General features: G+C 67.5%; 57 protein-coding genes and 3 pseudogenes (1 of these 60 running past the window's edge). 20 read left to right on the top strand and 40 right to left on the bottom strand.

The window, feature by feature from the left end; genetic code table 11:
• From VX037_RS18055 to VX037_RS18045, 3 genes are all read right to left on the bottom strand, one after another.
• Positions 1–628, bottom strand: partial view of a dipeptidase gene (locus VX037_RS18055; protein ID WP_328715218.1) — the start only. 743 nt of this gene lie to the left of the window's left edge; only the first 628 of its 1,371 coding nucleotides appear in the window; the start codon lies at positions 626–628; its stop codon lies beyond the left edge, outside the window.
• A gap of 144 nt (positions 629–772) precedes the next feature.
• Complete coding sequence (locus tag VX037_RS18050; protein ID WP_235721741.1) at positions 773–2,116, bottom strand: DUF2252 domain-containing protein; 1,344 nt, start codon at positions 2,114–2,116, stop codon at positions 773–775.
• A 9-nt stretch (positions 2,117–2,125) separates the two neighbouring features.
• Positions 2,126–3,550 carry a hypothetical protein gene (locus VX037_RS18045; protein ID WP_235721740.1) on the bottom strand — a complete coding sequence of 475 codons (1,425 nt, stop codon included), beginning with the start codon at positions 3,548–3,550 and terminating at the stop codon, positions 2,126–2,128.
• Positions 3,551–3,969: 419 nt separating this feature from the next.
• On the opposite strand from VX037_RS18045, the gene VX037_RS18040 reads away from it, so the two are divergent.
• Positions 3,970–4,920, top strand: coding sequence for a GlxA family transcriptional regulator (locus tag VX037_RS18040; RefSeq protein WP_235721739.1), 951 nt, complete (start codon positions 3,970–3,972; stop codon positions 4,918–4,920).
• A 10-nt stretch (positions 4,921–4,930) separates the two neighbouring features.
• Here the strand turns inward: VX037_RS18040 and VX037_RS18035 are convergent, their stop codons facing one another.
• The 4 genes from VX037_RS18035 to VX037_RS18020 all read right to left on the bottom strand — a co-directional run bounded on the left by VX037_RS18035 (position 4,931) and on the right by VX037_RS18020 (position 7,047).
• Positions 4,931–5,410: a hypothetical protein gene (locus VX037_RS18035; protein ID WP_235721738.1), complete on the bottom strand. Its 480-nt coding sequence runs from the start codon at positions 5,408–5,410 to the stop codon at positions 4,931–4,933.
• A gap of 142 nt (positions 5,411–5,552) precedes the next feature.
• Positions 5,553–6,032, bottom strand: coding sequence for a Dps family protein (locus VX037_RS18030; protein ID WP_235721737.1), 480 nt, complete (start codon positions 6,030–6,032; stop codon positions 5,553–5,555).
• A 51-nt stretch (positions 6,033–6,083) separates the two neighbouring features.
• Positions 6,084–6,518 carry an organic hydroperoxide resistance protein gene (locus tag VX037_RS18025; RefSeq protein ID WP_235721736.1) on the bottom strand — a complete coding sequence of 145 codons (435 nt, stop codon included), beginning with the start codon at positions 6,516–6,518 and terminating at the stop codon, positions 6,084–6,086.
• An 88-nt stretch (positions 6,519–6,606) separates the two neighbouring features.
• Positions 6,607–7,047 (bottom strand): Fur family transcriptional regulator, encoded by a 441-nt coding sequence (locus VX037_RS18020; RefSeq protein WP_235721735.1) that lies wholly within the window; start codon positions 7,045–7,047, stop codon positions 6,607–6,609.
• A 239-nt stretch (positions 7,048–7,286) separates the two neighbouring features.
• Between VX037_RS18020 and VX037_RS18015 the strand changes: the two genes are divergently transcribed.
• Together VX037_RS18015 and VX037_RS18010 are read left to right on the top strand one after the other, a co-directional pair.
• Positions 7,287–8,306 (top strand): isopenicillin N synthase family dioxygenase, encoded by a 1,020-nt coding sequence (locus VX037_RS18015; RefSeq protein WP_235721734.1) that lies wholly within the window; start codon positions 7,287–7,289, stop codon positions 8,304–8,306.
• An 8-nt stretch (positions 8,307–8,314) separates the two neighbouring features.
• Positions 8,315–9,643: an amidohydrolase family protein gene (locus VX037_RS18010; RefSeq protein ID WP_235721733.1), complete on the top strand. Its 1,329-nt coding sequence runs from the start codon at positions 8,315–8,317 to the stop codon at positions 9,641–9,643.
• 16 nt (positions 9,644–9,659) lie between these two features.
• On the opposite strand, the gene VX037_RS18005 is transcribed toward VX037_RS18010, so the two are convergent.
• The 5 genes from VX037_RS18005 to VX037_RS17985 all read right to left on the bottom strand — a co-directional run bounded on the left by VX037_RS18005 (position 9,660) and on the right by VX037_RS17985 (position 15,255).
• Positions 9,660–10,310, bottom strand: coding sequence for a hypothetical protein (locus VX037_RS18005; protein ID WP_235721732.1), 651 nt, complete (start codon positions 10,308–10,310; stop codon positions 9,660–9,662).
• A gap of 28 nt (positions 10,311–10,338) precedes the next feature.
• Positions 10,339–11,706 (bottom strand): hypothetical protein, encoded by a 1,368-nt coding sequence (locus VX037_RS18000; RefSeq protein WP_235721996.1) that lies wholly within the window; start codon positions 11,704–11,706, stop codon positions 10,339–10,341.
• 169 nt (positions 11,707–11,875) lie between these two features.
• Positions 11,876–13,147, bottom strand: coding sequence for a lipase family protein (locus VX037_RS17995; RefSeq protein WP_235721731.1), 1,272 nt, complete (start codon positions 13,145–13,147; stop codon positions 11,876–11,878).
• 210 nt (positions 13,148–13,357) lie between these two features.
• Positions 13,358–14,755 (bottom strand): GntP family permease, encoded by a 1,398-nt coding sequence (locus VX037_RS17990; protein WP_328715216.1) that lies wholly within the window; start codon positions 14,753–14,755, stop codon positions 13,358–13,360.
• Positions 14,752–15,255 (bottom strand): gluconokinase, encoded by a 504-nt coding sequence (locus VX037_RS17985; protein ID WP_235721729.1) that lies wholly within the window; start codon positions 15,253–15,255, stop codon positions 14,752–14,754. Before VX037_RS17985 ends, VX037_RS17990 begins: the two co-directional genes overlap by 4 nt.
• 123 nt (positions 15,256–15,378) lie before the next feature.
• Between VX037_RS17985 and VX037_RS17980 the strand changes: the two genes are divergently transcribed.
• Positions 15,379–16,104, top strand: coding sequence for a FadR/GntR family transcriptional regulator (locus VX037_RS17980; protein ID WP_235721728.1), 726 nt, complete (start codon positions 15,379–15,381; stop codon positions 16,102–16,104).
• Here VX037_RS17980 and VX037_RS17975 read toward each other — a convergent pair.
• From VX037_RS17975 to VX037_RS17960, 4 genes are all read right to left on the bottom strand, one after another.
• On the bottom strand, positions 16,095–16,439 hold the full coding sequence (locus VX037_RS17975; protein ID WP_235721727.1) for a type II toxin-antitoxin system PemK/MazF family toxin: 345 nt from the start codon (positions 16,437–16,439) through the stop codon (positions 16,095–16,097). The genes VX037_RS17980 and VX037_RS17975 overlap by 10 nt on opposite strands.
• Entirely contained in the window at positions 16,433–16,681 is a 249-nt protein-coding gene (locus VX037_RS17970) for a CopG family transcriptional regulator (protein ID WP_266063430.1), read from the bottom strand. Before VX037_RS17970 ends, VX037_RS17975 begins: the two co-directional genes overlap by 7 nt.
• 161 nt (positions 16,682–16,842) lie before the next feature.
• The gene (locus VX037_RS17965) at positions 16,843–17,865 is read right to left on the bottom strand and encodes an aspartate-semialdehyde dehydrogenase (RefSeq protein ID WP_328715214.1); all 1,023 of its coding nucleotides are present in this window, start codon (positions 17,863–17,865) and stop codon (positions 16,843–16,845) included.
• Positions 17,866–17,867: 2 nt separating this feature from the next.
• Positions 17,868–19,133: an aspartate kinase gene (locus VX037_RS17960; protein WP_235721724.1), complete on the bottom strand. Its 1,266-nt coding sequence runs from the start codon at positions 19,131–19,133 to the stop codon at positions 17,868–17,870.
• A gap of 273 nt (positions 19,134–19,406) precedes the next feature.
• Between VX037_RS17960 and VX037_RS17955 the strand changes: the two genes are divergently transcribed.
• Positions 19,407–20,672, top strand: coding sequence for a hypothetical protein (locus VX037_RS17955; RefSeq protein ID WP_372474938.1), 1,266 nt, complete (start codon positions 19,407–19,409; stop codon positions 20,670–20,672).
• Between the two features lie 27 nt (positions 20,673–20,699).
• Here VX037_RS17955 and VX037_RS17950 read toward each other — a convergent pair whose 3' ends face one another.
• Complete coding sequence (locus VX037_RS17950) at positions 20,700–21,386, bottom strand: TetR/AcrR family transcriptional regulator (RefSeq protein WP_328715212.1); 687 nt, start codon at positions 21,384–21,386, stop codon at positions 20,700–20,702.
• 152 nt (positions 21,387–21,538) lie between these two features.
• Between VX037_RS17950 and VX037_RS17945 the strand changes: the two genes are divergently transcribed.
• From VX037_RS17945 to VX037_RS17930, 4 genes are all read left to right on the top strand, one after another.
• Positions 21,539–23,116: an MFS transporter gene (locus VX037_RS17945; protein ID WP_328715210.1), complete on the top strand. Its 1,578-nt coding sequence runs from the start codon at positions 21,539–21,541 to the stop codon at positions 23,114–23,116.
• A gap of 9 nt (positions 23,117–23,125) precedes the next feature.
• Positions 23,126–23,716: a nitroreductase family protein gene (locus VX037_RS17940; protein ID WP_328715208.1), complete on the top strand. Its 591-nt coding sequence runs from the start codon at positions 23,126–23,128 to the stop codon at positions 23,714–23,716.
• A 154-nt stretch (positions 23,717–23,870) separates the two neighbouring features.
• Positions 23,871–25,724: a 2-isopropylmalate synthase gene (gene leuA, locus VX037_RS17935; RefSeq protein WP_266063426.1), complete on the top strand. Its 1,854-nt coding sequence runs from the start codon at positions 23,871–23,873 to the stop codon at positions 25,722–25,724.
• 309 nt (positions 25,725–26,033) lie between these two features.
• On the top strand, positions 26,034–26,486 hold the full coding sequence (locus VX037_RS17930; RefSeq protein ID WP_235721719.1) for a DUF6325 family protein: 453 nt from the start codon (positions 26,034–26,036) through the stop codon (positions 26,484–26,486).
• Between the two features lie 16 nt (positions 26,487–26,502).
• Here VX037_RS17930 and VX037_RS17925 read toward each other — a convergent pair whose 3' ends face one another.
• Positions 26,503–29,172 (bottom strand): LuxR C-terminal-related transcriptional regulator, encoded by a 2,670-nt coding sequence (locus VX037_RS17925; protein WP_328715206.1) that lies wholly within the window; start codon positions 29,170–29,172, stop codon positions 26,503–26,505.
• Between the two features lie 172 nt (positions 29,173–29,344).
• Here VX037_RS17925 and VX037_RS17920 point away from each other — a divergent pair, with 172 nt between their 5' ends.
• Positions 29,345–29,497 (top strand): hypothetical protein, encoded by a 153-nt coding sequence (locus VX037_RS17920; protein ID WP_235721717.1) that lies wholly within the window; start codon positions 29,345–29,347, stop codon positions 29,495–29,497.
• 71 nt (positions 29,498–29,568) lie between these two features.
• Here the strand turns inward: VX037_RS17920 and VX037_RS17915 are convergent, their stop codons facing one another.
• On the bottom strand, positions 29,569–31,035 hold the full coding sequence (locus VX037_RS17915) for a hypothetical protein (protein WP_328715204.1): 1,467 nt from the start codon (positions 31,033–31,035) through the stop codon (positions 29,569–29,571).
• 239 nt (positions 31,036–31,274) lie between these two features.
• On the opposite strand from VX037_RS17915, the gene VX037_RS17910 reads away from it, so the two are divergent.
• On the top strand, positions 31,275–31,655 hold the full coding sequence (locus VX037_RS17910) for an SHOCT domain-containing protein (RefSeq protein WP_235721715.1): 381 nt from the start codon (positions 31,275–31,277) through the stop codon (positions 31,653–31,655).
• Between the two features lie 38 nt (positions 31,656–31,693).
• On the opposite strand, the gene VX037_RS17905 is transcribed toward VX037_RS17910, so the two are convergent.
• Complete coding sequence (locus VX037_RS17905) at positions 31,694–32,833, bottom strand: alpha/beta hydrolase family protein (protein WP_328715202.1); 1,140 nt, start codon at positions 32,831–32,833, stop codon at positions 31,694–31,696.
• An 89-nt stretch (positions 32,834–32,922) separates the two neighbouring features.
• Between VX037_RS17905 and VX037_RS17900 the strand changes: the two genes are divergently transcribed.
• Both VX037_RS17900 and VX037_RS17895 read left to right on the top strand, forming a co-directional pair.
• Entirely contained in the window at positions 32,923–33,084 is a 162-nt protein-coding gene (locus tag VX037_RS17900) for a hypothetical protein (RefSeq protein WP_328715200.1), read from the top strand.
• Between the two features lie 132 nt (positions 33,085–33,216).
• Positions 33,217–33,372, top strand: coding sequence for a DUF1059 domain-containing protein (locus VX037_RS17895; RefSeq protein ID WP_235721712.1), 156 nt, complete (start codon positions 33,217–33,219; stop codon positions 33,370–33,372).
• A 66-nt stretch (positions 33,373–33,438) separates the two neighbouring features.
• Here the strand turns inward: VX037_RS17895 and VX037_RS17890 are convergent, their stop codons facing one another.
• Positions 33,439–34,296, bottom strand: a complete 858-nt coding sequence (locus VX037_RS17890) for an oxygenase MpaB family protein (protein ID WP_328715198.1) — start codon at positions 34,294–34,296, stop codon at positions 33,439–33,441.
• Positions 34,297–34,375: 79 nt separating this feature from the next.
• On the opposite strand from VX037_RS17890, the gene VX037_RS17885 reads away from it, so the two are divergent.
• Positions 34,376–35,002 (top strand): TetR/AcrR family transcriptional regulator, encoded by a 627-nt coding sequence (locus VX037_RS17885; RefSeq protein ID WP_235721710.1) that lies wholly within the window; start codon positions 34,376–34,378, stop codon positions 35,000–35,002.
• On the opposite strand, the gene VX037_RS17880 is transcribed toward VX037_RS17885, so the two are convergent.
• The 3 genes from VX037_RS17880 to VX037_RS17870 all read right to left on the bottom strand — a co-directional run bounded on the left by VX037_RS17880 (position 34,963) and on the right by VX037_RS17870 (position 37,885).
• The gene (locus tag VX037_RS17880) at positions 34,963–35,730 is read right to left on the bottom strand and encodes an acetoin reductase (RefSeq protein ID WP_328715196.1); all 768 of its coding nucleotides are present in this window, start codon (positions 35,728–35,730) and stop codon (positions 34,963–34,965) included. The genes VX037_RS17885 and VX037_RS17880 overlap by 40 nt on opposite strands.
• A complete protein-coding gene (locus VX037_RS17875) occupies positions 35,727–36,782 on the bottom strand; it encodes a 2,3-butanediol dehydrogenase (RefSeq protein ID WP_328715194.1) in 1,056 nt (351 codons plus the stop codon). The genes VX037_RS17880 and VX037_RS17875 overlap by 4 nt, the downstream gene beginning before the upstream one ends.
• A gap of 215 nt (positions 36,783–36,997) precedes the next feature.
• On the bottom strand, positions 36,998–37,885 hold the full coding sequence (locus tag VX037_RS17870; protein ID WP_266063420.1) for a LysR family transcriptional regulator: 888 nt from the start codon (positions 37,883–37,885) through the stop codon (positions 36,998–37,000).
• A 151-nt stretch (positions 37,886–38,036) separates the two neighbouring features.
• On the opposite strand from VX037_RS17870, the pseudogene VX037_RS17865 reads away from it, so the two are divergent.
• A pseudogene (locus VX037_RS17865) lies at positions 38,037–38,285 on the top strand (LLM class flavin-dependent oxidoreductase); the annotation flags it as partial.
• Positions 38,286–38,331: 46 nt separating this feature from the next.
• On the opposite strand, the gene VX037_RS17860 reads toward VX037_RS17865, so the two are convergent.
• The gene (locus tag VX037_RS17860) at positions 38,332–38,721 is read right to left on the bottom strand and encodes a heavy metal-responsive transcriptional regulator (RefSeq protein ID WP_152199702.1); all 390 of its coding nucleotides are present in this window, start codon (positions 38,719–38,721) and stop codon (positions 38,332–38,334) included.
• Between the two features lie 103 nt (positions 38,722–38,824).
• On the opposite strand from VX037_RS17860, the gene merA reads away from it, so the two are divergent.
• Entirely contained in the window at positions 38,825–40,246 is a 1,422-nt protein-coding gene (gene merA, locus VX037_RS17855) for a mercury(II) reductase (protein ID WP_006215442.1), read from the top strand.
• 370 nt (positions 40,247–40,616) lie between these two features.
• Here the strand turns inward: merA and VX037_RS17850 are convergent, their stop codons facing one another.
• The 7 genes from VX037_RS17850 to VX037_RS17820 all read right to left on the bottom strand — a co-directional run bounded on the left by VX037_RS17850 (position 40,617) and on the right by VX037_RS17820 (position 46,816).
• Entirely contained in the window at positions 40,617–41,093 is a 477-nt protein-coding gene (locus tag VX037_RS17850) for a hypothetical protein (RefSeq protein WP_006215443.1), read from the bottom strand.
• 10 nt (positions 41,094–41,103) lie between these two features.
• Positions 41,104–42,390: a relaxase/mobilization nuclease domain-containing protein gene (locus tag VX037_RS17845; protein WP_006215444.1), complete on the bottom strand. Its 1,287-nt coding sequence runs from the start codon at positions 42,388–42,390 to the stop codon at positions 41,104–41,106.
• Positions 42,387–42,977 (bottom strand): hypothetical protein, encoded by a 591-nt coding sequence (locus VX037_RS17840; RefSeq protein WP_328715193.1) that lies wholly within the window; start codon positions 42,975–42,977, stop codon positions 42,387–42,389. Before VX037_RS17840 ends, VX037_RS17845 begins: the two co-directional genes overlap by 4 nt.
• The gene (locus VX037_RS17835) at positions 42,974–44,386 is read right to left on the bottom strand and encodes a Rep family protein (RefSeq protein WP_328715191.1); all 1,413 of its coding nucleotides are present in this window, start codon (positions 44,384–44,386) and stop codon (positions 42,974–42,976) included. The genes VX037_RS17840 and VX037_RS17835 overlap by 4 nt, the downstream gene beginning before the upstream one ends.
• 351 nt (positions 44,387–44,737) lie before the next feature.
• A complete protein-coding gene (locus VX037_RS17830) occupies positions 44,738–44,986 on the bottom strand; it encodes a hypothetical protein (protein WP_006215448.1) in 249 nt (82 codons plus the stop codon).
• Positions 44,986–45,198 (bottom strand): hypothetical protein, encoded by a 213-nt coding sequence (locus VX037_RS17825; RefSeq protein WP_006215449.1) that lies wholly within the window; start codon positions 45,196–45,198, stop codon positions 44,986–44,988. The genes VX037_RS17830 and VX037_RS17825 overlap by 1 nt, the downstream gene beginning before the upstream one ends.
• A gap of 181 nt (positions 45,199–45,379) precedes the next feature.
• Entirely contained in the window at positions 45,380–46,816 is a 1,437-nt protein-coding gene (locus VX037_RS17820) for a recombinase family protein (protein ID WP_006358979.1), read from the bottom strand.
• Between the two features lie 35 nt (positions 46,817–46,851).
• Between VX037_RS17820 and VX037_RS17815 the strand changes: the two are divergent.
• Positions 46,852–47,631, top strand: a pseudogene (locus tag VX037_RS17815) (LLM class flavin-dependent oxidoreductase); the annotation flags it as partial.
• A gap of 87 nt (positions 47,632–47,718) precedes the next feature.
• Positions 47,719–48,714: pseudogene (locus tag VX037_RS17810) on the top strand (EamA family transporter); the annotation flags it as partial.
• Here the strand turns inward: VX037_RS17810 and VX037_RS17805 are convergent.
• Positions 48,667–49,725: an alpha/beta hydrolase gene (locus VX037_RS17805; RefSeq protein ID WP_235721705.1), complete on the bottom strand. Its 1,059-nt coding sequence runs from the start codon at positions 49,723–49,725 to the stop codon at positions 48,667–48,669. The pseudogene VX037_RS17810 and the gene VX037_RS17805 overlap by 48 nt on opposite strands.
• A gap of 64 nt (positions 49,726–49,789) precedes the next feature.
• On the opposite strand from VX037_RS17805, the gene VX037_RS17800 reads away from it, so the two are divergent.
• Positions 49,790–51,073 (top strand): MurT ligase domain-containing protein, encoded by a 1,284-nt coding sequence (locus tag VX037_RS17800; RefSeq protein ID WP_328715189.1) that lies wholly within the window; start codon positions 49,790–49,792, stop codon positions 51,071–51,073.
• Positions 51,070–51,792: a type 1 glutamine amidotransferase gene (locus VX037_RS17795; RefSeq protein ID WP_235721703.1), complete on the top strand. Its 723-nt coding sequence runs from the start codon at positions 51,070–51,072 to the stop codon at positions 51,790–51,792. Before VX037_RS17800 ends, VX037_RS17795 begins: the two co-directional genes overlap by 4 nt.
• Positions 51,793–52,115: 323 nt before the next feature.
• Here VX037_RS17795 and VX037_RS17790 read toward each other — a convergent pair whose 3' ends face one another.
• From VX037_RS17790 to VX037_RS17760, 7 genes are all read right to left on the bottom strand, one after another.
• Positions 52,116–52,844, bottom strand: a complete 729-nt coding sequence (locus VX037_RS17790) for a uracil-DNA glycosylase (protein WP_235721702.1) — start codon at positions 52,842–52,844, stop codon at positions 52,116–52,118.
• 25 nt (positions 52,845–52,869) lie between these two features.
• Positions 52,870–53,412, bottom strand: a complete 543-nt coding sequence (locus tag VX037_RS17785) for a uridine kinase family protein (RefSeq protein ID WP_235721701.1) — start codon at positions 53,410–53,412, stop codon at positions 52,870–52,872.
• Entirely contained in the window at positions 53,412–55,013 is a 1,602-nt protein-coding gene (locus VX037_RS17780) for an alpha/beta hydrolase (protein ID WP_328715187.1), read from the bottom strand. Before VX037_RS17780 ends, VX037_RS17785 begins: the two co-directional genes overlap by 1 nt.
• A gap of 50 nt (positions 55,014–55,063) precedes the next feature.
• The gene (recR, locus tag VX037_RS17775; RefSeq protein WP_235721699.1) at positions 55,064–55,675 is read right to left on the bottom strand and encodes a recombination mediator RecR; all 612 of its coding nucleotides are present in this window, start codon (positions 55,673–55,675) and stop codon (positions 55,064–55,066) included.
• A gap of 6 nt (positions 55,676–55,681) precedes the next feature.
• A complete protein-coding gene (locus VX037_RS17770) occupies positions 55,682–56,053 on the bottom strand; it encodes a YbaB/EbfC family nucleoid-associated protein (RefSeq protein WP_235721698.1) in 372 nt (123 codons plus the stop codon).
• Positions 56,054–56,074: 21 nt separating this feature from the next.
• Positions 56,075–56,404, bottom strand: coding sequence for a hypothetical protein (locus VX037_RS17765; RefSeq protein ID WP_266063414.1), 330 nt, complete (start codon positions 56,402–56,404; stop codon positions 56,075–56,077).
• Positions 56,405–56,413: 9 nt separating this feature from the next.
• The coding region (locus VX037_RS17760) for a hypothetical protein (RefSeq protein WP_328715186.1) at positions 56,414–56,597 on the bottom strand (184 nt) is incomplete at its 5' end.

The raw sequence follows: 56,597 nt of genomic DNA, 5'->3' as shown, positions 1-56,597 counted from the left end.
TCACCACGACGTTGGCGATACCCCGCAGGCTCGTGGTCAGGCTCGGCCGGCCGATTGCGAAATTCCCCGAGTCGCACACCAGGATCGCGTCGGCGCGCAACAGGTCCGGGTGCTTCGGGACGAAGTCCTCCATGCCACCGGTGCCCTGCTCTTCCGAGCCCTCACCGACGATGGTGATGTTGACCGGGATGTCGCCGCCGAGCGCCCGCAACGCAGCCAGGTGCACGGCGATGTTGCCCTTGCAGTCCGCTGCGCCGCGGCCGTACCAGCGACCGTTGCGTTCGGTGAGTTCCCAGACCGGCGAGTCCCACTCGTCGGCACCGAGGGGCGGCTGCACATCATGGTGGAAATAGAGCAACACCGTCGGCGCATCGTCGGGACCGGCCAGGTGCCCGGTCACCGCTTTGCTGCCATCGGCGGTCACATGCGACTCGACGTCGCCGAAACCCAACTCGGTGAAAGTGCCGAGCAACCAGTCGACCATCCGGTCACAGTCCTCCGGCGGAGTGCCGGTGGGGTCGTAGACGGATTCGAACGCGACCATCTCGGCGAGCTCGGTCTTCGCCTGCGGCATCAATTCCCGCACGCGCTCGCGCAGGCTCTCGTCGGTCGTCGTGTCGTCGGTCATCGGCGCTCCCTCGCAATCGGATCGGCGTGACATCAGCCTGTCACGATGTAAGGCGTGAGGCGCGGTGGCAGCCCTTCGTGACGGCCTCTCCAAGCTCCGGCCTCCTCAGGGACCAGGTGCTCACCACAAGACCACGATCGCCTGTCACACCAGGTCGTGGGTTTCCAGCCGACCGTCAGCGATCGCGTCGAGCATCGCGGCATGGTCGGCCTCGTCGATGTCGGCGTAGGACTCCGAGAAGTCGGCGATGGCATCGGCGAAGCCCTTGGCGCTACCGAGGTACTCGGCGATCTGGAGGCGTGAACCGGTTCGGGCGTGCGCATGTGCCAGTGCCCGACCGCACAACTTCGCGTAGAGCTTCATGTCGTCGGGACTCAACGCCTCGATCACCACCGACCCCTTGCCGTCACGCAATTGCCGGACGTACAGGTCACGCTTCTCGCCGTTCTCGTCGAGTCCGGAGGTCCAGCCGAGGAACACGTCACTGGCCGCCTGCAGCAGCCGCTGGCCCTCGACGACCCGCTGCCCCTGGTTGGCGTACTGCTGAGTGGGCACGTAGTCGGCGAGCACCGAGCGCTGCGCCTCCTTCATCTGCAGGAACAGCGGATCGTCGGACCGTGCGCCATGCATCAGCACGATCCAGGCACGAGTGCCGACGCTGCCCACTCCCACCACCTTGCGCGCCACGTCGACGATCGTGAACTGGTCGAACAACGCCCTAATGTGGTCGGGCAACATCGTGCGGTAGGCATCGACCCGGCCCGCGATCCGGTTGGCGACCTCGTCGGCGTGGCTGTCGGGGAACAACTCGTGGATCGGGACCAGCAGCGGCGGATCGCTACGGATGTGCACATTGCCGTCGGCATCGATCACGCAGAGTTTCGCCACCGCCTGGGTGCTGTTGCGGTGCTGCGCCTTCCGCAGCCCCTTCAGCGTGCGTGCCTCGGTCGAGGTGTCGAGTTTGGAGGTCACCTTCGTCAACACCTCTTCGGTGTCGATGCGGGCATACCAGCAGTCCATCGTCGACATGGCCGCGCTGGCCGTCATCCACTTCTGATACGACTTGGCCACGTCGCGCGCGTGCCGTCGGGTGGTGGCGGCATCGAAGCCGCTTCCCCGTCCGGCCACGGTGAAACTGGCCGCCAGCCGTTTCACGTCCCACTCGAACGGACCAGGAGCGGTCTCGTCGAAGTCGTTGAGATCGAAGATCATCCGCCGCTCTGGGGTGTTGAACACACCGAAGTTGCTCAGATGAGCGTCACCGCAGAGTTGTGTCATGATCCCGGAATGAGGCACCGCGGCGAGGTCGGCCGCCATCACCGCCGCTGCGCCGCGGTAGAACGTGAACGGCGTCGCCGCCATCCGGGAATTGCGGACGGGTACGAGTTCGGGCACACGCGAGGTGGCCTGCCGGGTGAGGATCTCGATCGGATCGCCCCGCTGGGCCTGGTCCACACACGTGGCGAGATCGGTGATGGTCGCCGTCATCGACGCCTCCTACTGATACGAGACGAACGACGGTGTGGGCCGCACCTGCATGGTCCGCGCCGGACTGAACGTCGGGGTGTCCTCGGTGTAGAAATTCTTCCACCCCAGCCACACGTTCGCAGGTAGATCGGCGATCACCCGCTGCCATGTTCCCTTCTTCACCGGCGGACTACCGTGGCCGTCGGCGTGGATCACCACCTGCAGTTCGGGTCGGGCGGTGTCGAGGCGGTCGCGGCCGACCACCATGTCGGTGTCGAATTCGTGTACGACGAGCAGTTTCTGCGGAAGCCCCCGGGCACGGGTGAGGTCGGCCAGCCAGGCCGAGGTGCGGTTGACCTCGTCGACGTCGACGGACCCGATCTGGGTCAGGTGCACCTGATCGGGTTTCAGTCGCCATTCCGGGTCGAGCGCCAGTCCCACGTTCGGTTCGGCGAGCAGCGAGGCGTAGCGCTTGGCCTGCGTCAGGAAGTCGGCGCGCCCCGGCTGCAGATCGAGTGTCACATACACCCCGGCGTCCTGCGCGGCCTGCACCCACGGCCGGAGCCGCTGCGGGTCGATCATGCTGGAATACGTCCCGTCGGGTCCGGGTTGCGACGACGCGACGGTGGCGATGATCTCGAAGGCCGGCACCACCGGCGTCGCGCTGAACGGCCGATACTGCGCCGCAAGCTGATCGACCCGCTCGACCGACGCCTGCGCGCCCTGCGCACCCAACGGGCCGAGTGAGGGATCACCCGGTGAGCCGTACAGCGCCACCAGGCGCCGCCCGGGAAAGATGAGCTGGCCGCCGCCGGGGAGCTCGGGCTGGGTGCGGGCCGCCCGGGTCTGGCGTGCGAAGGCGCGGCTGTCACCGAAGCCCGTTCCGAATGCGCGCACCGTCGCGTCCGGGTGTTCCCGCAACATGCGGACCGACTCACCGGTGGACCGCGGATCGTCGACGGGCACCCGAACGACCTGCGCTCCGGCGGCCTCTGCGGTGAAAGCCGCGTCCGGGGACGCGTCGGCACCGAGATACACGAGCGTGGTACCACGTTGGGCCGCATGCTGTTCGATGAGATCGTCGGGGTCGGTGGTGACCAAGGCATCGGTCAACCCGCGCGCCACGGAGGAGGCGGCACCCAGCACCACGACGCGCTCGGGTGCCAGGCGTGCGAGTTCCGCGCGCACGGCCGCGCGTCGCGCCGGACTGACGGCCAGGGTGGGGGTGTCGTATCGTCGCGCGGCGGCCTTCGCACGCCGCCGAACATCGTCATTCGTGTTGGCGGGCATCAGGATCGCGGCGCCGGCGTGGCGGAACAATGTGCGACTGACCAGGACCCCGTCCACCGGCCCATCGTCGGCGACCACGCCAGAGGTGGCCTCGGCAAGTTCGGTCGCCGGCCCGGACGACCGGATCGTCGGCGAGGCGACGGTGAGAGCCGCGATCAGTGTCACGGCGATGACAATCGACCACACGCGTCTGCGTGACATCGGACCGATTGCCCCCTTCGCTGTCGCGGTCGTCGAACTCGTCGGCGCTCACATGCCCGCCGCGGCACCAACGTAGCAGCCTTTTGGGTTGCCGCAACCACCCGAAAGTCGCTGCAGGTCAAGCGCTGTCGCGACGTTGCAGGTGCAAGAGGCGGAGTTCGGCGCGAATGCGTTCAGCGTCGGGGCCGAGCCGCGAACGTGACCGATGACGCGGCGGGGCCCACCCCCCGGTTCGTTGTATACCGATCGCAATCGGCGACAGCACGGCAATCAGGAGGAGCAGCAGGATCAACATGTTCATGACTGAAAGTATGTTCTCGTAAATATCCCGCCGACAGTGGCCTGAACGACATTGTTCGCAAAATTTCGGCCATACTGGATGGGTGTTGAAGAAGGTCGCCGTCGTACTGCATCGCCAGGTGGCGCTGTTCGAGTTCGGGGTGGTCAACGAGGTGTTCGGCCTCGATCGCACCGATGACGGCGTCCCGGCCTTCGAATTCCTGATCGCCTCGCCGGATCCGGGGGTTCCACTGAGCATCGGTCACGGCGCGGCGGTGGTCCCACCGCACACGCTCGACGACTGCCTCGACGCCGACCTGGTGGCTGTTCCGGGTGGCAGCACCGACCCGGACTTCGCACCCGAGATACTCCAGACCCTGCGCGGGGTGGTCGACAACGGGGGCCGCGTGCTCACGGTGTGTACTGGCGCCTTCGCTGCAGCCGAGGCCGGCCTACTCGACGGTCGCCGGTGCACGACGCATTGGCGCCATGGCGCCGAACTCGCCCGCCGCTATCCGAAGGCGATCGTCGACACCGACGTGTTGTTCGTCGATGACGGGCCGGTCACCACGAGCGCCGGAACCGCCGCCGGAATCGACGCGTCATTGCACCTTGTCCGCGCGGAATATGGGCCCGACGTCGCCAATCGCATCGCCCGCCGAATGGTGGTGCCGCCGCATCGCGACGGCGGACAGCGTCAGTTCGTGGAGGCACCCGTACCTGCCTGCGAGTCCGACGGGTTCGCCCAGGTTCTCGACTGGATGGTCGAACACCTCGATACCGACATCACGGTCGACGAACTGGCCAACCGGATGCACATGTCCACGCGCACCTTCGCCCGGCGCTTTGTCGACGAGGTCGGGGTGTCGCCTCACCGATGGCTGACCGAGCAGCGGGTGCTGCACGCGCGCCGGTTGCTCGAATCCACCACACTGCCGGTCGACGACGTCGCCGCCCGGGTGGGTTTCGCGTCCGCGACGTTGCTGCGCCACCACTTCAACGCCACCGTCGGGGTCACGCCGACCGTCTACCGCCGCCGATTCGCCGCCCGCTGAGCGGGCCCGGCTACCCGGAGCCGGTGTCGGTGGTCGACCTCTCGGCAGCGTAGGACTCGGCGAAGGAGACGCGCGGGGTGGTCGCGGTGTGCACGAGCGCCATCGCGACGAAGGTGAGGGTGGCCAGCGCGAACACCGCGGTCACCACGAGGGCGCCGATCTGGGCCACCGTACAGAGCACGCCGTCGCCGGCCGACGCGGCCACGGCCGCGCTCATCGCCAGTGCAGTTCCGAACAACGCCCAGGCGGCACTGCGGATGCGCGGACCGACCACCGATGCGTAGAAGAGTCGCTGGTAGATGGCCAGCTCGAACTCGTCCACCGATGCCAGCCGGACCTCGTCGGTCCCGGCGAGCTCGCGGAGTTCGCGGGCGAGCGTCACGTCACGCTGCAATGTCGCGGTCTCATGTTGCCGGTAACGCACGAACGCGATGACCCCGACGGCCGCCGCGAGTAGCCCCAACCCCACTACCGCTGCCCAACTGTCCACGCTGCCACGCTACATGCGGGCATTTCGCATCGTTCGCGGGGTCACAGTCACCTCGAGAGCTGCCATCGAACTCGAGCACGCGGACACGACAACGCCGACATGACCGGGGCGCTCGGCCATGTCGGCGTGTCAGGAGCAGACGTCAGACGGACTGCGCCTGCCACATCCAGTGCAGCTGCTCGAGCTTCGAGACGATCTCGATCAGCAGGTCCTGAGTCACCGGATCGGCCGACTCGGTGGCCTGGACTCGCTCGCGCAGACCGCCGATCACCGACTGCAGGTTATCGATGACCGCGGTGACGACGTCACTATCCTGGGTCCAACCTTCGCCGAAACCCTTGGTGTTCGCGGTTTTCGCGACGGTCTCTGCGCGGCCGTCCGGGCTGACACCGATAGCGGTTGCGCGCTCGGCTGCGGCATCGGTGAACTCGCGCGCGACCGAGACCAACTCGTCGAGTTCGAGGTGAACCGAACGGAACTGACGTCCGACGACGTTCCAGTGCGCCTGCTTGGCGATCAGCGACAGGTCGATCAGGTCGACGAGGGTGTCCTGCAACGCCTTACCGGTGACCGACTTCTGCTCTTCGGTGAGCGTGCTGGTGATGGGTGTGTTGGTGGCCATGGTGGACCGCTCCTTTCCTTGCGTGGGCTGTACGCGTCGGTGCGGGTCGGGTCAGACCCGAACCGTGATGTTGTGCTCGATATTTCCCTTGGTGGCCTTGGAGTACGGGCAGAAGGCATGGGCGCCTTCGGCCAGCTCCTTGGCCTTTGCCTCGTCGAGGCCCGGCAAATAGGTCTCGATGGTGGCGACGAGGGCGAATCCGCCGTCGGCGTCGTCCTTGCCGATGCCGACCGTCACGGTCACCGTCGCCTCGTCGGGCACCTGCGCGCCCGCCTGCTTGGCGGTCGCCCGCAAAGCTCCGAGGAAGCACGACGCGTAGCCGGCTGAGAACAACTCCTCGGGATTCGCGCCTTCGCCGCTGCCGCCCATCTCGGTGGGCGGCCGCATGTCGAGGTCGACCCGGCCGGGCTGCGAGACGACCTGGCCGTCTCGGCCACCCCCGGTTGCCGTGGAGGCGACGGTGTACACGGGATCAATTGCTGCCATGGGCTTCTCCTGACTCACTCGGTGTTGCTGAATCCACTCGGTGTCGCTGGATCACAGTGCGTTCACACGGTTCTGGACGTTTGCTTCGTCATTTTCCTTTCACCGCAACCGAACTGCGACACCGCGGGCATTCACCCCAGTAGGTGACCTCGGCCTCATCGATGCGGTAGCCGTGATCGTCATCGGGCAGCGCACACGGGGCCTGCCCGACCGCGCAATCGATGTCGACGATCTGTCCGCAGCGACGACAGATCAGATGGTGATGATTGTCGCCCGTGCGGGTCTCATAGCGGACCGGCGAACCAGCCGGTTCGATGCGCCGAAGCAGACCGCGATTCGTACACGCGCGCAGGACGTCGTAGACGGTCTGCGTGGACACCCCGCCGAGGTGTTCGCGGACCCCGGTGGCGACGAAATCCGCGGTCGAGTGCGGGTGATCGTCCAGAATCTCCAGCACCGCGATGCGGGGCGCGGTGACCCGCATTCCCGCTTCGCGAAGCCGTCGATGGAACCGGTGACGATCTGACATGACTCCACTGTAGCAGTTTTCTGGAACGAGTCCAGAAATAGGAACAGTTCCAGAAAATCAGGGAAGGCTTGCCTGAACCCGCGCCGCCTCGCGGACTCGGCAGGTGTCACCTATGCTCGGACCCACGAGGTCGTATGTAGCAGCGGGCCAGAGTCCCGTTGTTCGCGTCCGCGGTGTCCTCATCTCTCAGGCACCGCGTCGAAAAGCGCATGCGGCCTCATCACCACGAGAGAGAACGCATGTCCGAGATCACCACCGCCACCCGTCATCGTTCCGTCCGAGCCGACGAGATGGCCGAGCTGCACCGCGAACGCGCGATGGGCGGGCTGGGCACCGAGACAACCGACCGCGAGGTACGACGCATCAGTCTCGCCGACTTCGCGCAGCGCCGCGGGCAGATCGCCGACGACCTCTGGGCGGCGGCAACCGACATCGGCTTCTTCCAGGTCGTCGATCACGGCATCGACATGGCCGAGGTCAACCACACCTTCGACATGTCGGCGCGATTCTTTGATCTGCCCACCGTGGTGAAAGAACAGTATCCGCTGCGCAAAGGCCAAAACGCGGGCTGGGAATACATGAGTCAGGTTCGGCCGTCGGTCGGCACGCCCGACCAGAAGGAGTCCTTCCAGGTCACCCGCCCGCGGATGGACGGCCTCTGGCCCGGTGAGCACGAACTGGCCGGGTTCCGCGCCACCATCGAGGAATTCGAGCGCAAATGCTGGCGTCTGGCGATGGACCTACTGAGCTGTTTCGCCGACAAGCTCGGCCTGGACCGGGAATTCTTCACCCGGGCACACGATCCCGCCTCCCGCACCTACCAGAGCACGCTGCGTCTGCTGCACTACTACGCATTTCCCGCCGAACTGCTCGACGCGGACTCCGCGTGGCGTGCCGGTGCCCACACCGATTTCGACGCCCTGACGCTGCTCTTCCAGCGCACCGGTCAAGGGGGTCTGCAGGTGTTGCCCGGCGCCGAGGCCGAGGGTCAGGCCTGGACACCGGTCGAACCCTCCGACGACGCGATCACCTGCAACATCGGTGACATGCTGATGCGCTGGTCCGATGACCGTCTGCCGTCGAACTTCCACCGCGTGCGGGCCCCGCGCCGCGGCGAGTACACCGGGCCGCGCTACACGATCGCCTACTTCGCGCAGGCCAACACCGACGTGGTGATCGAGAGCGCCGCGGGCACGTACCCGCCGATCACGGCCGCCGACTACATCGCGCAGCGCGTCGCGGCCAACTACGGCAAGTAGGGGACGTCGTGACCACACCGGCAACACCCGCCGCACCGGCAGCTCCCACACCCGCGTTCCGCGACGTCACTGTCTACACCGGCGGCGCCTGGCACAGCCATCAGGACGTCCTGGTCGAGGACGGCGTGGTCACGGCGATCACCGCAACCCCACATCCCGGTGATGGCAACGGCCACCTGATCCCCGGGTTCGTCAATACCCACACTCACCTGCAGCAGTCACTGATGCGCGGCATCGCCGAGTGCACACCACTGCTCGAGTGGCTACTCGCCGTCGGCGAGGAGTCGGTGGCCATCACCCCGCGACGCGCCTATCTGGCCGCGGTGTCGGCATGTCTCGAGGCGTTGCGGTCGGGTACCACGACCGTCGTCGAGCACATGTGGCCACACCCCTCGACCGAAGTGCACGGTGCGGTGATCCAGGCGTTGGCCGACACCGGGATTCGTGCGGTGCTGGGCCGCGGTGTGGCAGACCGTCCGGATGCCACCCGCAAGTGGGGATTCGAGCCACGGCTGATGCAGCCGCTCGACGAAGTACTCTCGCATGTGGATCATCTGCGCACGCAGGTTGCCGATACGCCGATCTCGATGGCGCTGGCGGTGCCCAACCCGCGGTCGGTGACCGAGACCGGGATGGCCACGCTACGTGAGTTCGCCCAACGTCACGAGCTCCCGGTGTCCATCCATCTGCTCGAAACCCCCACCGACGACCGGATGTGCCTCGAACACGCCGGCGTCGGTGCGGTGGAGTATCTCGACGGCAACGGGTTCCTGTGGGACCGGGTGCTGGCCGTGCACTGTGTCGAACTCGACGACCTCGGACAACAGATCCTCGCCGAACGTGGGGTGGCCGTGTCCCACAATCCGCTGTCGAATATGCGTCTGGGCAGTGGGATCGCACCGGTTCCGGCCATGCTCGAACGCGGCATCCGGGTGGGCCTGGGCGTCGACGGGGCGGCCAGCAACGACACCCAGGACATGCTGGAGACCTTCCGGATCGCCGCCTACCTGCAGCGGGCGCTACACCGACGCGCGGACCTGCTCGGTTTCGGCGCCATGCTCGACATCGCCTGCGGTGGTGCGAACAGCGCACTCGGCCTCCCCGCGGTGAGCGGTGGGGTCACCGTCGGCGCCCCGGCAGACCTGACACTGTTCCGGTTCGACCGCGACTACGCGACGCTGCCGGTCCGCGACCCCGGTTCATCTGTGCTCACCACCGGCTCACCGAGGATTGTCGACACCGTGATGGTCCACGGCCAGGTGGTGGTAGCCGATGGACACAGCACTCTCATCGACGAGGCCGAGTTCACCAAAGAGCTGCTCGCGTTGGAGAGTTGAGACTGTTGCGGGTGCGCTATCGCGCCCGGAACATCTTCGTCGGACGCATCCGGGTCGAGTCGGGCAGCCACTGATTGACGTTGCGCCGCAAGGTGAACACACTGGCGACGATGAGCAGAGCGAATTGCAGCCACGCGATGACCGGCATCGCCGACCATACCTCCGGGTAGTCGAAGAGCAGGTCGATGCCGATGGGGATGCACATCAGGTTGATCACCACCGCAGCGAGGAAGAAGTTGCGGCAGTTGCGGCTGTGATGGGTGACCGAGGCCACCAGCAGCGCGTACTCGATCACCAGGAACACCACAATCGTGGCGAGCATGAACGGCGGGAAGAAGCCGGCCAGCGAGTCGACTTGATCCTCCGGGCTGGCATTGCGTGGGTCGTTGACCACCCCTTCGAGCAGGCGTGCCCGCAGCAGGTCGCTGATCATCCCGAGGTTGAGGAATCCGTAGACGACGCTGATCAGCCCGGCGATCGCCGAACCCCACCACGCGACTCGCGCGTGCAGACTCAACGCCGCCGGCGCCGGTCCGGGATCGCCGGGCCGCGGCGGGTACAGATTCGCTTCGTCACGGTCGCGCGACCTGTGCTCGATGGCAGCCATGTCCTCGGCGTCGAGTTCGGCCTGGGTCGGAATCCGATCCGGGTCGTCAGGGTCGGTCATGACGCGATTGTCCCACGGCCATCCCGCCTCACCGCGAGATCTTCAGCATGCGCCCGACGGTTGCCTGCCACATCGTGCCGTCAGGGGCGATGGTGCCGGTGAGTTCGAGCGGTTCGTCGATCGGGCCATCCCCCACCCGGAGCGTGCGCACTCGTTGTCCGGTCGCGAAATCGGTTGCCACGTAATAGACCGGGCCCAGCTGCTGCACCGATCCGGGCACGTACGGGCCGTAACCGAGCGAGTTGATCAGGCCGTCTCCGCGGGTCAGTCGCGGCAGGGTCGCGATCCGGTCGCGGTTCTCCCAGACCCGGCGGCACCCGCTCGGCGACACGTCGATCCGGGTGGACCCACCCACGAACGGGGCATTCGTCGGCACGCTCGGTCCGGTGACCGCCATCGGCGGGTACTGGTAGCCGTAGGTGCTCGGGATCACCAGCGAGTCGCCCCAAGCCAGAATCGAGTTCTCGGTGCCCTGCCCCGAACCACCAAAAGCGGGCATTCGGCAGACCGTGGCGCCGGAATCACTGTCGTAGACGATCAGCTCCGGCCGCGCGGCGTTGTCGACGATCGCTACCCAGCTGTCCCCGCCGGGGCCGAAGTAGGTGGGGGTGGTCCCCGACCCCCAGGTCAGCTGACCGGGACGCCTCGCCGCACCACGGTCGTAACCTCGGCGCCACACCACACGGGGGACGCCGTCGGCGCCGGCGCGCATCTCGTAGAGCGCGTGCGTGGAGAGCACCGAGACCCCCGATTCCCGCACCGACAACCCGTTGCCCAGGTCTTCTCCGGGCCGCAGGTGCATCGAGCGGACTCGGGTGTCGTCGACAGTGCCCACCACCCCGTGGGTGGTCGCGAACCAGATCCGGTTGTCGAAGTCCGGCGCCAGACCGGTGATCGCGTCGCCGTCGGGGATGTGGCCGGAGACGTCCACGCGGTCGTCGACGTAGACCTGCCAGCCAATGGGGGTCTGGCGGTGTGCGACCCGGAGAATCTCACCCGATCCGTCGGCGACGACAACGCGGTCACGGCTGTCGAGGTAGCCGTAGACACCGCCCAGCAGTCCACCCTTGGCCAGCTGCAGCCGTGCCACCGGCGCGGCGGTCTGTGGATCGAACAGGGTGACCGTCGGTACGGCGAATTCCGGTGGCGCAGTGCCCACGAACTGCGTACACAACGACACGGGCATACCGTCGCTGCCGATGAACGTCGCCGCGCAGGCCCCGCCGGGTACCGAGGAACCGGCCAGGCGGGCGGTGCGTCCGGGGCCGCGGAAAGGCGTCGAATCCGTCGACCACAGATCGCCGTGCATCAGCGAGGTGCCGACGGGACCGACCCCGGCGGGCGGCTGCGGCGAGACAGCGGGCGCCGCGCCGGCCGAGGGTGTGGTCACCACCATCGTTGCCGCGATCAGCGCGATGATCGCGGTCCACCTCGACGTCCGCACCGTACCCACCGACCTCATCTCAGTCCCCCACACGGGCGACAGCACATCACATTCCCGATGCGCCCGGAAGCGTCTTGGGCGAGTCGAGCCGAATCAAGTGTCCTACGACGAGTTGTCGGCGTCAGCTGTCGAAATGCGTGAGCAGGAACTGTGTTCCCGGCAGCAATGTCGTCAGCATCGGCAACGCATGGTTGACCACCAGGCCCGGGAAGATCGGCGGGATCTCGTTGGTCACCAGCGCGACGTCGGCGCCCTGCGCGCGCCAATCCCGGTAGAGCTGCTGGACCTGGCCGTACGGGATGACGTCATCGCTGATGCCGCCCTCGAGCAGGACCGGGGCATTGGGCGTCAGGCGACCGATCCGCTGCTCGTCGACCGCCTTCTTGGCTGCCGGGCTCCGGTCTATGACCGCCGAAAGCGACTCCCCGGTACGCGTCCACTGAGTGGTGCGTTGGAACCCGAACGCGAGCCCGGTGTCACCGATGCACTGCGTGGCCACCTGGGAGAGCACGTGCCGTCCAAACGCCGTGGTCTCCCGGTCGAGTACCGGCTGCAGCGACGGATACCGAGCCGCGAGACCGTTGATCGCGTAGCCGATGGCGCCGGCGATGAACGTGCCATCGATCTGCTGGGTCACCTTGGCGAGATCGGCCGGCGGCGCACCGGCATAAGTCGCCTTGACGTTGAGTTCGGGCGCATAGGTCTGCGCCATTTCGGCGGCCGAGGCGGCGGCACCGCCGCCCTGCGAGTACCCGGAGAAGCCCACCGGTGCATCGTCGCCCGCCTTGGCCAGCCGGAGCGCCGCCCGCGCGCCGTCGAGCATGGCGGCACCGGATTCTCGCCGGTTCACGTAGGTGTGCACGCCCGGGGTGCCCATGCCGATGTAGTCGGTGATGAACACGCGGACACCGTTGATCAGCAACAGGTTCAACTCGAGCGCGGTGTAGTTGACCGCGATGCTCGGCTTCGCCGGATCGATGGCGAGGGGGAAGTTCATCATCTTGGAGCCGGCGCACTGGTCGCCTTGTCCCACGGTGCCGGGTCCGAGGACGACCGTCGGCCGCTTGCCGCCGCGCTGCCAGGGCGCGGTGGGCTCCACCAGCGTGCCGGTCACCGCGGCGGGTTTCCCGTCCTGATAGCTCGAGGTGTACATCACCCGGGTGGCCGTGCCCGGCCACTGGTTCGGCACGCCCGGGATCTGCAGCAGCAGCGGACTGGGCTCGCTACGGATGACGGCGCCGGGATCGGTGTCGAACTGCGCGGGCGGTGTATAGAAGTCGCCGGCGGCCGTCGCGGCCGGCGCTCCCACCGCCAGGCCGGAACCGACGACCAGACCGGTGACCACCAGCGCGATGAGCCGCCGTGGTGCCCAGGTAGTGTGCAATCGCCTCATTGAGATACTCCCCCACCTTTGTTTCATTCCCAGTAAGCTACCGCACAGTAACTTATCGGGGTGATCGGGGTCATCTTTCTCGCGATCACCGCACCCTCGTCAACGCATCCTCCGACCCCCACCCTCCCCGTCTACTGCGCGCCGTTCCCCGTTCACTGGGCCCTGTTCGCGTCGACTGGGCCCTGTTTCTCGTCGGCTGGGCACGCGCGGTCAGATCACCAAGCCGAGCAGGAGTACGACGATCAGACCGGCCACCGACAGCACGGTCTCCATCATCGACCAGGTCTTGAAGGTCTGGCCGACGCTCATCCCGAAGTACTCCTTGACCAGCCAGAACCCGGCGTCGTTGACGTGCGACAGGAACACTGAGCCGGCGCCGATCGCCAGCACGACCAGCGAGGTCTCCCCCGAACTCAACCCGTCGACCAGCCCGAGCATCAACGACGACGCGGTGATGGTCGCGACCGTGGCCGATCCCGTGGCCAGGCGGATGAGCGCGGCCAGCGTCCAGGCGAGCAGCAGCACCGAGACGTTGACGTCCGTGGCCCAGTCGGCCAGCAGGGTGCCGATACCGGTGTCGACGAGGACCTGCTTGAAGCCACCGCCAGCGGCCACGATGAGCAGGATGCCGGCGATCGCGGGGAGGGCTGCACCGGTGCATTTGGAGATCGTGTCCCGATTCATCCCCGACCCGCGGCCGAGGGTGAACATGGCGACCACCACGGCGATCAGCAACGCGATGACGGGCGTGCCGAGGACGTCGAGCACCTGGCGCACGATCTGGTTCTCGTCGTCGACGAAGATCTCGGCTAGGGCCTTGCCCAACATCAGCACCACCGGCAACAGGACGCTGAACATGGTGACCGCGAAGCTCGGGCGGCGGGTGGTGGGCCCGTCGGCGGGATCGGCGGCGAAGGTATCGGGGATCGGTACCGTCACCCAGCGACCGGCAAAGGTGCCGAACAGCGGCCCGGCCACGATGATGGTCGGGACAGCCACCAGCACACCGAGCGCCAGGGTGGTACCGAGGTCGGCGCCGAGTGCGTCGATCGCGACCAGCGGACCAGGGTGCGGCGGCACGAATCCGTGCATCGCCGACAGACCTGCGAGCGCTGGGATACCGATGGTGATCAGACCCAACCCCGAGCGCCGGGCGACCAGGTAGATCACCGGCATCAGCAGGACGAGGCCGATCTCGAAGAACATCGGCAGGCCGATGATCGCGCCGACGAGCGCCATCGCCCAGGGCAACATCCGTGGCGAGGCGTGCCCGACGATGGTGTCCACGATCTCGTCGGCACCACCGGAGTCGGCCAGGAGTTTGGCGAACATCGCACCGAGGGCGATGAGGATACCCACACCGGCCGCGGTACTGCCGAACCCATCGGTGAAGGACTCGAGCAACGTCGGGATCGATTCGCCGGCAACAATTCCGACGGTCGCGGCACCGCCGATCAGAGCGAGGAACGGATGCACCTTGGCGATCGTGATCGCCACGACGATCACCGCGATGCCGGCCAGCGCCGCAACGATCAGCTGCCACCCGGGGGCAATGGGTTCGGGGAGTTCGGCGTCGGCGGCCAGTACCGCCGTTTGTAGGGTCGTCATGACTGGTCGTTCTCCTGAAGAAGGGCGACGGACTGTTCGACGATCGCGTCCACGCTCTGGTCGACGTCGACCACACCGCCGGCCTCGTCGGGGCCGAGCGGCTCGAGAGTGTCGAACTGCGACTGCAGCAGTGTCGCGGGCATGAAATGTCCGGGGCGCGAGGCCTGCCGGCGGGTGATGACCTCGATGGGACCGTCGAGATGAACGAAGAAGACCGACGGCGCATGTGCGCGCAGCTGGTCACGGTAGGAGTGTTTGAGCGCCGAACAGCTCACCACGCCGCCGTCGGCGTGCTGCGCCAGCCACTGTCCGATGGATTCCAGCCAGGGACGACGATCAGCGTCGTCGAGGGCGCGACCGGCCGACATCTTCGCGATGTTCTCCGGCGGATGAAAGTCGTCGGCATCGGCGAACGGCGCCCGCACCCGCTGGGCCAACGCCGCCCCTACGGTCGACTTCCCCGACCCCGACACCCCCATCACGACCACTGGTGACCGCATCAGAACTCCTACCTGTTGTGCTTCTGGTCACAGAGATTGCCTCAATAGTCATACTTTTGCAAGTACGAGCGCTCACAAGTACTCATATTCGGTCGATGCGTGGAGTAATGACAAGATGAATGGGTGAGTCAGGACACTTCCGGCATCGGCAAACGGCACGACCAGGTCCTCACGTCGATCGGACGACGCATCGTCGCGGGTGAGCAGCCACCAGGCAGCGTCCTCACCCTCGACGGCATCTGCACGCAGTACGAGGTGTCGCGCACCGTGGCGCGTGAGGTGATCCGGGTCCTGGAATCGATGGGCTTGGTGAGCTCACGGCGCCGGGTCGGTATTACGATCCAACCGCAGACCAAGTGGAGCGTGTTCGACCCCCGCCTGATCCGGTGGCGCCTCGACGGCGACAACCGCGCCGATTTTCTGCTCACCCTGTCGGAGCTACGTCGCGGCTTTGAGCCGGTGGCCGCGGCATTGGCCGCCGAGCGGGCCGACGAACATCAGTGCCGCATCCTCGCGGCGGCGGTGTCGGACATGGTCGTCCACGGACGCAGCGGCGACCTGGACGCTTACCTACTGGCCGACAAGATCTTTCACCGTGCCCTACTGGAAGCGAGTGGCAATGAGATGTTCCGCGCCCTCGCCGAGGTGGTCTACGAGGTCCTCGCCGGACGCACCCATCACGGCATGATGCCGGACAGGCCGAATCCGGAAGCCATTGCGTTGCACGATGATGTCGCGCGAGCCATCCGCCTGGGCAACCCGGTGGCGGCGGAGAACGCGATGCGCGCCATCATCGTCGAAGCCGCGGCGGCCGTGACCGACGGGGATCGACCGCCGGGTTATAGGTGAAGGGATGTGCGTAGTCCGCGGTCTACGTCGTTGAGCAGGGCAAGAGGAATGCTGCCGGCGTGATCGGTGAGGTCGGCTTTGTTCAGGGTGATCAGGGCGGTGACGTTGACGACGGAGTCTTTGGGTAGTCCAGTGGCGGCTGCGGGCAGGAACACGTTGCCGGGCATGGTTGCCAGGTTGGTGTTGGAGGTAATGACCGCTGCGATGACGGTGGCTATGCGGCTGGCGTTGTAGCTGTCGTCGGAGATGACCACGACGGGACGGCGTTTGGCCGGGCGTGAGCCCGATGGTGCACCGAGATCGGCCCAGTAGATGCCGCCGCGTTCGATCACCAGTCGGACGCGGCGAGGACGTTGCGACCCATGGCAACGGCCTCCTCGGCGGAGGAATCAGAGGTAGTGGCCGGTTGTTCGTCGAGTGCGGTGTTGATCTGGTGGGTGATGGAGGTGGCGTCGAGGGTATCGAGATAGCTGCCCACGGCGCGAGCGAACAACTCCGAGCGACTCAGGCCGAGCTCTCGGGCTCGGCGCGTTGCTCGTTCGAAGGTGTCGTCGGGGATCGAGATGGCGGTCTTCATGCCTAGAGTATAACCCGGTATTACCGGTATGCGTCCGTACAAATCCTTCGGCGACCCCCCGTCCCCCTTGTCTGCGACGCCCATCTGGGCGGCCGGTCACCGAGACGAAACGCCCGCCACGACAACCTGTGTCGTGGCGGGCGTTAACGTGGCGTCGAAGTCTAGACGAGCAACTCGGCGATCTGAATCGTGTTGAGTGCAGCGCCCTTTCGCAGGTTGTCGCCGCTGACGAACAGCGCGAGACCGCGGCCGTCCGGCACACCCGGGTCCTGCCGGATTCGGCCGACCAGCGAGTTGTCCTTGCCCGCCGCCGCCAGCGGGGTCGGCACGTCGGAGAGTTCGACTCCGGCTGCGGCGCCGAGGATCTCCTGCGCCTCCTGCACCGACAACGGGTTTGCGAACTCGGCGTTGATGGACAGCGAGTGCCCGGTGAACACCGGCACCCGCACACAGGTTCCGCTCACCAGCAGGTCCGGCAGACCCAGGATCTTGCGGGACTCGTTGCGCAGCTTCTGATCTTCGTCGGTTTCGCCGGAACCGTCGTCGACCAGCGAGCCGGCCATCGCGAGCACGTTGAACGCGATGGGCGCGACGTACTTGTCGGGTGCCGGGAAGTCGACGGAGCTGCCGTCGTAGACCAGCTTCTCGGCGTCGCCGACCACGGCGCGGGTCTGCGATGCGAGTTCCTCGACACCGGCCAGCCCACTACCGGACACCGCCTGATAGCTCGAGACGATGAGGCGCTGCAGACCGGCCGCGTCGTGCAGCGGCTTGAGCACCGGCATCGCGGCCATGGTGGTGCAGTTCGGGTTGGCGATGATGCCCTTGGGCGGGTTCTTCGCCAGCTCGCCGTTGACCTCGGACACCACCAGCGGGACGTCGGGGTCCTTGCGCCAGGCCGAAGAGTTGTCGATGACTGTCGCACCGGCTGCGGCGAACCGCGGCGCCTGCTCCTTGGACATGGTGCCGCCGGCAGAGAACAACGCGATGTCCAGGCCTGCGGGGTCCGCGGTGGCCGCGTCCTCGACGACGATCTCGCCGTCGCCCCACGGTAGCTTTTTGCCCGCCGACCGCGACGACGCGAAGAACCGAACCTCGTCGGCCGGGAACTTGCGCTCGGCCAGCAGGGTACGCATGACGCCACCGACCTGGCCGGTCGCGCCCACAACTCCGATACTCACCATTTCTATCGCCCCGTTCCCCCGTAGACGACGGCTTCCTCGTCGCCACCGAGATCGAACGCCGCATGCAGCGCGCGCACGGCGTCGTCGAGTTCGGTGTCGCGGCACAGCACCGAGATGCGGATCTCCGAGGTGGAGATGAGCTCGATGTTGATGCCGGCGTTGCTCAGCGACTCGCAAAAGGTGGCGGTGACGCCGGGATGGCTCTTCATGCCGGCGCCCACGAGCGACACCTTGCCGATGTGATCGTCGTAGAGCAGATCGGTGAAACCGATCTCGTCCTTGAGCTTGGTCAGCTTCTCCACGCCGAGCGGGCCGAGCTCGCGCGGCAGGGTGAAGGTGATGTCGGTCTTGCCGGTGTCCACCTTGGACACGTTCTGCAACACCATGTCGATGTTGATCTCGGCGTCGGCGACCGCGCGGAAGACCCTGGCCGCGTAGCCGGGCTTGTCATCGAGGCCGACCACAGTGATCTTGGCTTCGCTGCGGTCATGGGCGACGCCGGTGAGAATGGCTTCTTCCACGGGAATGTCCTCCATCGAACCGGCGACGAGTGTGCCGGGTTTTGTCGAGTACGACGAGCGCACATGAACAGGGGTGTTGTAGCGGCGCGCATACTCCACGCAGCGCAGCATCAGCACCTTGGCGCCACAGGCGGCCAGTTCGAGCATCTCCTCGAAGGAGACGGTTTCGAGACGCTTGGCATCGGGCACGATGCGCGGGTCGGCGGAGTACACGCCGTCGACATCGGTGTAGATCTCGCAGACATCAGCCTTGAGCGCCGCAGCCAGCGCGACCGCCGTGGTGTCGGAGCCACCGCGACCGAGCGTGGTGATGTCCTTGGTGTCCTGGGCGACACCCTGGAAACCGGCGACCAGCACGATCTTGCCCTCGTCGAGGGCGCTACGGACGCGGCCCGGCGTGACGTCGATGATCTTCGCCTTGCCGTGGCTGCTGGTGGTGATGACACCGGCCTGCGAACCGGTGAACGACTGCGCCTGCGCGCCCAGCGAGCTGATCGCCATGGCGACCAGCGCGTTGGAGATGCGTTCACCGGAGGTGAGCAGCATGTCCATCTCGCGCGGCGGCGGAGTCGGGTTGACCTGCTGTGCCAGATCGAGGAGTTCATCGGTGGTGTCACCCATTGCGGAGACCACCACTACGACGTCGTTGCCCTGCTTCTTGGTCTCGACGATGCGCTCGGCGACACGGCGGATCCGCTCGGCCGTTGCAACCGAGGAACCGCCGTACTTCTGCACAACGAGTGCCACGTCGACCACCTTTCGGGGGTTGTCGGATGGTGCATCGCCCCAGTTCGGAAACGCTCGACGTTGAGCAGCGGGGCGAACCTTAGCGGCCATCACCTTACCGGCGGCGACCTTTCTGCCCGAATCCACCACCCTCGGCCACGTGATCCCAGACACATATCCGGGCACGGTCGGCGGCGTCTGCCGGTCGATTCCCTCGGATGGACTGTGATCGCCCGGCGATGGCCCGGCGAGTGTGGTGGTCGACACGTCGCGGGTCGTCCTACCATCGCTGAGGTGGCCACCGGAACCGACGTCGGTGCCTCCGCACGCGGTGGGCGCGTGCCGCGGCGCAACTCAGCCTCCCCCACCGCACCCACGTCCGGTGGCCGCAGCGTATGGGAGTTCTTCGCTCGTCCGGCGGTCCGCAGTTGGATCGAACCGATCCTCGTGTTCCTGGCCATCCGGGCGGTCGGGATCGCCGTGTTGGCGCGATTCGCCCAACTCCGCGACACGACCCTGGGCGACTCCCTCTGGCTGTGGGACGGGCAGTGGATGGTCGCGATCGCCGAGTACGGCTACCGCGACGTCCCGTTCACCCAGACCGACGCCCGCGGTCTGCACACCCCGGACACCGCCTACGCGTTCTTCCCCGGATATCCCTTGCTGGTCGGGGCGGTGGCGAAACTGCCGTTGATCACCCCCTACGGCGCCGCGATCACCGTTAACGTCGTGTTGGGATGTGTGGCCGCAGTCGGCGCGGCACGATTGGGCCGCTGGTGCGCCCGTCTGATGGCCGATCGCTCGCCGATCGGCCCGGCGAATCCCCGGCGTACGGGACTGCTCCTGGTGGCGTTGTTCGCGGCCACGCCGATGTCGGTGGTGCTGAACATGGCATACACCGAGGCGCTGTTCTGCGCGCTCGCGGTGTGGGCGTTGATCGGGGTCCTCGAACACCGTTGGTTGCTGGCCGGCACATGCGCGCTGTTGGCCGGCGCGACGCGGCCGACCGCGGTGGTGGTGGTCGGGGTGGTGATGCTGGCGGCCGTGCTGTCTCGCCGGGATGGCTGGCGGGCCTGGGCGGCGGTCGCGATCAGCCCCCTCGGCTATCTCGGTTACCTCGCGGTGGTGTGGTGGCGAACGGGTTCGCCGACGGGCTGGTTCCGCATCCAGACCGAGGGCTGGGGCACCCGGTTCGACTGGGGACGCTCGACCTTCGACTTCGTCAACGACACCCTCGTGCATTCCGGTGAGGTGGCTCCGGTCGCGACCTCCTGGATCATCGTCAGCACGCTCGGGATGCTGGTGCTGGCGGTGTGGTCGCGAATGCCGTGGCCGGTGCTGCTCTACGGGGTATTGGTGGTCGCGTCGATCGTCTTGTCGAGCGGACTGATGATGAGCCGCGGCCGACTGCTGCTGCCGGCCTTTGTGCTGCTAATACCCCTCGCGGTGATCATGGCGCGGTGGCGGGCGGGGGTGGCCGTTGCGGCGATGGTGCCGATCGTCCTCGGCAGCGCGTGGTTCGGCGCACACATGCTGACGGTGTACCCGCACGCGATGTGAGCTCGCGCCGGGTCGACAACCGGCGCCTCAGCCCTCGCCGCGGGCGGCGAACCCGGCACACAGATAGGCGATGCCGTCCTCGAGCCGGGCTCGGGGATCGACCAACCGCGCCGACACCGGGCTGGCGCCCAGCGAGGACAGGTGCGGAGCCAGCGCCTTGGGCTGCCCGGCGATGAGATCGGCCAGACCGTCGGGTCCCTCGGACGGTTTCTCCGCCCGCAACAGGTCGTCACTCACCGCCACCAGCGCAACGCCGTGCACGTGACTCCATACCGTCAGCGCCATACCGGTGGCCTCGACGAGGTCGACACCGAGGTCGAGAAATCCCGCGGCGAACCAGTCCAGGCAGCGCAGCGATTCGTCGCCGAAACTGTGCCGCGGCGAGGAGTAGGCGAGCACCACCCAGGGGTGGCGCCGGTACAACTCCCAGTCGATGTCGACCACCACCCGGACGCGGTCGCGCCAGCCCCACGGCCCGGGGTCGGCAACCGGATAGGGAAACCGGCGACCGATCTCCTCCGACATCTCCTGCAGCAACGCATCCTTGTCGTCGACGTGGCGGTACAGCGACATCGCCCCGACACCCAGGTCATCGGCGATCCGCCGCATCGACAACGCCCCGATCCCGTCGCGATCGGCCACCGCGATCGCGGCGTCCACGATCGCCTCCAGCGTCAGTTTCAGGCTCGCGGCCCCCTTGTCCGCTGATGCCACCGACCGCTCCTTTCCGCATCACCCACGCAGGCGTCATCATCTGCGGGAATAAATGATTTGCGTACAGCGTACCCACATGGCGTACCGTCATTGCGTACGGCGTACGCGACCGGGTCGTCGTCGCCGTCCCAGCAGATCCAAGGAGCGTTGTCATGTCCGTCCTCACCCCCTCGTCCGATCGGCACCGGAACCCGTCCGGCACCGATCGACGTATGTGGTGGGGCCTGGCGGTGCTCACCCTCCCGGTCCTGTTGGTGTCGATGGACTTCTCCGTCCTCTACCTCGCGATCCCCGCCATCACCGACGCCCTGGCGCCGACCGCCGCGCAGCAGCTGTGGATCCTCGACATCTACGGCTTCCTGATCGCGGGCCTGCTCATCACCATGGGCAACGTCGGCGATCGCATCGGTCGGCGGCGTGTGCTGCTGATCGGCGCGGGTATGTTCGGCGTGGCCTCGGTGGTCGCCGCGTTCGCGCCGAACGCGGCGGTACTGATCGCGGCGCGGGCGTTGATGGGTGTCGGCGGTGCCACCCTGATGCCGTCGAGCCTGTCGCTGATCGCGAACATGTTCCCCGACGCCCGCGACCGTGCGAAGGCGATCGGCGTGTGGACCGCCGCCTTTGCCGGCGGCAGCGCGATCGGACCGGTGGTCGGCGGCGTGTTGCTGCATCACTTCTGGTGGGGTGTGGTCTTCCTGATCAACGTGCCGGTGCTGGCGGTGCTGTTCGTCGCCGCCCCGCGTCTCGTCCCGGAATACCGGGCACCGGTGGTGGCCCGCTTCGACGTGGTCGGCGTGGTCCTGTCGTTGCTGGGCATCCTGCCGCTGGTGTACGCGGTCAAAACGATGGCCGCCGAGGGCACCGACGGCGGAGTGGTCGCGATCGGACTGTTCGGCGTGACGATGTTGGTCGCCTTCCTGGCCCATCAGCGCCGCGCGCCCGCCCCCCTGCTGGACCTCGCCCTGTTTCGCAACCCGCAGTTCAGTGCGGCCGTCTCGGTGGCACTGGTCGGCATGATGGCGCTGGGCGGGATGTCGTATCTGACCGGTGTGTACCTGCAGTCGGTCCGCGGTTTCGACGTCCTGACCGCGGCGCTGGCCGGTCTGCCGATGGCAGTCGCCGTGGCCGTGTTCTCCATCGGCGCGTCCCGGGTGGTTGCGGCGTTCGGCCTGCGTACCGCCTTCGTCGGGGCGGTGCTGTTCGCCGCGCTCGGCAACCTCGGACTGGTGGCATTGTCGCTGTCCGGCCCACTGTGGGTGTATCTGCTGTTCACGTCGATCGCCGGCATCGGGTACGGCATCGTGTTCAGTCTGGTGTCCGATGTCGTCGTGGGGTCGGTGCCGGTGGAACGCTCCGGTGCCGCGTCCGGCATCTCCGAGACGAGTTTCGAACTCGGCACCGCGATGGGACTTGCCCTGCTCGGATCGCTGGCGACGTTGGTGTTCCGGGAACGCTCCGACGGCTGGAGCTTCGGCGACACCCTCGGCGACACGCTGCACCGGGCCACCGAGATGGGCACCGGCGGAACCGAACTCGCCGACGCCGCCCGCGTTGCCTTTGTCGATGGGATGCACGCGGCGTCACTGGCGAGTGTGATCGCGCTCGGGGTGCTCGCAGTGGTCCTGACCGTGGTCATGCGCACCCGCACCGCGTCGCGGACCGACGACCCGACGTCACGCACCGCAGCGCACGACACCGAGGTCGCCGACGTGGACGCCGTGCGCCCGTAACCTGGCGGCGTGCACGAACTCATCGCCGGTCGGCGCAGCGCGCGCGGCTACGACCCCGACGCCACCATCTCCGCCGACGACCTCACCTCGATCCTCGAGGCCGGACGCTGGGCACCCACGTGGGGACGCGTGCAGCCGGTGCGGTTCATAGTCGGCGTGCGCGGCGACGCCACGTTCACCGGGCTCACCGAGATCCTCACCCGCGGCAACGCGGGGTGGGCGCCCGCGTCGGCGGCCCTGGTGCTGGTGTGCACGGCCGCCGAACCCGACGATGAGAAGGCACGCACCTATGCTGCCGTCGACGTGGGTTTGGCTGTGTCGCAGATGATCCTGCAGGCGCAAGCAACCGGTTTCAACGGCCACCCGATGGCCGGATTCGATTCCGACGCGGCCCGGGCCAGGTTCGCCATTCCCGACGAGAGACGTCCGCTCGTGCTGCTCGGTATCGGCCAGATCGCCGATCCCGAGGCCGTGGCGCCCGACATCCGCGAACGCGACGCACGTCCACGCACGCGCCTGCCCCTGGATGAAGTGGCCTTCGCCGGCATCTGGGGCACCCCGTATCCGGCAAACGACCGACCTTGGCCAGAGGGCATTTGATCCGCGACCGTGGCGGGGAGTACAGTCCAGCACATGCAGCGTGCACTCCTTCTCGGTTGCCGCGGCGGGGTCTGATTCGACCGGCCCTCCGTCGCGGGGCCCTTTCACGCGCCGGTCTTCCTCCCCCGATCTGATTCACGGAGAATGACCCATCATGGCAGCAGCAGATAGCTTCACCTCCGGCACGAGCCGCATCGTCGAGCCCGCCGGACCGATTCCCGCAGACCAGCCGGTCTGGAACACCCAGCGCAGTTCGGCGATGCCGGTACACCGCTACCGCCAGTTCGCCGACGAGGTCGAGAACGTGTCGGTACCCGACCGCACCTGGCCCGACCAGACCATCACCACCGCCCCGCTGTGGTGTGCGGTCGACCTGCGCGACGGCAACCAGGCCTTGATCGACCCGATGAGCCCGGCCCGCAAGCGTCGGATGTTCGAGTTGCTGGTCCGCATGGGCTACAAGGAGATCGAGGTCGGCTTCCCGTCGGCTAGCCAGACCGACTACGACTTCGTCCGCGAGATCATCGAGGACGGCGCCATCCCCGACGACGTGACCATTCAGGTGCTGACCCAGTGCCGACCGGAACTGATCGAGCGGACCTTCGACGCGTGCCGCGGCGCCAACAAGGCCATCGTGCACTTCTACAACTCCACCTCGGTGCTGCAGCGCCGAGTGGTGTTCCGCGCCGACAAGGACGCGATCACCAAGATCGCCACCGACGCCGCCCACAAGGTTCTCGAGGAGCAGCAGAAGTACCCCGACACCCAATGGCGTTACGAGTACTCGCCGGAGTCCTACACGGGCACCGAGCTGAGCTATGCCAAGGAGGTGTGTGACGCCGTCACCGAGATCATCGCCCCCACGCCGGAGAACCCGATGATCCTCAACCTGCCGGCGACCGTCGAGATGGCCACCCCGAACGTGTACGCCGACTCCATCGAGTGGATGCACCGCAACCTGGCGCGACGCGACTCGATCATCCTGAGTCTGCACCCGCACAACGACCGCGGAACCGCCGTCGCCGCAGCCGAACTCGGCTACCAGGCCGGCGCCGACCGCATCGAGGGCTGCCTGTTCGGCAATGGTGAGCGCACCGGCAACGTCTGCCTGGTCACCCTGGGCATGAACCTGTTCAGCCGGGGCGTCGATCCGCAGATCACCTTCTCCGACATCGACGAGATCCGGCGCACCGTCGAGTACTGCAACCAACTCAACGTGCCCGAACGCCACCCCTACGGCGGCGACCTGGTGTACACCGCCTTCTCCGGCAGTCACCAGGATGCGATCAACAAGGGCCTCGACCAGATGAAGTACGACGCCGACGACGCCGACCAGGATATGGACGACATCCTGTGGCAGGTGCCGTATCTGCCCATCGACCCGAAGGACGTCGGCCGCACCTACGAGGCGGTCATCCGCGTCAACAGCCAGTCCGGCAAGGGCGGTGTCGCCTACATCATGAAGGCCGACCACGGCATGAACCTGCCGCGCCGGCTGCAGATCGAGTTCAGCAAGGAGATCCAGAAGATCACCGACGGCGAGGGCGGTGAGGTCAACCCGAAGGAGATGTGGGACGTCTTCGCCGAGGAATACCTGAACCCGATCCGCCCGCTGGAGCGGATGCGCCAGAAGGTCGATGCCGCCGAGGTCGATGGCGGCGAGGACTACATCACTGCCGTGGTCAAGGTCGACGGCGTCGAGCGGGAGATCAGCGGCAGCGGCAACGGCCCGCTCGCGGCCTTCGTCGACGCACTGTCCACCGTCGGTTACGAGGTTCGGGTGCTCGACTACAGCGAGCACGCGCTGACCTCCGGCGGCGATGCAAGCGCGGCCGCCTACGTGGAGACCGAGGTCAACGGCGAGACCGTGTGGGGTGTCGGCGTCGCATCGTCGATCACCACGGCGAGCCTGCGCGCGGTGGTGTCGGCGGTCAACCGCGCCTACCGGGTGGCCGGTCCCGACCGCGGCGCCGACACCGAGACCGCGCCGCGGACCTGGGCTCCCTGATCCGCCGACACGATCTGGCCGGCGCAGTCCGGACAGATCACCCCGCGTGCGTCCCCGACGCCGCACGATGACTCGCGATGCCCGGACGACCTCCGCGCGCATCGTGGCAGAGACTGGGCCCGGAACCCATGTGAAGCGGGCGATCCCCGCCGAGGAGTTCCGGCCCATTCTCGTGCTCGGGCGCGCTCTGCAGGCAATCACCCGTTCCGGATGACGACGCGCGCGCGGATCGTCGAACACAATCGAGACCAGGTCATCTCGGTGAGCCCATCGCACCGAGGGCCGCCCGTCGCCGGCGAGGAGGAGCGTATGACCACCCCGCCCGGAACCGATTCACACGACCTGGGTCCGATCGATTATCTGGTCGTCGAACTCCCGCACGGAACAACGACTCTGACCAACAAGATGATCGATCACATCGCGCGATCGGTCGCGGATCGCACGCTGCGAATCCTCGAACTGCTCATCGTCGGGCGGGACAGCACCGGCCATGTCACGGTCACCGAGTTCGAAGACTTGGCCGACGCAGGACTGCGTGGTCTGGACGTCTCACTCGTGGAGATACTCGCCGTTGAGGATGTGGAGAACCTGGCCGGCGCGATCGCGCCCGGCCGGTGTGCGGCGGTCATCGTGTGGGAATACCTGACGGCGGCATCCTTCAGCGCCGCAGCCCGCGAGTCCGGGGCGAAGCTGGTGGCACAAGGACGAATTCCGACGCAAGCGATCGCCGCAACCCTGCGTGGTGACGACGACAACGACTGAGACGTGGCCTGGCCGCTCAGATCAGATGTCGCTCCCGCGCCCGATCGACCGCGTCCCGGCGTGAGGACACCCCGAGCTTGCGATAGATCGACTGCTGATGGGTTTTCACCGTGTTCACCGAGACGAACAGGTCCGCCGCGATCTCGGCCGCCTTGTACATCGTCGGAAGGTACTGCAACACCATCAGCTCTCGGTCGGTCAACGACTCCACCGGCGGCACAACGACTGTCGAGTCCGGTGTGCCGACTCGCCCGCAGACGCCGAGCAGGTCGCGGACGAACTCCGGATCCTCGGCGGTCACGTGCTCCAATCGGGTGAGCAACGCCGCCACCGGCGCACCACCGGCCACGAACGGCCGGATCTGACGCACCGGCGCGGCCAGCCGTACTGCCGCCGTCAGGTGCTGCAGGGCAGCCACGTCTCGGTGAAGTCGCGCCCACGCCACAGCTGTCAGGATCTCCGCCTCGACCGCCTGCAGCCGATGCGGCGCGAATCCGTCGGCGGTGCCCAGCACGTCGATCGCCACTGCCGGGCGGCCCGCAGCCAGCTGCGCCTTCGCCAATACGACGCGGGTCAGCGCCCCTTCGTAGGTCGCTGACGCGTCCGGCCGCGTCAGCGACGTGATCACGGATTCGGCCTCCCCCATCAGGATTCGGGTCTCCGCGATCGCCACGTCGTACCAGCTGCGCACCAACGGGGGCAGCCCGGAGGTCGATCGCCGCGCGATTTCCAGGCGACGGCATTGTGCGCGCGCCGCGTACACGTCGGCCCGTGTCACCGCGACACCCACCGCGACGGCCTCACCGATCAGCAACGCCGCGGTATCGGTGCCCGGCCCCACGGCACGCCGCGCCATCGACACCGCCCGATCGGCTGCGTCGAGATCATGCCGTTCGAGATCCAGCAGGGCCCGCGCCGCGTACAGCGCCACCGCCTGCGGCTGCCGTGTCCACCCTCGCCGCTCGACCAACGCGGTCATCGCCGCGATGCGATCGGCGACGACCGCCAGTTCTCCCCGCGTCACGTCGATCAGGGCCAGGTAGGTCTCGGCAGCCAGCGCGGTGAGGCCCAACCCGAGATCCTCGGCCGTCGCCGCACTCCCGACGAGTTCCGTTGCGGCCGCGTCGACCTCACCTCGATGGAACAGACCGATCCCCCGGTTGTTACGCGCCATGAGTGTGTATGCCCGGGCCGCCGGGATCTCGACCCGGGACGCCGACGCCACCAGGGCCAGGACCTCGTCGCAGCGATCAATCAGCTCGGGCAGACGAGAACTGCGCGCCGTCACCATCCGGGTCAGCGCGATCAGAATCCGTGACCCCGGCGTCCCTCGGGCGGGCTCGGCGTCCAGGAGTTCGGCGGCGTCCTCGGCATTGCGCGACATCTCGCCGAAGTCGCCGCGGTGATAGCAGAGGACCGCGGCGGCCAGGAGCGTGTCGGCAGTCGGACGTCGGGCCGCCTCGCGGGCCGCCGACTCGAGCGCACCGGCGAGCTCAGATGCCTGCGGCGACAACACCAGCGGCCCGGCGACATCGCCGAGCACAGTGGTCACCTCGTGCCAGGCCCCAGCGCGGGCGAAGTGGTCGATCGCCGCGATCGGGTCGTCGTTACGAACACACCAGTTCGCCGCGCGGCGATGCAGATCGGCAGGCGCGTCGGGATTCTCGGCGCCCAGCCGATCGATGAGCAGTTCCCGGAAAAGCGGATGATAGGCGTACCAGTCCGGCCGATCGGCCAGTCGGACGGTCAGCACGTTGCGCGCGACCAGATCGTCGAGGACTCGACGGCTGTCCGCGCGCCCGGTCAGTGCCCGCGCCAACGACGGTGTCATGCTCTCCCCGACAGACGTGGCCAGCAGGAATCGACGGTCGGTCGGCGCGAGATCCTCGAGGACCTCTTCCAGCAGGTAGGCGGCCACGAGATCATTGCGGCCGGTGAGCCGATCCGACGTGACGTGTCCGAGGTCGTCGCGGGCGCTGAGCACCGCCAGACGCAAACCGGTCGCCCATCCCTGGGTCCGTTCGAGGAGCGTATCCACCTCGGTGGCGTCGAACTCGCTGCCCACCATCCGGCCGAGATCGACGACGTCGTCCCGGGTGAATTGCAGATCGCGCATGCCGACCTCGATCAGCCGCCCCTCGAGCCGTACTCGCTGCAACCGCAAGTCCGGGGCCGCGCGCGTGATCAGTACCAGCCGCAGCCGCTCGGGTTGCCGCGCGACCAGGTGCCGGATCGAGTCCATGACGTCGGGCGCATCGATTCGGTGCACATCGTCGAGCACCAGGGTCACCGGGGTGGGCGACGACGCGAGTCCGTCGACGATCATGTCCACCTCGGGCTCGGCGAATGCCGGCCCGGGCGCGATGTCGAGCAACGCACCCGACCCGGTTGACGCACCGCCCGCGGTGAGCGACCCGAGAATGTCGCTCCACAGGGCACGCATGCCGTGGGGCTCACCGACCGCGAGCCACGCGACCGGACCGTCGGCCACGCGGTGCTGCAACCACGATGCGACGGCGAGCGACTTTCCGTAACCCGCACCGGCCTCGACGACCGCGATATCGCCGGGGCCACAGGCACTGAGCGTCTGGTCGATCCGGTGCCGATGTACGTAGGCAGGAGGCAGCGCCGGCCGTGCGGTGCGCAGCCGCAATCCCGGCGCCAGTCGACCGCTAGGTGCGTCCACTCGGTACCCACTCCGTGTCACCCCGACCCGACCTCGGGGACCCGCGAAGATGATATCGGCAAGCCGGTGAGAGGGCGAGAGGGCGAGCAATCATCCGGTCCGGGTGACCACCCCGGCGGCAGTGGCCTGGCATCATCGAGGAAAAGTCACCACACGAGGGAGGCGATCGGAGATGCCGATGCGCCACGGTCGGCTCAGCCGGCGCGCAGTGATCGGACACCCCGTCGTCCGGTCACCCGCTCCCCCGGATTCGGCGTCGCTGGTCGCCAAAGGTGTGGCGCGGCGCAAGACGCGCGACGGACGCAGCGGAAACGACGGCTCCTGAGGCTCGTTGCGGTGCTGCGCGCGGTGTGAGGGTGGCCCTTCGTGACGCGAACTCGCAGGCGCGCTCGCTGATCAGGGACCAGGGGTGGCGGCCTCGGCCGCCACCTCGCGGCGCGCAGGCCGCATCGCGATCTCGAGAGCCGCCAGCGCCAGGCAGGTGATCACGACAGTCCAGATCACCACGAGTCCGGTCGGGTAGGACCAGAACATCAGGATGAGCGCGGCACCGACCACCACGGCGATCCGCACCGGGATACGGGCCTGATAAAGGGCTTGCTCCACAGCATTCGGTGCACGCTGCTTGCGCCGCGCGTCGAGAGCTCCGATCCCGCCGGTGAATCCACGCCGGATCGCCTGCGCCGATCGGGAGCCGCCGGCGAAGAACACCACAAGCGCCACCACCAGCGCGGCGACCGCGACCGCCCGCAAGGCCAACCGCAACGGATTGACGACGGTATCGAAGATCACCCGCGCGGCATCGGGAGCGAGTACGTCGGCCGGGATCTCGCTCATGTACACGGCACGACCGATGAGCAGTCCGATGGCCAACAACAGCATCGCCACCACGATCGAGACCGCGACCACCGCGGTCATCCGCAATCGCCGTCCCGCTCCGATGACCGCGATGGCGCCGATGGCGGCGGCGAGGGCCAGCCACGGCAGCACATCGGCGACCTTGTCCAGCGCGTTCACCCACCGTTGCGCGTTCGCCAGCTGCGGGGACTCGAACACCACGAAGCTCTTGTCGACCTGAGGGATGTTGTTCGCGAAAGCGAATCCGCGGTCGGAGAGGATCTGTTTGACCTGTTCGATGATCGGGCCGAGCTCGATGCTGATGGCGCCGTTGGGATCGACCTCGACCGCACCGCGCTCGGTGTCGCCGGTGAGCACCGCCACCACCGACTGGTGTGCGGCACGGTTGGCCGTCACCCACAGTTGTTCGAACTGGTCGGACTGCACGAATCGGCTCACGGTCTGCTCGATGAACGACTCGGCCTGGTTGGCCAGCACCGGAGCCAGACCGACGACGGTCTGGTCGATGCGGGGACGCTCGGCCGGAGTCAGATCCACGAGTTGCTGCAGCGCGTCCTCGGTGATCTGCCGGATGTCGACCTGCTCGTCGATCGCGGCGGTGATCGCGTCGGTGACCTGGCCCTGCACGGCCGGATCTGATGCCAGCGGCGCCACCGTCGTCAGATAGTGGTCGGTGTCGAGGAGTTCGCCACGCACGTAGCGCGTCGTCACCGACAGCAACGTCAGCAGGGCACACAGCACCACGAGTACCACCGCGGTGAAACGTCGCCAGAACATCCGACGTTGCGGTGCCGGGGTGGCGCGCAGTTCGGCGACCTGCGCCCGCAGGCGTTGGAGTTCGGCCCGCTCGTCGGGGTCGAGTGGGCCCTCTTTTCCGTCGACTGGGCCCTCTTTCTCGTCGACTGGGCGCTCCGCAGCGGTCCCCGCGGGGTGTTGCGCACCGGCGTCTTCCGGACGATCGGCACCCGCGTCCGGTTCGGGATGCCCTCCGGTCGGCTCACTCACGTCGTGTCTCCGCTCTGTCGATGCCCGCGAATCCTCGCATGGCGAGATCGAACCCGCCGGTCAATGCTCCGACCTTCCCACGAGATGGACACCGACCACATCCTCCGTGCCGGGTGAGTACGCGACGACGACCCGGAAGTCACCCATTCCAGGTGATCCGCCGTGGGCTCGCAGCAGGCATTCTGACCTGACGATCCGTCTGCGGCATCGCCATGCCGCCACGTTCAAGGAGTGACGACATGTGGGACTCGTTCTGGGACTTCATCTGGTACACCGTGGTGATCTTCATCTTCGTGGCGTACCTGATGATGCTGTTCTGGATCATCAGCGACCTGTTCCGCGATCGGGCCCTGTCGGGCTGGTGGAAAGCCGTGTGGATGGTGTTCTTGATCTTCATCCCCTGGCTCACCGCGCTGGTCTACCTGATCGCGCGCGGTCCCGGTATGTCCCAGCGCGCCGCCGAGACCCAGAGCCAGATGCAGCAGCAGTCCGACGCCTACATCCGGTCGGTGGCCGGCAAGTCTTCAGCCGACCAGATCGCCGACGCGAAAGCACTTCTGGATGCCGGCACCATTGATCAGCAGGAGTTCGAGGCGCTGAAAGCCAAGGCGCTGAGCTGAGCTGACCGCGCCACCGTCGGGGATCAGCCGGCGAGGGTTCAGTCGGCGGGGATCACCCGGTCCAGGAAGTCGAGGACGTCGTCCATCCCACCGTCGGCCCGCAGGTCGGTGTGATCGCTGTTGATCGTCTTCAACTCGTAGTCGGTCCCCGCCTTGCGGAACGCACGCAGCAGCGCATAGGTCATCGGAATCGGCACGGTGAAATCGCGCAGGCCGTGCACGATCAGGATCGGACCGCCCTGCTCGCGCACGGGCACCTCCATGTACCTGCGGAGCGCGTCACGAAAGGTGTCGTCGCCGAGCGACTTCGACAGCAACGCATCGGGCCGGGTGCCGTCGAGGATCGACTCCCATTGCGGACCACACGATCGGCCCACCTCGGCTACGACCCGCCTGCCGAAGTCCGAGAGGTACGTCGACACGTCGACATCGTGCTGGTTGGCCGACATCCCGGCCAGGACCGCTGCCAGCGGCCCCGACATCGCCCGCGGCAGGGCGGGGATCCCGGGCCGCATCAGCGGGATGACATCCTCGAAGTTCGACGCCGGGGCCAGCGCAGCCGTGCCGCGGAAGTCGAGCTCAGGCGCATAGTCGTGTGCGTAGTGGCCGGCGGCGAGCGCCGCGTGGCCACCTTGCGACGACCCGGCAGCGGCCCAGGTCTCCGAGAGCCCGATGATCACCGTGCGTGCGGCTCTGACGATGTCGATGACTGCGGTGGCCTCCGAGCGTGTGTGCAGGTAGGCGTGCGGGCCGAGCGAGTTCGGTCCGAGCCCGACGTAGTCGGTCGCCACCACGGCATATCCCGCCCCGGTGAGGGCGTCGACGACCGGCGCCGTCGATCGGATGAGATCGCCGGAATCGGCCAGGCCACAGCTCTCACCGAGCCCGGAGGTGCCGTGCGCCCACGAGATGATGGGCCATCCCCCGCGAGGTCGGGGACCGTCGGGCAGCGCGACGATGCCGCTCGCCGGTACCACGGCGCCGCGCGCATCCTTCGTCAGGTACGACAACCGCAGCACCCGATCCAGTCCGCCCCACTCCCCCAACTGGGTCAATGCGATCGCACGCCCCGGTTGACCGGCAACCGACTGTGCCGCGGTGGGCGCGCCGACGATGACAGACCCCATCATCGCCACGACACCGAGCAGCACGAACAGGATCGTGCGCGATCTGCGCATATGTCACACACCGCGTCCGGATGTGAGAGTCCCAACCGTCAGCGTCTGCTGAGGTGCCACGGGACTCCTTCGTTCGGACAATGGATGTCATGAACACTCTAGCGATGGCTTCCGCGCTGGCCCTGGTGGCGGTCGCGGCCGTGACCACCGGCGCAGTGGGCGCTCTGATCGGAATCGTCTCCCGCGCCGACGCGCACCCCGCACCCGTTCGGGTCTCGCGCGAAACCCCGGACGTGGTCCCACACCGCTGAAATCGGCCCGCACGGTCCCTATCGGCACCAGCCGTCCATGTGAGACGCTCGCCACAGGTACGCTCACGCAAGTTGCAGAACACACCATGTGACGAGAACACCTGGCATCGGCCGAACGAGGTGAGGATCGAAATGAACCGACCGAAGACGCGTCTGACCTGTCCGTGCGGCGAGGCGATCAAGGGCGCCGACGAGGACGAGCTGGTGGTGAAGGTGCGCGAGCACCTCAAGGAGAATCACCCGGGACACGACTACAGCCGCGACGAGATCTTGTTCATGGCGTATTGAGTCGACGCCCGGCACGCGTGGCGTGGCCGAGCTCCGCGTCCGCCAGGCCCCGGACGTTGCACTCACCTACTCGACATGCACCGGGCAGCCCGGTGCGAAGGTGCCCATCTTCTCGATGTCGTATCCGTTGGGGTAGGAGCGGATTCGTGGCATGTTCTGCACCAGCGCCGGCTTGCGCCGTGCCGGGAAGTACCGGAGAGCCCGGGCACGCGCCTTGAGCGCACCGACCGACAGCGCGCGTGCCACCGGGCCGGGTTCGGGATACCGGAACGCCGTGATCAATGGTTCGTCCATGAGCGACCGGCTGAAGATGTTGACGGCCCGTGCGGCGATCGACGGATAGAACGAGGCCATCAGGTCCATGGTCGAGTCCGCGACGCGACGCGCCCCGTCGTCGAAGGCGAAATGCTCGTCCTCATAGGCGTCCATCAGGGTCTCGAACTCGTCGTAGGTGTCCGGGATGTCCTTGATCGCCATGTGCCGGCCGAGATCCTGGTAGTAGCGGACCATCGCGACGCGCTCATTCGCCTGAAGTTCACGCCACCCGGACCGCGCCAGCCACCGCACCGGGACCACCACGAACGTCGACAGCACGTAGCGCATGTCGTCGTTGGAGATGTCGTACATCTTGTGCATCTGGTTGATGCGACGGATGGCGGCCTTGCCGGATGCACTGTCGAAACCTTCGACGAGGGGAACCTCGAGCAGGATCGCGGTGTCGTCATAGCGCTTCTGGGTCTGCCGGGTGAACGCGCCTGTGCGATCGAGCAGGTTACCGATGCTCGGGACAGCGTAGGTGCGGAACAGCGCGAAACTCAGTGACTGGTTGATATCCCATGGGAATTCGTAGGTCGACAGGTTCCGGTAGATCTCCACATACCGGGTCTCCGGGTCCAGTCCGGTGTTGCGGTTCGTTGTGCTCACAGCTGTCTCCTCATCTGGATGGAAGATAGCGTAAGTGCACTTATGGTTTTGTGCAACCCATCACATCTACACTGTCGATGTGAGCTCCACAGCGAAGAAGACCAGTACGCCGTCACACTCGGCACGAGTCCGGTATCTGGACGCGGGCCTGCGTGTTTTGGCAGATCAGGGACACGCGGGGTTGAAGTTGGCGACCGTGTGTGAAGTCGTCGGCGCCACCACGGGCTCGTTCTATCACGCGTTCTCGAACTGGCCCGCCTACACCTCAGCGCTCATCCACCATTGGCGCGAGAAGGAGAGTCGGCGTCCGATCGCCGAGGCCCGCACGGTGACCGACCCGGTTGCCCGCCTGCAGTTCCTGACCGACATCGCGATGCGATTGCCCCATGACACCGAGGCGGCGATCCGGGTGTGGGCCGAACACGACCCCGACGTGCGCGCCGTGCAGGACGACGCCGACGACGAACGACGCCGGTTCATCTCCGACACCTATCTCGAGGTGGTCGGAAACCGAGCCGACGCCGATCATTACGCCACTGCGGCGATGTATCTTCTGGTCGGCTACGAGAACGGCACCCTCCGATCTCGGGAGACACTCGAGTGGGCTTTTCAGACCTTCATCGAGCAGGCCCTGCGCCAGGCCGGACGTATCGCCGAGACGACGACTCAGCGGAAGACCAGCCCTCCGTCAATCAGCACGGCCTGACCGGTCATGTAGTTCGAATCCGGTCCAGCGAGGTACGAGACAAACGCAGCCACATCTTCGGGCGTCTGCGCGCGCCCCAACGCGATACCGCCGACGAACTTCTCGTAGGTCTCCCCCTCGGCTGCCCCGGTCAGCTCGGCAAAACGTTTGTCGATGGTCACCCACATATCGGTACCGACCACCCCCGGACAGTAGGCGTTGACAGTGATACCTTGCGCCGCGTATTCCTTTGCAGCGGCTTGCGTCAGGGCACGCACCGCGAACTTGGTAGCGCTGTAGACACCGAGCATGGGGAACCCGTCGTGGCCGGCGATGGAGGAGGCGTTGATGATCTTTCCCCGCGTGCCGTTTGCGGTGAATCGCGCTGCTGCGGCTTGGATTCCCCACAGCACGCCGTTCACGTTGACCGACCAGATGCGCTCGAGCTCGTCGGGCCGCACTTCGTCGATCGGCGCGACCTGGGCGATGCCGGCGTTGTTGATCATGACGTCGAACCCGCCGAGCGCCTCCTGAGCGTGATCCACGGCGGCGAACACCTGTTCCCGGTCGCTGACGTCGGCGACGAACGCGGTGGCCTTGCCGCCGAGTCCGCGGACCTCGTCGACTACCGAGCCGATACCGGCCTCGTTGACGTCGACGAGCGCGATGTCGTGTCCGTCGGCAGCCAACCGCAGCGCGATGCCACGGCCGATGCCCCGACCACCGCCGGTGATGAGTACGACGCTCATGCCGCCACCTCCGCCGGGTCCACGAGCACCTTCATCTTCGCTCCGGCATGCAGCGCGTCGAAGCCGTCGTCCACCACGCGATCGAGACCTATCGTGTCCACCCACCCTGTCGTGTCGTACCGACCCTGCGACATGAGATCGATGACGGCGTCGAAGTCCGCCGAGGTGTAGCAGAGCGAACCCTGAATGCGGGACTCGTTCATCACGAGCCGCTGAAGTGTTGTGGTCAGCGGTTTCTCGTAGATGGCGACGCTGACCAGCGGCTGTCGGGCACCGATGCAGTCGAGTGCCGTGTTGACGGCCGGTTCCACCCCGGCCGCGTCGAAGATGGCGTCGGCACCCCGACCGTCGGTGGTGTCGGCGACGAACTCCGCGACGTCGAGCGAAGTCGGGTCGAGTGTCGTCGCGCCCAACGCCTCGATGGCGGCGCGTCGCGTCGCCGACGGCTCCACCACGTACACGTTCTCCAGCCCCTTGGCACGCAGGGCGAACCACAGTCCTATCCCAATCGGCCCGGCACCGAACACCATCGCGGTGTCGTCTGCCTGTGGCTGCCCCAGCGTCGCCGCGTGGTATGCCACCGACATCGGTTCGACGAGCGCGCCCAGCTCGAGTGAGACGTTCTCCGGCAGTTGATGAATCATGTTCGCCGGGACCACTGTGTACTCGGCCATTCCACCGTCGGACATCAAGCCGTGAAAGCCGATGTGCCGACAGATGTTGTAGTTGCCGACTCGGCACGGGCCGCAGTGCCCGCAACGGTAGATCGGTTCGATGGCGACCCGATCACCGGCATGAACGCCGGTGACGCCGTCGCCGACCTCGGTGACGGTGCCCGAGAACTCGTGACCGAGCACCAGCGGCAACTGTGCTCCAGTGAGCGGGTGCGGCTCGGTGGGGATGAAGATCGGTCCGGCGAAGTACTCATGCAGATCTGTGCCGCAGATCCCGTTGAAGCCGACCTGCACCTTGACCTCACCCGCGCCGGGCGAAGGTTCGGGTACGTCGGCGATCTCCACCTTGTTCGCGCCGTAATAGACAGCTGCTCGCATCAGTTCTGACTCCTGTTTCTCGGCTGATTCCGATGCGTTCATGACTATGTGACTCAGCGCACAACTTGCCAGGGTTGCAGTGCGTTGCATCTGCCCACGCGCAACCCTCCGACCCTGCAGTCACCGGTGTGATCCACGCGCCGACTCGCCCCGGCATTCGGAGCGCCGACGCAATCTGCGACATCACGCGACTGCCGCCGGGCAGAACGCTCGGCTCACCGCTGTCCGGCGGCCTCCGCCGACGCCACCAGATGATCGACGACGTCGGTCACCGCCCGTCGCATCCCCGGCCGAGTCAAGGCCTCATAGACACGGGCCGCGCGAACCCCTTTGAGCGTCAGTCGCTTCACCCCGGGATGGCGCACCGCGAACCGCGGGATCAGGGCGATGCCGTGGTCGGCGGCCACGATGGACTGGATGGTGCCGAAGTCCAGCATCCGCTGGGTCACCCGCGGCGCCACCCCGGTCACCGCCGAAATCGACAGCAGCACATCGTCGACGGGGAAACCGCCCTCCACGCTGATCCAGTCGCAGTCGGCCAGGTCGTCGACCTCGATGTCGTCGCGGTCGGCGAACTCAGAACCCGCGGCGACCACCACGTCGACGGGCTCACGCATCAATTCGGTCACCTCGACCCGCGGAGCCCGCACCGGTGCCGTGCGTTCATCCCGGTGGGTGACGACGATGTCGAAGTCCGCCAGCGCCGGGGCGGCATCGGGGTAGCCCACATCGAGCTCGGCGGCGATCACCTCGACACCCGAGCCGGCGACTCGGTCCAACACCCCGGGCAACAGCAGCGCAGCACCCGACGGGAACATCGCCAGGCGCACCGTCGCGGCGCCCGACCGGTAGCCCTCCATCTCCTCCTGCGCCCGTTCGACTGCCGCGATCACCTCATCGGCGCGCAGCACCAGCGCGCGGCCGGCGTCGGTCAGCCGGATGCGGCGTCCATCCTGGGCCAGCAGGTCGACGCCGGCCTCCTTCGTGAGAACCTTCAACTGCTGTGACACCGCCGACGGCGTCATGTGCATGGCGTCAGCCACCGCTCCGATCGAGCCGCGGTCGGCGAACTCGCGCAGTAATCGCAGCCGCTTCACATCCACACCGCTAACGTACTGCGCCGCACCGCCGCGGCCACCGCGGTTCCTCCGCCGGGTATCCGCGCATATCCGCCGCGAGTTGGTGGAGACTCTGGGGAATGCGGGAGGAGGAACCGCCGGGAATGAAGCGGACCGGAGTACTGTTTGGTCACGTATGAAGAACATCGGGTTCCTGTCCTTCGGACATTGGTCGGATGCGCACGGTTCGCAGGTGCGGTCCGGGTCCGACACATTGCTGCAGTCCATCGACCTGGCGGTGGCGGCCGAAGAACTCGGCGCCGACGGCGCGTACTTCCGCGTGCATCATTTCGCGCGTCAGCTCGCCTCACCGTTCCCGTTGCTGTCGGCGATCGGCGCAAAGACCGACCGCATCGAGATCGGCACCGGCGTGATCGACATGCGCTAGCGCATATCGGGGTTGTAGCGTTGGAGTCATTGGCTACCGTCGTCTACAAGTACCTACACACTTGATCGGTGCTGCACGTTTCAGGGTCCGGGTGCGCGGCGTCCTGTCTGAGGTCCGCGATAGTGTCGCGCAGCACGGAGAGCTGCGCGATCTGCTGCTCGATCTCAGCGAGGCGCACGTCAAGCAGGTCGCGCACGTGCTCGCAGGGCGCATGGCCGCCGTCGCGGATGTCGAGGATCTGGCGGATCTGGGCGAGGGTGAGGCCCGCGGCCTGGCCGCGGTGGACGAAGTCGACGCGCGCGATTGCGTCCGGCGGGTAGTCGCGGTACCCCGACGACGTCCTGTCGGGCGGGGGGAGCAGCCCCTGCTCTTCGTAGAACCTCAGCGTCTTCGCCGTGGTGCCGGCCGCCTCGGCGAATTCCCCGATCCTCATGGCCTCCTCCATCCGTGTCGCGGCCGCGCTTGACCTTCCCCTGTACTGGAAGGTCCAGTATGGCTGAGACGGAGCAGAAATCCAAGGACTGACAGGAGCAGCGATGCCTACCAAGTACGACCTCGCCATCATCGGATCCGGAGGCGGAGCATTCGCCGCCGCCATCCGTGCGACCACGCTCGGCAAGTCGGTGGTGATGATCGAGCGCGGGACGCTCGGCGGCACCTGCGTGAACACCGGCTGCGTGCCGTCGAAGGCCCTCATCGCCGCTGCCGACACCCGTCACGTCGCCGCCGACGCTTCAGGCCGGTTCCCGGGGATCGCGGCGACGGCTGAGACAGTGGACATGCCTGCGCTGATCGCCGGGAAGCAGGCGCTGGTCGAGTCGCTGCGCGGCGAGAAGTACGCCGACGTCGCCGACTCCTACGGCTGGCAGGTCCGCCGCGGCGATGCATCGTTCGCCGGCGGCCCAGACGCCCCGGTACTGGAGATCATCGCCGGCGACGGGACGGTCGAGACCATCGAGGCCGACCACTTCCTGGTCGCGACTGGTTCTCGCCCGTGGGCTCCGCCGATCGACGGCCTGGAGGAGACCGGGTACCTGACCTCGACCACGGCAATGGAACTCGCTGAGGTTCCTGAGTCGTTGCTGGTGCTCGGCGGCGGCTACGTCGCCCTGGAGCAGGCGCAGCTGTTCGCTCGCCTCGGCTCGCAGGTCACGCTGCTGGTGCGGTCCCGGCTCGCCTCGAAGGAGGAGCCGGAGGTGTCCAAGGCGCTTCAGGAGGCGTTCGCCGACGAAGGCATCCGCGTCGTCCGCCGCGTGGTGCCCACCCGGGTCTCCCGCGGCACGGGAGGCGAGGCCGTCGTGACCGCCGACGTGTCCGGCGACTCGCAGGAGTTCCGCGCCGAGCAGGTGCTCGTCGCCCTCGGACGCCGTCCCGTCACCGATGGCCTGAACCTCGATGCGGTCGGGGTGAAGACCGGGGACTCCGGCGAGGTGGTCGTCTCCGACCGGCTGCGGTCCTCGAACCCGCGGATCTGGGCCGCGGGCGACGTGACCGGGCACCCCGAGTTCGTCTACGTCGCCGCCCACCACGGCACCCTCGTCGCCGAGAACGCGTTCGCCGACGCCGATCGTGCCGTCGACTATTCCCGCCTGCCGCGGGTGACGTTCACCGGGCCCGCGATCGGAGCGGTCGGGATGACCGAGAAGGAAGTGCTTGCTGCGGGGATCCGCTGCGATTGCCGCGTCCTGCCGCTGCACCACGTGCCCCGCGCGCTGGTCAACCGCGACACCCGCGGGTTCATCAAGATCGTCGTGAACGCCGACACGAACGAGATCCTCGGCCTGACCGCCGTCGCCAAGGACGCCGGAGAGCTCGCCGCCGCCGGTGTCCACGTGCTCGGCAAGACCGTCGCCGAGATCGCCGACGCCTGGGCTCCCTACCTGACGATGGCCGAGGGCATCCGGATCGCCGCGAAGGCCTTCACCACCGACCCGTCGCTGCTGTCGTGCTGCGCATGACCGGCAGCGCAGGCAATCGGGGAGATCTCATCCTGAAGAGGTGCAGACGACGAGCGCCGATCAGGACCGCGACGAACGGCGCGCCGGTCCCGTCGTCGCTGCAGGGACCGGACTGCTCTTGCTGGCATGCTGCGCGCTTCCGTTGCTGCTCTGTTGCGGCCTGCCGCTCATCGCGGCGGGCGGAGCACTCGCGGGCGTCGGTGGGCTCCTCGGTAACCCCTGGATCATCGGTGCCGGGATCGCCGTCGTGATGGCCGTCACGGCGGGGATGCTCGTCAGGTTAGGGCGGCGGCACCGAGGCCGCAGGACCGGCTGCTGCGAAAATCCTTCGACCGCTGATCGGAACCGGTAGCTCGAGCGGATCCAGCCATCATCGCCACCTCGGCCACTTCGGCACCCCGCGACCCTTCCACGTCTCCACGAGACCGGCGGCCGAGCGGACGGACGCGAAGAGCCCGTAGCCGGCCCCGGCGAGACCCACGGAGACCACGAGCCAGCGCCCGATGCCGAGCCAGATGCGCCCGTCCACGTCGAGCGCCCACTGAGCGCCCGTGATGAGACCGGCGATGCCCATCCAGAGCCCGGCGACGACCACGACCACCGGCAGCAGGGCGAGGCACATCGCAGCGGCGGCCGACCAGAGCTGACGCGCTTCGAGCTTCGCCGTCGCCGCCATCATCCGCTCGGCGCGCTCGTTCGAGGCGTCGAGGTTCGCGGTCATCGTGGCCGAGGCCTCCCCGGCGACCTGCTCGACGGCCTTCTCGACCCGCTCCTCAGTACGCTTCTCGATCCGCTGCACCGCGCCGCCGACCTGGCTCACAAGCTTCTGGTTCGTTGTGGCCTGCACCTTCAGACCCTCAATCGCCGAGGCCGTAGCCGCGCGATTCTTCTGCGCCTCCGCGACCAAGGTTCGCGACGCGGCGTTCAAGCTCTCGCCGTTGAGACTCTGCGCGAACTCGCCGAGCGTGCTCGCGATCTCGTTCTGCCTGTTCTCGATACTCGCGATCCTCGCGGACACGTCGCTGGAGGGCGAGGAGGTCGACGCCGGGGTCGTGATCCGCTCCAGCCGCCTCGTCGTCTCCTCGTCCATGACCTTCACGAACCCCGCGAGCTTCTTCTGCTGCTCGGTCAGCGTGGCAATCCTCGTATTCTGCGCCTCGACGGCGGCGAGGATCGAGGTCAACAGCTCCATCGTCTCCGGACTGCCGAGCGGCTGCGGCGACTGCACGGGCCCGTTCTGCTGCTTCAGCCTGTCGAGCGCTGCGCTCATGTTCCTGCTCCTTCTGCTGCTGGTGGTAGTCGAAGAACGCCTGCGCGCCCTCCGGGGTGAAGTCCGCCGAGAGCGCGCTCGCGCGTTTGCGGCGATCGGCGCGGCCGGACTCGCCGCGGCGGTCCTCGATGTAGAGCGTCCAGGTCTCCTGCCCGGCGCGCTTGCCCTTCTTGCTGACGGGGCTGTGCAGCCGCATCCTCGGCACACGTTCCCCGGCGTCGTCGAGCTGCTGGTTCTGCTCCTCGATCACCGCTTCGAGACCGGCCTTGTCCACCACGCGGGGGTCGGCCAGTGCGGCGCTCATCCGGTCACCCATCTCGCGGTCGAGCCCGCCCTCCGCGAAGTCCTCGCGGCGCAGCTCCCAGTCCTTCGGCGCGTGCTCCAGCCGCTTCACGACCGAGAGCCCGTGCTCTCGCATCAGCTCGTCGTTCGCCGACTGCACGCCCCGCTGGTTCCCGGCCTTGCGATCGTGGAACGTCCGGTAGTCCGAGAGCGCCTTTCCGGTCCGGTTGCTGTGATTGATGACCAAGATGTGGTTATGCGGCTTTCTGCCCCGGCCATCCACGTGACTGACCACGAGGCAGTCCGAGTCGGGGTGCATCCTCTTCGCGAGCTGATAGCCGAGATCGTTCACCCGCTGCACGTGCTCCGGGTTCTTCGGGTCGAACTCCTCGTCGCTGAAAGACTGCCGGTAATGCAGCGCCTCGACCTCGCGCGTGGTGTTCTGCGTGAGCGCCCGTGCGCGCGCCGAGAATGCGCCAGGGCCTCCCGGCACTTCGCACGTGATCGCGACGCCCCGCTCGTCCTCCTTCCCGCGGATATAGCGCTCGGTGTCGGCGGCGCTGGTGCTCGGGCTGTAGTGGGTGGTGCTCATGCGGCCGTCCGATCCCCGAGCAAGGCGCGGACCTCGCGCAGCAGCTCGATCAGCTCGGGCACCTCCGACGACAGCGCCACCGCCTCACCGGCGCGCGCGCGGCGATCCAAGTCGTTGACGTTGATCGCCAGCGGGCGCAACTGGGCAGCCAGCTCACGAGCGTCCGCCGACGCCTGCACACGCGCCTCGACCCCGAGCAGGTGCGCCGCCACGGCGGCGTCCAACTCCTCCGAGCGGGAGGCGTGGAGGGCATCGCGTACGACGGTCCGTACCCACGTGCTCGGAGCCAGCCCGAGCCGCTTCGCACGAGTGCGAAGCGCCGCGAGCGTCTCCTCCCCGAAGTCGGTATCGAGCTTCGCGCGGCCCCCACGACGACGCTTCGCGCCGCCGTGACTCTGACGCACAGCCTCCGCATCAGCCCGACCGGTGTTCACCTGGGAGTCGGTCTGCTGCTCCACCTGTACGCCAGAGTGGCAAGCAGTAGGCCTGTCGGACACATCGCTGACGCTCGTGTCCTCCAGCCCTGCTTGCGAGGGGCCTCCGGCCCCCTCGACCCCCTGGAAGAGCGAATGCTGATCGGTGCTCATGCGGCACCTTCGATCAGCGCCAGCGGCACGTCCGGACTTCGCACCGCGAGCCCGCTGAGCAGCTCCGCGACCGCACCGTCCGCGTCGTGTTCCGCCGAGGTCTCCGGACCGTACGTCAGTTCCCGCGACCCGGCGTTCTGGTGGTACGCGTTGCCGTACATGCCGGGCGTGTGCGCGGCGGTCGGGATGCTGCACTGGTGCCACTCGTAGGGCTCGATCTTCCCGATGTGCTGCACGAGGTAGCGGTTGATGTCGTCGGCGCGGTAGACCTTCACGACCGACGCCAGGCGGCGGATGAACTGGTCCAGCGCCTCGTCCACGTTGCCCTTCTGGCGGGCGTAGTAGAAGAACTCGACCGGCTCGATCGTCGCCGTAATCACGATGAGGCGCGGAGCCACCTCGCCCTTGTTCTTGTACCGAGCCTTCGCAGGCGAGGCGTTATACGGATCGAGCAGCAGCAGCCAATCGTTCGCGTCCATCGCCGAGGCCCGCAGATCGTCCAGCAGCAGCACCTCCTCGCCCCGCCAGTCATCCAATGGGTTCCCCGTCGCGGCACGGTAGACCTGCCACTGCTCGCCATGTGCATTGGCCGCGCTAATCGCCTCGGTGATGAAATCCGTTGCGAACCGAGTCTTGCCGATCCCGGCATCCCCGTGGACGAACACCACGTGCGTCGAGAAGGCACCGGCGCGCAGCTTCGCGGCCGCCCGGTACGCGCGGCGCTGGCCGTAGGCCGACAGCGCGTCGTCGATCTCCCGCTGATGCCGCGAGTAGATGTCGAACAGTTCGTCCGTGAGCATGATCTGATCCCGCGTGATTTCGCCCTGCAGCACCCGCTCCCGCATGTCCTCGAAGTTCTCCGCGACGACCTTCTTCTTCACGTGGGCGCGCCCCTTGAGCCAGGTCTCCCGGCGCTGGGCGTCGATCCCGAGGTAGTCCGGCCCGCGCACCGTGGCGACCTCCGACGGCGCGTACTGATGCTTGTCCGCATACTTCACGTGAGTCAGGTACGACAGCATGTTGTCGAAGGCGTACCGACCGCGGCCCGGCTTCTCGACGTACTGGGGCTCGACGCCGATGCCGAACGCGAGCCGAGCCAGCGGCGCGCTCTTCGCACGGCTGGCGAACTTGATGACCGCGTGCAGGTGATCGGGCTTCGGCTCGACCACCAGAGCCTTCTCCGTGTCGCTCCAGACCTCGCGCTCATCCTTGTCGTGCACGATTCCGTAGGCCTCGATGACCTCGCAGCCGATGGCCTCGAGCCGCTGCGCGACGTAGGCGAGGATCGCCCCGGCTCCCTGCTCGAGCAGCGCGGCCCCGTTCGGGTCCTCGGCAGCCCAGGTCCAGTACGACGGATCGAGGTACTGCGTGAGCCCGATGCTCGTCGGGTTGTTCTCCTGCTTAGCCACGGCGACCACCCCCGTCGCAGGCGGCGTGGAGGGCCGCAGAGGGGGTGCGGCGCCTAAATGACCCCGTATTGACCCCCAAATGAGACCTCAAATGAACCCGCGAGGCGACGCGACGCAGCGAAGACGGAATCGGCTTCTGACCAGGCGCGTTGTTGCAAGGCGCGGCAATCGACAAGCCCTTGCCGCGCCCGTAGGAACGAATGAGGCCCCCGAAACTCTTGGAGTGCGAAGCACGGCTGCGGACCGTCAGCACGGCGATGGGCAGCCCGCCTTCGGCGGGTGCCAGGCCAGGCCCTCCGGGCGGGGTCAGGTCGGCGGGTGCGGTGCTGAGGTTGCGTGCGTCGGCGTGCATCAGCGACCACCGCCCCGGCCGTAGCGCTTGATGACAGCCTGATGCGTGACGCCGAGGGCGTCGCCGATCCTGGCCCAGGTCACCCCGTCGGCGCGGGCGTCGGCGACGGCGATCTCGACGGCCTCCTCCAGCACGGAGCGGAGCACGCCGAGGTCGTAGAGCTGGGCCTCGCCATCGGCGAGGGACGGGTCGCCCTGTCGCCAGCGGAAGCTGGTCAGGTGATCGAAGGCGGCGGAGTTCGCGCTCATCAGCGACCACCGCCCATCACGGCGGCGACGGCGGCGCGCTGTCGCGGCGTCAGCGGAGTGAGTGCCAGGCGCTCACCGGCTCGGCGACCGGCGGCGCGGGCGGCGGCGATGACGGGATCGAGCCCATCAGCATGCGGAACGGGAGACGAGTCCTGATCGAGAGCAGGGCAGTCAAGCGCGGATGCGCGGGGAACGTCGATAACGACAGACATCGGAAGTCCTCAGATATGAGTATCTTCCGGTTCCCCGCCACGGTAGTTGGGCTGTTTGACCGGCTACTCATCCGGGAGCAGAACCCCGCGCTTCTAAGTCGCGGCCCCGGTGGGATCTTCTTGTCTGCAACCACTCTCCCACGAGTCGACTCACCATTGCAATGACGAGTTGACTCATGAGTCAGTCGCGACGCGGCTCTATGCGAATGAGGTCGGGGTCGAACTTCACGTGACCGGGCGCGATGGGCTCGATGGTCACAGTCACCAGCTCGTCCACGAGCATCCGGCGGCGGTCTATGTCCAACGCCTTCCACTTCGACTCGACAACCTCGCGACGCTCCGCGGTGCCGACCGCCTCCTCCACGTCTGCCAGCAGCTTCGCCGCCACGGATACCGAGCGGTCGAGCAGCTCCGCGTCGATCTCGTCGATGCGGACCTTCACGTCGTTGATCGCCGCGGTGATCTCCAGGACCGGCTGATGGATGTCGCGCAGCAGCGGGCTCAGCTCCTTTACGCGCTCGACCAGGGCGTTCCGCTCGGTCAGCAGCTCCTCGCGGTCCGGCCCGTCGTCCTCCTGCGGCATCACGAGGTCGTGCACGTCCACCGACGACAGGCGGGTGAGCACTGCCTCGGTGACCATCGCATCGACGGGCTCGCGTTGGCGGGTGAGGTGGAACTGCTCGCCGCAGCGATACGTCGGCTGCTTGCGGCTGTTCGTCCCCGAGACGAGCGTCGCACCGCACTTCCCGCACAGCCCGATCGTCGACAGGAGGTATTTCGGCTGGTTGCCCTGCCTGGCCGACCTCCGCACGTTGTCCTCCAGCTTCGCCACCGCGGTCCGCCACGTCTGCTCGCTGACGATGGGCGGGAACGCCTCGCCCTGCACCGGGTACAGCTCGCCGGATGCGTAGTGCTTGATGTAGCCACAGTAAAGCGGGTTCGCGAGCAGGTAGCGCACGGCATCGACGGAGAATTCCGAGCCGCGGGCGGTGAGGTGACCAGCGCTGTTCAGGTCCTCGCGGATGCGCCGGATCGACAGCGACGGCTCGCCGAGGAACGCGTCGAAGGCCCGCCGAACCGCGTCGGCCTCTTCCTCGATCAGCTCACCCTCCCTCGACCATCCGAACGCCTTCCAGGCGGACGTGGGGATGCCCTCGGCACGTCGGCGCTCGTTCGACCTGATCTGTCGCTCGGCCTTGCGACGCGCCTCGAACCGGGCGAGAGCGGCGAGCATCGTCGCCCGGAACTCGCCGTCCGCCGTCGAGAGATCGATCTCGCCGTCCACGGTGACGACGCGCAGACCGAGGTCGATCAGCGTGTTCAGGTCCTTCGTGCTGCGCAGGAGCCGGTCCATGTCCACGGCGACCACCATCGAGAACCGGCCCGCGCGGGCGTCGTCCAGCATCTCGGCCCACCGGGTGCCAGCGCGGCGCTTCTTCGTCGCCGACACCGCGTTGTCCTCGTAGACCTCGACGACGTTCCAGTCCTTGGCCTCGGCCAGCGCCCTGATCTTCCTCAGCTGCGTATCGACCGTCCAGCGGTCGCCCTTGCGGTCCATGGAGGCGCGGACGTACGCGGCCACCTCGTTCGTCTTCCTCAGCGCTACCAGTTCGACCATGCAACCAAGCTTACGTGAACGGGCGTTGCAACCACGACATGCGCTACGAGAACCCGCTGTACATGGCCGAGGACGCCGGAGCCGCTGACCTCATCTCCGGCGGACGACTGCAACTCGGCATCAGCCGCGGATCGCCCGAGCAGGTGATCGAGGGATACAAGTACTTCGGCTATGTGCCCCCCGAAGGGTCCACCGACGCCGACATGGCGCGTCAGCACACCGACGTCTTCCTCAAGGTCATCTCGGGAGATGGCTTCGCCCAACCGAATCCGCGGCCGATGTTCCCGAACCCACCGGGACTGCTACCCATCGAACCCCAGTCACCCGGGCTGCGCGAGCGCATCTGGTGGGGTGCGGGCTCCCGCGCTACCGCGGAATGGACTGCGCAGCAGGGTATGAACCTGATGAGCTCGACGCTGCTCACCGAGGACACCGGCGTACCGTTCCACCAGCTACAGGCCGAGCAGATCGAGCGATATCGGAAGGCGTGGACCGACGCCGGCCACTCTCGTGAACCGCGGGTGTCGGTGAGCCGCAGCATCTTCGCGATCGTCGACGACCTCGACCGTGCCTACTTCGGTCGCGGTGGCTCCGAGGACGATCAGGTGGGCGTGATCGACAACGCCGTCGCACGATTCGGTCGCAGTTACGCCGACGAACCGGACAAGCTGATCGAGCAGTTGCGCGAGGACGAGGCCATCGCCGCCGCGGACACCCTTCTACTGACCGTTCCCAATCAACTCGGCGTGGACTACAACGCACACGTCCTCGAGTCGATCCTGACGCACGTGGCGCCGGCGCTCGGCTGGCGGTGACAATGCACTGACAATGTAGAGAAACTACATCATCAGTGCACAACAATTCGATTGTCCTTGATCGAATTCGTCTCCACGATGGTCGTCATGACCAACCGCGACCGGCTTCTCGGGCTTGCAGTGGTGGCGCTGTGGGGACTGAACTTCATTGCGATCCGCCTCAGCCTCGACCACTTCCCGCCGTTTTTCTGCGCAGCGCTGCGCTTCGCGGTGATGGCCGTCCCGGTCATCGCGTTCGTCACCTTCCCGCACGTGCGCCTGCGGTGGTTTCTGCTGTACGCCACCGGATTCGGCTTCGTCCAGTTCGCCTTCCTGTTCCTGGCGATGCATCTGGGGATGCCAACCGGACTCGCGTCGCTGGTGCTGCAGACGTCGGCTCCGTTCACCGTGCTGCTCGGAGTGCTGTTCCTGCGCGAGCGCATGGCCCTGCTCCAGGTGGTGGGCATCGTGGTGGCGGTGCTCGGCATGGCGGTCATCGGGATCGACCGCGCCACCGGCAGCCCGCTCGGGCTGGGTGCGCTGGTCCCGATGGTGCTCACCGTGCTCGGTGGCCTCGGCTGGGCGTTCGGCAACATCGGCAGCAGGCTCGCCGCGCAGCATCCGCCCACGCGGCCGGCCCCCGACGCCCGCCTCGACAACGCGCTGCGCATGACCCTGTGGATGTCGGTGGTCCCACCGATCCCGTTCGCCGCGATGAGTCTGGTGTTCGACGGACCCCGCGCCGGTGTCGAGTCGCTGACCACTCTCGACTCGCGCAGCGGTCTGCTCGCGCTGGCCGGACTCGCCTACACGGTGCTGCTGGGCACCGTGGTCGGGTCCGGGCTGTGGGTGTACCTGATGTCGCGCCACCCCGCCAGCAGCGTCGCGCCGCTGTCGTTGTTGGTGCCGATCGTCGGCATCACCGCGGCGTGGGCATTGCTGGGTGAGCGTCCGAGCGCCGTCGAGCTGATCGGCGCGATCACGGTGATCGTCGGATGCGCGGTCGGCGTGCTGGCCGCTCCGAGGTCGCGGCCCAAGCCCCCGGCCGATACCGGGTCAGCGAAACGCGTACGCGAGCGCGGCGCCGATGCGCTCGACGGCGGCACGCGCGTCCGGGCTGATCAGCGTCATGTTGGCGAAGGCGTGGATCAGGTTGCCGGCGCGGTCGAGGGTCACCGGGACACCCGCCTGCTTGAGACGATCGGCATAGGCAATTCCCTCGTCGCGCAGCGGATCGAATCCGGCGACGATCACATACGCAGGCGCGAGTCCGCTGAGATCGTCGGCCAGCAGCGGTGAGACGCGCGGATCGGAGCGCTGGGTCGCGTCGGGCACATAGTGGTCGGTGAACCAGTCCATGTGTTCGTCGGTGAGATACAGGCCTTCGGCGAACTCGCGGCGCGACGCCCGTTTCGTCGTCACGTCGACCACCGGGTAGATGAGCATCTGCAGGCAGGGGGTGATCGCGTCGTCGCGGACCTGCTGTGCCACCACCGCAGCCAGGTTTCCGCCGGCGCTGTCGCCGCCCACCGCGATGCGCTCGGTCGCCACACCCCATTGCGGCGCCTTTTCGACCGCGAAGCGCCACGCGGCGACCGCGTCGTCGACGGCAGCCGGGAACGGATGCTCCGGGGCCAGCCGGTAGTCGACGGACAGGATGTCGGCGCCGGTCGACAACGCCAGCCGACGTACCAGGTTGTCGTGGCTGACCCGATCACCCACCACGAACCCGCCACCGTGGAAGAAGACGAGAATGCCGGCCGAACGCACCCGGGCGCGGTACCGCGTGGCCGGTATCGGTCCACCGGGTCCGTCGATGAGCAAGTCCTCTTCGACCGCCATCGCCGGCAGATCCTCCGCCAACGTCGCCGCGTTGGCGGTCAGATCCGCGCGCGCCTGCGACACCGGTTTGCCGGCGATCTCGAAAGCCGGCACCTTGTCGGCGATCAGTCCGGTCAACGCCATCTCCGGCGACAACCGGTCACCGTCGGCGTTGACGCGGCCCCACTGGCCGGCGAAGCGCAACACCACCGGTGGGATGCGTCCGGCGGAGCGCATCAGCGCACGCCGGACCCGGGTGGGCAGGGACGGAGACATCGCTGTGGCCTGACTCACGTCCGTGAGCGTACCGGCGCCGCACGGGCGACCTGTCGACGGGCGCTTGTGTCAGACTCGTGCCATGTCCGACCGCACCAGAGTCCCGATGCGCACCAACCTGGCGCTGGCAGCCGCGTCGGCGGCCCGCTGGGCGTCGCGAACCGCAGGTCGCGGTAAGGGGTCGATGATCGGTGGTCTGGTCGCCGCGAAGATCGATCCGAACATCATGAGCCGCCTGGCCGCCGGCAAGCGCTCTGCGCTGGTGACCGGCACGAACGGTAAGTCGACGACGACGCGGATGACGGCGGCGGCCCTGTCCGAACTCGGCGACGTGGCCACCCAGGCCGACGGCGCCAACATGGACGCCGGCATCATCGCCACCCTCACGCTGCATCGTCCCGCGACGATCTGCGCGCTCGAGGTCGACGAGTTGCATGTGCCGGGTGTCAGCGATGCAGTCGACCCGGAGGTGTTGGTGCTGCTGAACCTGTCGCGCGATCAACTCGACCGGGTCGGCGAGATCAACATGATCGAACGGCGACTTCGCGAAGGTATCGCCCGCCATCCGGCGATGACGATCGTCGCCAACTGCGACGATGTGCTGGTCACCTCGGCCGCGTTCGACGCCACCGATGTCGTGTGGGTGGCCGCGGGCGCCGGCTGGGTGGGTGACTCGGTGAGCTGCCCGCGCACCGGCGAACCCATCATCAGATCGGGCGACGACTGGCGCTCGAGCGGTGACGAGAACTTCCGCCGCCCCACCCCCGACTGGTGGTTCGACGACGAGAACCTCTATGGCCCCGGCGGATTCACCGCCCCGATGACGCTGTCGGTGCCCGGTCGCGCGAACCGGGGCAACGCTGCCCAGGCGGTGGCCGCAGCGGTGGCGATGGGCGCCGACCCGGCGAAGGCGGTCGCGGCGGTGGGCACGGTCGGGGAGGTCGCCGGGCGCTACGGCATTCATCAGGTCGGCAACCACTCGGTGCGCACGCTGCTGGCCAAGAATCCGGCGGGCTGGCAGGAAGCCCTGTCGATGATCGACCAGGACGCCGATGGTCTGGTGATCGCGGTCAACGGGCAGGTCCCCGACGGTGAGGACCTCTCCTGGCTGTGGGATGTGCGGTTCGAGGCGTTCGAGACGATGCAGGTGGTCGCCGCCGGCGAGCGTGCGGCCGACCTGTCCGTCCGGCTGCTCTACGCGGGCGCCGAGCACACCACCGTTCCCGATCCGATGAAGGCGATCGCCTCCTGTCCGCCGGGCCGAGTGGAGGTACTCGCCAACTACACTGCGTTCCGCGATCTCGGCACCGCCCTGGAGCGCGCCGAGCGCGCCCGCGGCGCCGACCTGAAGGGGGCGGGGTCATGAGCGAATCCACATTGCGGATCGGCCTCGTCCTGCCCGATGTGATGGGTACCTACGGAGATGGCGGCAACGCGCTCGTGCTCCGGCAGCGCGCGCGCATGCGCGGAATCGATGCCGAGATCATCCAGATCACCCTCGATGACGAGGTACCCGACTCGCTGGACGTCTACACCCTGGGTGGCGCCGAGGACTACGCGCAGCGTCTGGCCACCCGCCACCTCACCCGTTTTCCCGGGTTGCAGCGTGCCGCGGACGCGGGCCGGCCGGTCTTGGCGATCTGTGCGGCGATCCAGGTGCTGGGCCACTGGTACGAGACGTCTGCGGGTGAACGCGTCGACGGGATCTCGCTGTTCGACCTCACCACCTCGCCGCAGGAGAGCCGCAGCATTGGCGAACTCGTCACCGATCCGGTTGTCGACGGGTTGACCGCACCACTGAGTGGCTTCGAGAACCACCGCGGCGGAAGCACTCTCGGCGACGACGCGCGGCCGTTGGCCCGCGTGCGGCACGGGGTCGGCAACGGCGTGGGCGACGGCACCGAGGGTGTGGTGCAAGGATCGGTGATCGGCACCTACATGCACGGTCCGGCGCTCGCGCGTAACCCCGAACTCGCCGACCATCTGCTGGCGCGTGCTCTCGGTACCGATTCGCTGGCGCCGCTGCAGCTTCCCGAGGTGGCCCGCCTGCGCACCGAGCGCCTGGCCGCCGGTCGACGCGGCTGAGTTCACCTTCGCCAGGAAAGCCCGTTCATTACCGCTTGCTGAGCTGAGGAGACCCGGAGCCTGCGGCCACCACTATTCCGTGCGCGGCACCCACCGGCGACGACTCACCGCACCGATCGGTCAGGCCGAAACCGCGCGCACACCGTCGGACCGCAGACGGCGCAGTCGGTACCGGATCGATAGTGGGTGTGCGCGTCACGGGCGTGGCCGCAGCGGCAGCGGGAGTCCGGGTGACGGCCCAACCATCGGGCGAGCACCTTCTTCATGAGTCGACCCCCGATCTGCGGCTGACCTCGTTGTCACCGCCCATCGCAGACTACTCGTCAGTCACGGCGCGGCCGCTTCGGTGACAGCCCGGCGTGTTCAGCGGCCGCGGTCAGTACGTCGGCCAACATCGCCGGGGTGAGCCGGCCGGTGAAGGTGTTGTGTTGGCTCACGTGGTAACTGCCGAAGATGGTCAGCTCCGCCTCGCCGCGGCGGATGGTCGTTCGGGCGCCGTGGCCGAACTTGGGTTTCGGTCGGTCGACGCTCCAGCCCAGGTCGGCGAACGCCCGCAGACCCGCCTGCCACCCGAACGCACCGAGCACCACCACCGAACGCAGGGTGGGCTCCAGCAACGCGAGTTCCGCGTCGAGCCACGTCGCGCATCGGTCCCGTTCGGCGACGGTCGGTTTGTTCTGCGGCGGCGCGCAATGCACCGGTGCGGTCATCCGCACCCCGTACAGCTGCATGCCGTCGTCGACGGACACCGCGGTCGGCTGACTCGCCAAGCCAACGTCGTACAGCGCCCGGAACAGCACGTCACCGCTCTGATCACCGGTGAACATCCGGCCGGTCCGATTACCCCCGTGGGCTGCCGGCGCCAAACCCAGCATCACCACGCGTGCATCGGCGGGCCCGAAACCAGGCACCGGCCGGCCCCAATAGGTCTGGTCGGCGAACGCGGCCCGTTTGTCCCTCGCGACCTGCTCACGCCACTCGACCAGACGCGGACAGGCACGGCACTCGACGACGTCGGCGTCGAGCCCCGCCATCGTCGAATAGCCGGCCATGGCTCACCCTAACGCCGGCGGTCGATCAGTCCAGCACACGAGACCGCTGCCGGGTTCCGTCGACGGCGAACCAGCCCCGCTCGAACTGCTGCCACCGCTGCAACAAGGGCCGTGACTCTTCACCATCGCGTGCGACCGCCCGTTCGAGCCGTTCCGCCGCAGATCCACCGTCGAGCCACAGGGAGTGGGTCAGACGCGGGGCGATGCGCCGACGCGCCGACGACACCCCCTCGATGATGAGCAGCGGTTCCCACCGCAACCACACCAGCCGCCCAGGCTTGGCCACGCCGTCCCGCCACACCCGCGGCCGATAGTGGTAATCGTGTCGCCGGATGAACGCCTGCAGGAGGTCGGTTTCCAACTCAGGCCACCAGGCGACGGGATTGTCCCAGGTGGCGAAGTCGTCGGTGCGGATCAGCTGCACTCCGGTGCCGCGCTGACGCAGGCGCGCCACCAGCGCGTCGGCCACCGTCGACTTCCCCGATCCGGACGGGCCGTCGATGGCCACGATGCCCGAGTCCATTTCCGCCGCGAGATCGTCGAGTCCGCGGACGACGTCCGACATCATCACAGTCTCCCGATCCCGGTGGTCGGCGGCGTGGTCAGCGACGCGGTGATCGGCGGTTCCGGGACCTCGGTCACCGTGGTCGTACCAGTGCGCAGGTACTCGACGATCGCACGATCGAGCGGTGGATGCGATCGCCCCAGCTGCGCGTGGTCGCCGCCACCAACGGTGATCAGATGGCTGCCCATCAGCCGGTGCATCGCCAACGACTCGCGGTAGGGCGTTTGCGGGTCGTCTCGCGCCTGCAGCTGCAGTGGCTGCACGGCGAGATGGTTGTTGGTCACCGCCACCGGCGTAGTCACAGCAGGTGCACCCGCACAGGCCATCCCCGACTGGTAATAGAGACCCGGCCCGTCGAAGACGTCTGCCACCACACCGTTGAGGAACACCGACGCGGGGACCTGATGCGGGTGCGCCGGCATCTGGTTCTCGTTGCACATGATCACCGACTGAAGGTCCTGCAGACTCGTCAGGATGGCAACGACCTCCGGGTCGGGTTCGGCCTTCGGTTGGGCGCGGCCGTTGATCCGCATCGCCACGAACGCCCATTTGTTGCGGTCCGGGGCGGCGATGCGAGTGATGCTGAGCAGCAACGAATTCGACTGCATACCCGGAACAGTCAGTGTCGCAATGAGATTCTCCACGCGCGCACGGGCTTCGGCGGTGAGGTTCACCCCGGCGAGATACTGCTGCGCCACCGCACGCAATCCTGGCGGAACGTCACCGACCTGCGCCGGCGGCGCGGCGAGCGACGGTGGCACGCCGGACTCAGCGACGATCTTCGCGCTCCACTGCCGATACACCGCCAGCGGCGTGCGCCCGAGGTGATAGATGTTGTCGTGCTTCGCGATCCACACCAACATCTCGTTCATCCGACTCTTGAACGCCTGCGTCTGCGAACCCGGAATCCCGTTCCAGACCAGTGCCGGGTTGACCGCGGAGTCGAGCACCAGCCGGTCGGTGTGCCTCGGGAACAGCGTGGCGTACGTCGACATCAGCAGCGTGCCATAGGAAATGCCGTACAGGCTCACCTTCGATACGCCGAGCACGCGGCGCACGACCTCGATGTCGCGGGCCGTGTTCTCGGTGGTGATGGTGCGTAGGTAGGCGGGCGCCGACGCCGCACAGCGGCGGCGATGCAGTGCCCCGCCCTCGGTGAGCAAGGCCAGCTGCTGCGAGTCGGAGACCGGCGTGCACGTCAGCGGCGTCGACGAGAGCAATCCGCGTGGCTGTACGCCAACCAGGTCCCACTCGTCGCGCATCTCATCGGGCACCGGGAGCCGGGAGAACATCCCGATGGCGTCGGAACCGGGCCCGCCCGGGTTGCCGATGAGCACGCCACGACGACGGCCCGGATCGCGCGCCGGGAGTCGGCTGATCATGATGTCGATCGTCGGACCGCTCGGCATCGCGTGGTCGAGCGGCACCTGCACCGTCGCACACCGTGCCGCCGGGGATGCGTCGTGGATCGCGGGGCACGGGCCCCACCGCAACTCCTGCGCGGGTGCCGCAGCGGCGGACGGCACGATCGAACCCACCGCCACTGCGAGCGCGACAGCGATGGCAGACAGGCGCCCGATCTGAACGCTTCCCCGGCTGGTCACGGGTCTATCTGTAGCAGACTTGCACTCGCCGCAGAGCCCGGCCGGTCCGCCTAGGCCAGCACCCGTCGGCCCGACAACGCCCGCCCCAGCGTCAGTTCGTCGGCGAACTCGAGGTCACCACCCATTGGCAGTCCCGACGCCAACCGAGTCACCGACAGTCCGGGAAAGTCCTTGAGCATCCGCAGCAGGTACGTCGCGGTCGCCTCGCCCTCGGTGTTGGGATCGGTGGCGACGATGATCTCGGTGACGTCGTTCCCGTCCTCCTGGGTCGCGAGGCGTTTGAGGAGTTCACGGATACGCAGCTGGTCGGGACCGATGCCCGACAGCGGGTCGAGCGCACCGCCGAGCACGTGGTAGCGGCCATCGAACTCCTTGGTCCGTTCGATGGCGTGCACGTCCTTGGGCTCCTCGACGACACAGATCTTGGTGGCGTCGCGGCGGGCGTCCGAACAGATCCGGCACAACGTGTCGGCCGAGACGTTGCCACATTCGGCGCAGTAGGTGACGTCATCGCGAACCCGGGCGAGAGCCGCGATCAGGCGATCGATCTCCTTGTTCTCCACCGATAGCAGGTGGAAAGCGATGCGCTGGGCACCCTTGGGTCCCAAACCCGGCTGTTTGGCCAGCTCGTCGATCAGATCCTGGATCGGTCCCTCGTACATGGCGGCCTACTGGCCGAGGCCGGGAATGCCGCCGCCGAGGCCTCCGGCGAGCGGTCCCATCTTCTCCTGCGCGAGGGCTTCACGCTTTGTCGACAGGTCGGCGAGCGCGCCGAGCACGAGATCCTGCAACGTCTCCACATCGTCGGCGTCGACGACCTTGGGGTCGATACTCACCGCGGTGACCTCGCCGGTGCCGTTGCCGGTGACCGTCACCAGGCCGTTGCCGGCCGATCCGGTGACCTCGGCCGCGGCGATCTCGTTCTGTGCGGACAGGAGCTGTTCCTGCATCTGCTGGGCCTGGGCGAGCAGGCCGGCCATCGGGTTGTCGCCGCCTTCACCGCCGCCGAAGAGTGCGCTGGGGTCGAAAGGTTGAGTCACGCCCTCAACTGTATCGCCGTCTCAGCGCAGCAACCGATCGACGTGCTCGGCGAGTTCGTCCAGCGTCGCGCCGTCGCCGGGAGTGACGACGAACGAGATCACCTCGTCACCGAAGAGACGGCCGGCCTGACGGGTCAGCGCGAACTCGAACCTGTCGTCGACGCGTCGCCACTGGGTGATGCCGCCGTAGACAGGCGCGCTGGCCCCGGTCGTCACGCAGTACTCGTCGGACCGCGGCCCGCCGGTCAGGTCGCGCTGGATCTGGAAACACGCCATCGACTCGTCGTCGATGAACACCACGGCCTCGCACCCGAGGTCGGGGTGGCGCTCGTAGGTCGCCTGGATGGCCATGTGCTCAGGCTATCGCGTCGACTGGGCGCCGTTTCCCGTCGACTGGGCGCCCTTGATGCTGGTCGAGTAGGTGCCAACATCTCGCTGATCGAGTAGGTCGAGCCGCCAGGCGAGACCGTATCGAGCTATGGGGCCGGCTTCGCCGGTGACGCGGAGATGCGAAGGTTTGCCGTGGTTGAGTCGGGTGGACGGG

The sequence above is a fragment of the Gordonia sp. Z-3 genome (assembly GCF_036233855.1).
GTDB lineage: Bacteria > Actinomycetota > Actinomycetes > Mycobacteriales > Mycobacteriaceae > Gordonia > Gordonia tangerina.
This window is presented reverse-complemented; position numbering and strand designations above follow the sequence as displayed.

Bases quoted from the DNA above. Each gene is read 5' to 3' on its own strand.
- VX037_RS18050 (WP_235721741.1), bottom strand. From the start codon at position 2,116: ATGACGGCGACCATCACCGATCTCGCCACGTGTGTGGACCAGGCCCAG.
- VX037_RS18030 (WP_235721737.1), bottom strand. From the start codon at position 6,032: ATGGCCACCAACACACCCATCACCAGCACGCTCACCGAAGAGCAGAAG.
- VX037_RS18025 (WP_235721736.1), bottom strand. From the start codon at position 6,518: ATGGCAGCAATTGATCCCGTGTACACCGTCGCCTCCACGGCAACCGGG.
- VX037_RS18020 (WP_235721735.1), bottom strand. From the start codon at position 7,047: ATGTCAGATCGTCACCGGTTCCATCGACGGCTTCGCGAAGCGGGAATG.
- VX037_RS18015 (WP_235721734.1), top strand. From the start codon at position 7,287: ATGTCCGAGATCACCACCGCCACCCGTCATCGTTCCGTCCGAGCCGAC.
- VX037_RS18005 (WP_235721732.1), bottom strand. From the start codon at position 10,310: ATGACCGACCCTGACGACCCGGATCGGATTCCGACCCAGGCCGAACTC.
- VX037_RS18000 (WP_235721996.1), bottom strand. From the start codon at position 11,706: ATGGTGGTGACCACACCCTCGGCCGGCGCGGCGCCCGCTGTCTCGCCG.
- VX037_RS17995 (WP_235721731.1), bottom strand. From the start codon at position 13,147: ATGAGGCGATTGCACACTACCTGGGCACCACGGCGGCTCATCGCGCTG.
- VX037_RS17990 (WP_328715216.1), bottom strand. From the start codon at position 14,755: ATGACGACCCTACAAACGGCGGTACTGGCCGCCGACGCCGAACTCCCC.
- VX037_RS17985 (WP_235721729.1), bottom strand. From the start codon at position 15,255: ATGCGGTCACCAGTGGTCGTGATGGGGGTGTCGGGGTCGGGGAAGTCG.
- VX037_RS17970 (WP_266063430.1), bottom strand. From the start codon at position 16,681: ATGAAGACCGCCATCTCGATCCCCGACGACACCTTCGAACGAGCAACG.
- VX037_RS17965 (WP_328715214.1), bottom strand. From the start codon at position 17,865: ATGGTGAGTATCGGAGTTGTGGGCGCGACCGGCCAGGTCGGTGGCGTC.
- VX037_RS17945 (WP_328715210.1), top strand. From the start codon at position 21,539: ATGTCCGTCCTCACCCCCTCGTCCGATCGGCACCGGAACCCGTCCGGC.
- leuA (WP_266063426.1), top strand. From the start codon at position 23,871: ATGGCAGCAGCAGATAGCTTCACCTCCGGCACGAGCCGCATCGTCGAG.
- VX037_RS17930 (WP_235721719.1), top strand. From the start codon at position 26,034: ATGACCACCCCGCCCGGAACCGATTCACACGACCTGGGTCCGATCGAT.
- VX037_RS17920 (WP_235721717.1), top strand. From the start codon at position 29,345: ATGCCGATGCGCCACGGTCGGCTCAGCCGGCGCGCAGTGATCGGACAC.
- VX037_RS17910 (WP_235721715.1), top strand. From the start codon at position 31,275: ATGTGGGACTCGTTCTGGGACTTCATCTGGTACACCGTGGTGATCTTC.
- VX037_RS17905 (WP_328715202.1), bottom strand. From the start codon at position 32,833: ATGCGCAGATCGCGCACGATCCTGTTCGTGCTGCTCGGTGTCGTGGCG.
- VX037_RS17900 (WP_328715200.1), top strand. From the start codon at position 32,923: ATGAACACTCTAGCGATGGCTTCCGCGCTGGCCCTGGTGGCGGTCGCG.
- VX037_RS17895 (WP_235721712.1), top strand. From the start codon at position 33,217: ATGAACCGACCGAAGACGCGTCTGACCTGTCCGTGCGGCGAGGCGATC.
- VX037_RS17880 (WP_328715196.1), bottom strand. From the start codon at position 35,730: ATGAGCGTCGTACTCATCACCGGCGGTGGTCGGGGCATCGGCCGTGGC.
- VX037_RS17875 (WP_328715194.1), bottom strand. From the start codon at position 36,782: ATGCGAGCAGCTGTCTATTACGGCGCGAACAAGGTGGAGATCGCCGAC.
- VX037_RS17860 (WP_152199702.1), bottom strand. From the start codon at position 38,721: ATGAGGATCGGGGAATTCGCCGAGGCGGCCGGCACCACGGCGAAGACG.
- merA (WP_006215442.1), top strand. From the start codon at position 38,825: ATGCCTACCAAGTACGACCTCGCCATCATCGGATCCGGAGGCGGAGCA.
- VX037_RS17845 (WP_006215444.1), bottom strand. From the start codon at position 42,390: ATGAGCACCACCCACTACAGCCCGAGCACCAGCGCCGCCGACACCGAG.
- VX037_RS17840 (WP_328715193.1), bottom strand. From the start codon at position 42,977: ATGAGCACCGATCAGCATTCGCTCTTCCAGGGGGTCGAGGGGGCCGGA.
- VX037_RS17830 (WP_006215448.1), bottom strand. From the start codon at position 44,986: ATGAGCGCGAACTCCGCCGCCTTCGATCACCTGACCAGCTTCCGCTGG.
- VX037_RS17825 (WP_006215449.1), bottom strand. From the start codon at position 45,198: ATGTCTGTCGTTATCGACGTTCCCCGCGCATCCGCGCTTGACTGCCCT.
- VX037_RS17820 (WP_006358979.1), bottom strand. From the start codon at position 46,816: ATGGTCGAACTGGTAGCGCTGAGGAAGACGAACGAGGTGGCCGCGTAC.
- VX037_RS17800 (WP_328715189.1), top strand. From the start codon at position 49,790: ATGTCCGACCGCACCAGAGTCCCGATGCGCACCAACCTGGCGCTGGCA.
- VX037_RS17795 (WP_235721703.1), top strand. From the start codon at position 51,070: ATGAGCGAATCCACATTGCGGATCGGCCTCGTCCTGCCCGATGTGATG.
- VX037_RS17790 (WP_235721702.1), bottom strand. From the start codon at position 52,844: ATGGCCGGCTATTCGACGATGGCGGGGCTCGACGCCGACGTCGTCGAG.
- VX037_RS17785 (WP_235721701.1), bottom strand. From the start codon at position 53,412: ATGATGTCGGACGTCGTCCGCGGACTCGACGATCTCGCGGCGGAAATG.
- recR (WP_235721699.1), bottom strand. From the start codon at position 55,675: ATGTACGAGGGACCGATCCAGGATCTGATCGACGAGCTGGCCAAACAG.
- VX037_RS17765 (WP_266063414.1), bottom strand. From the start codon at position 56,404: ATGGCCATCCAGGCGACCTACGAGCGCCACCCCGACCTCGGGTGCGAG.